At 57.7% G+C, this 57,671-nt stretch carries 40 protein-coding genes and 1 riboswitch (2 of these 41 cut by a window edge); of the genes, 16 read left to right on the top strand and 24 right to left on the bottom strand.

The window, feature by feature from the left end; all coding sequences use genetic code 11:
• Positions 1–1,722 carry the 3' portion of an acyltransferase family protein gene (locus tag NTD86_RS10120; RefSeq protein ID WP_262202063.1) on the top strand. 267 nt of this gene lie to the left of the window's left edge, so only the last 1,722 of its 1,989 coding nucleotides appear in the window; its start codon lies off the left edge, out of view; the stop codon is at positions 1,720–1,722.
• Here the strand turns inward: NTD86_RS10120 and NTD86_RS10125 are convergent.
• Positions 1,719–3,008 (bottom strand): glycosyltransferase family 4 protein, encoded by a 1,290-nt coding sequence (locus NTD86_RS10125; RefSeq protein WP_262202064.1) that lies wholly within the window; start codon positions 3,006–3,008, stop codon positions 1,719–1,721. The two genes, NTD86_RS10120 and NTD86_RS10125, sit on opposite strands and share 4 nt — an antisense overlap.
• Before the next feature lie 141 nt (positions 3,009–3,149).
• A riboswitch (cobalamin riboswitch) is annotated at positions 3,150–3,349 on the top strand.
• Between the two features lie 93 nt (positions 3,350–3,442).
• On the opposite strand from NTD86_RS10125, the gene cobW reads away from it, so the two are divergent.
• The 4 genes from cobW to NTD86_RS10145 all read left to right on the top strand — a co-directional run bounded on the left by cobW (position 3,443) and on the right by NTD86_RS10145 (position 10,042).
• Complete coding sequence (gene cobW / locus NTD86_RS10130) at positions 3,443–4,513, top strand: cobalamin biosynthesis protein CobW (RefSeq protein ID WP_262202065.1); 1,071 nt, start codon at positions 3,443–3,445, stop codon at positions 4,511–4,513.
• Positions 4,514–4,516: 3 nt separating this feature from the next.
• Positions 4,517–8,287: a cobaltochelatase subunit CobN gene (cobN, locus tag NTD86_RS10135; RefSeq protein ID WP_262202066.1), complete on the top strand. Its 3,771-nt coding sequence runs from the start codon at positions 4,517–4,519 to the stop codon at positions 8,285–8,287.
• 94 nt (positions 8,288–8,381) lie between these two features.
• The gene (locus NTD86_RS10140) at positions 8,382–9,389 is read left to right on the top strand and encodes an ATP-binding protein (protein WP_262202067.1); all 1,008 of its coding nucleotides are present in this window, start codon (positions 8,382–8,384) and stop codon (positions 9,387–9,389) included.
• A 110-nt stretch (positions 9,390–9,499) separates the two neighbouring features.
• Positions 9,500–10,042 carry a vWA domain-containing protein gene (locus tag NTD86_RS10145; protein ID WP_315974737.1) on the top strand — a complete coding sequence of 181 codons (543 nt, stop codon included), beginning with the start codon at positions 9,500–9,502 and terminating at the stop codon, positions 10,040–10,042.
• Between the two features lie 76 nt (positions 10,043–10,118).
• On the opposite strand, the gene NTD86_RS10150 is transcribed toward NTD86_RS10145, so the two are convergent.
• Positions 10,119–10,385 carry a hypothetical protein gene (locus tag NTD86_RS10150; protein ID WP_262202068.1) on the bottom strand — a complete coding sequence of 89 codons (267 nt, stop codon included), beginning with the start codon at positions 10,383–10,385 and terminating at the stop codon, positions 10,119–10,121.
• A gap of 350 nt (positions 10,386–10,735) precedes the next feature.
• On the opposite strand from NTD86_RS10150, the gene NTD86_RS10155 reads away from it, so the two are divergent.
• The gene (locus NTD86_RS10155; RefSeq protein ID WP_262202069.1) at positions 10,736–12,061 is read left to right on the top strand and encodes a sigma-54 dependent transcriptional regulator; all 1,326 of its coding nucleotides are present in this window, start codon (positions 10,736–10,738) and stop codon (positions 12,059–12,061) included.
• Positions 12,062–12,421: 360 nt separating this feature from the next.
• Here NTD86_RS10155 and NTD86_RS10160 read toward each other — a convergent pair whose 3' ends face one another.
• Both NTD86_RS10160 and pnuC read right to left on the bottom strand, forming a co-directional pair.
• Positions 12,422–12,949 (bottom strand): AAA family ATPase, encoded by a 528-nt coding sequence (locus NTD86_RS10160; protein ID WP_262202070.1) that lies wholly within the window; start codon positions 12,947–12,949, stop codon positions 12,422–12,424.
• Entirely contained in the window at positions 12,946–13,509 is a 564-nt protein-coding gene (gene pnuC / locus NTD86_RS10165; protein WP_262202071.1) for a nicotinamide riboside transporter PnuC, read from the bottom strand. The genes NTD86_RS10160 and pnuC overlap by 4 nt, the downstream gene beginning before the upstream one ends.
• Positions 13,510–13,778: 269 nt before the next feature.
• Between pnuC and NTD86_RS10170 the strand changes: the two genes are divergently transcribed.
• A complete protein-coding gene (locus tag NTD86_RS10170) occupies positions 13,779–16,691 on the top strand; it encodes an RHS repeat-associated core domain-containing protein (RefSeq protein ID WP_262202072.1) in 2,913 nt (970 codons plus the stop codon).
• Between the two features lie 135 nt (positions 16,692–16,826).
• Here the strand turns inward: NTD86_RS10170 and NTD86_RS10175 are convergent, their stop codons facing one another.
• The 4 genes from NTD86_RS10175 to NTD86_RS10190 all read right to left on the bottom strand — a co-directional run bounded on the left by NTD86_RS10175 (position 16,827) and on the right by NTD86_RS10190 (position 19,956).
• Positions 16,827–17,594: an SDR family oxidoreductase gene (locus NTD86_RS10175; protein WP_262202073.1), complete on the bottom strand. Its 768-nt coding sequence runs from the start codon at positions 17,592–17,594 to the stop codon at positions 16,827–16,829.
• A gap of 24 nt (positions 17,595–17,618) precedes the next feature.
• On the bottom strand, positions 17,619–18,686 hold the full coding sequence (locus NTD86_RS10180) for a phosphotransferase family protein (RefSeq protein ID WP_262202074.1): 1,068 nt from the start codon (positions 18,684–18,686) through the stop codon (positions 17,619–17,621).
• Positions 18,687–18,874: 188 nt separating this feature from the next.
• Positions 18,875–19,189: an SCP2 sterol-binding domain-containing protein gene (locus NTD86_RS10185; RefSeq protein ID WP_262202075.1), complete on the bottom strand. Its 315-nt coding sequence runs from the start codon at positions 19,187–19,189 to the stop codon at positions 18,875–18,877.
• A gap of 56 nt (positions 19,190–19,245) precedes the next feature.
• Positions 19,246–19,956 (bottom strand): histidine phosphatase family protein, encoded by a 711-nt coding sequence (locus NTD86_RS10190; protein WP_262202076.1) that lies wholly within the window; start codon positions 19,954–19,956, stop codon positions 19,246–19,248.
• A 204-nt stretch (positions 19,957–20,160) separates the two neighbouring features.
• Here NTD86_RS10190 and sohB point away from each other — a divergent pair, with 204 nt between their 5' ends.
• A complete protein-coding gene (gene sohB, locus NTD86_RS10195; protein WP_262202077.1) occupies positions 20,161–21,180 on the top strand; it encodes a protease SohB in 1,020 nt (339 codons plus the stop codon).
• A 179-nt stretch (positions 21,181–21,359) separates the two neighbouring features.
• Entirely contained in the window at positions 21,360–26,474 is a 5,115-nt protein-coding gene (locus tag NTD86_RS10200; RefSeq protein ID WP_262202078.1) for an NEL-type E3 ubiquitin ligase domain-containing protein, read from the top strand.
• A 60-nt stretch (positions 26,475–26,534) separates the two neighbouring features.
• Here the strand turns inward: NTD86_RS10200 and NTD86_RS10205 are convergent, their stop codons facing one another.
• The 11 genes from NTD86_RS10205 to bcsE form a co-directional block, all read right to left on the bottom strand.
• Positions 26,535–27,029, bottom strand: coding sequence for a DUF934 domain-containing protein (locus tag NTD86_RS10205; protein WP_262202079.1), 495 nt, complete (start codon positions 27,027–27,029; stop codon positions 26,535–26,537).
• Positions 27,013–28,671 carry a nitrite/sulfite reductase gene (locus NTD86_RS10210; RefSeq protein ID WP_262202080.1) on the bottom strand — a complete coding sequence of 553 codons (1,659 nt, stop codon included), beginning with the start codon at positions 28,669–28,671 and terminating at the stop codon, positions 27,013–27,015. The genes NTD86_RS10205 and NTD86_RS10210 overlap by 17 nt, the downstream gene beginning before the upstream one ends.
• 451 nt (positions 28,672–29,122) lie before the next feature.
• Positions 29,123–32,653, bottom strand: a complete 3,531-nt coding sequence (gene bcsC / locus NTD86_RS10215) for a cellulose synthase complex outer membrane protein BcsC (protein ID WP_262202081.1) — start codon at positions 32,651–32,653, stop codon at positions 29,123–29,125.
• Positions 32,641–33,753: a cellulose synthase complex periplasmic endoglucanase BcsZ gene (gene bcsZ / locus NTD86_RS10220; protein ID WP_262202082.1), complete on the bottom strand. Its 1,113-nt coding sequence runs from the start codon at positions 33,751–33,753 to the stop codon at positions 32,641–32,643. The genes bcsC and bcsZ overlap by 13 nt, the downstream gene beginning before the upstream one ends.
• Positions 33,754–33,756: 3 nt before the next feature.
• Positions 33,757–36,078 carry a cellulose biosynthesis cyclic di-GMP-binding regulatory protein BcsB gene (gene bcsB / locus NTD86_RS10225; RefSeq protein WP_262202083.1) on the bottom strand — a complete coding sequence of 774 codons (2,322 nt, stop codon included), beginning with the start codon at positions 36,076–36,078 and terminating at the stop codon, positions 33,757–33,759.
• Entirely contained in the window at positions 36,075–38,678 is a 2,604-nt protein-coding gene (bcsA, locus tag NTD86_RS10230) for a UDP-forming cellulose synthase catalytic subunit (protein WP_262202084.1), read from the bottom strand. The genes bcsB and bcsA overlap by 4 nt, the downstream gene beginning before the upstream one ends.
• Positions 38,675–39,397 carry a cellulose biosynthesis protein BcsQ gene (gene bcsQ, locus NTD86_RS10235; protein ID WP_262202085.1) on the bottom strand — a complete coding sequence of 241 codons (723 nt, stop codon included), beginning with the start codon at positions 39,395–39,397 and terminating at the stop codon, positions 38,675–38,677. Before bcsQ ends, bcsA begins: the two co-directional genes overlap by 4 nt.
• On the bottom strand, positions 39,394–39,615 hold the full coding sequence (gene bcsR, locus NTD86_RS10240) for a cellulose biosynthesis protein BcsR (protein WP_262202086.1): 222 nt from the start codon (positions 39,613–39,615) through the stop codon (positions 39,394–39,396). Before bcsR ends, bcsQ begins: the two co-directional genes overlap by 4 nt.
• On the bottom strand, positions 39,585–41,231 hold the full coding sequence (gene bcsG, locus NTD86_RS10245) for a cellulose biosynthesis protein BcsG (RefSeq protein ID WP_262202087.1): 1,647 nt from the start codon (positions 41,229–41,231) through the stop codon (positions 39,585–39,587). The genes bcsR and bcsG overlap by 31 nt, the downstream gene beginning before the upstream one ends.
• Positions 41,218–41,418 (bottom strand): cellulose biosynthesis protein BcsF, encoded by a 201-nt coding sequence (gene bcsF, locus NTD86_RS10250; protein ID WP_262202088.1) that lies wholly within the window; start codon positions 41,416–41,418, stop codon positions 41,218–41,220. Before bcsF ends, bcsG begins: the two co-directional genes overlap by 14 nt.
• The gene (gene bcsE / locus NTD86_RS10255) at positions 41,415–42,965 is read right to left on the bottom strand and encodes a cellulose biosynthesis protein BcsE (protein WP_262202089.1); all 1,551 of its coding nucleotides are present in this window, start codon (positions 42,963–42,965) and stop codon (positions 41,415–41,417) included. Before bcsE ends, bcsF begins: the two co-directional genes overlap by 4 nt.
• Positions 42,966–43,482: 517 nt before the next feature.
• On the opposite strand from bcsE, the gene NTD86_RS10260 reads away from it, so the two are divergent.
• Positions 43,483–43,731, top strand: coding sequence for a DUF465 domain-containing protein (locus NTD86_RS10260; protein WP_262202090.1), 249 nt, complete (start codon positions 43,483–43,485; stop codon positions 43,729–43,731).
• Between the two features lie 112 nt (positions 43,732–43,843).
• Positions 43,844–44,140 (top strand): putative quinol monooxygenase, encoded by a 297-nt coding sequence (locus tag NTD86_RS10265; RefSeq protein ID WP_262202091.1) that lies wholly within the window; start codon positions 43,844–43,846, stop codon positions 44,138–44,140.
• Positions 44,141–44,185: 45 nt separating this feature from the next.
• Here NTD86_RS10265 and NTD86_RS10270 read toward each other — a convergent pair whose 3' ends face one another.
• Positions 44,186–45,958, bottom strand: a complete 1,773-nt coding sequence (locus tag NTD86_RS10270) for an acyl-CoA dehydrogenase C-terminal domain-containing protein (RefSeq protein WP_262202092.1) — start codon at positions 45,956–45,958, stop codon at positions 44,186–44,188.
• 65 nt (positions 45,959–46,023) lie between these two features.
• Positions 46,024–47,646: an acyl-CoA synthetase gene (locus NTD86_RS10275; RefSeq protein ID WP_262202093.1), complete on the bottom strand. Its 1,623-nt coding sequence runs from the start codon at positions 47,644–47,646 to the stop codon at positions 46,024–46,026.
• Between the two features lie 178 nt (positions 47,647–47,824).
• Here NTD86_RS10275 and NTD86_RS10280 point away from each other — a divergent pair, with 178 nt between their 5' ends.
• Complete coding sequence (locus NTD86_RS10280) at positions 47,825–49,636, top strand: PAS domain S-box protein (RefSeq protein ID WP_262202094.1); 1,812 nt, start codon at positions 47,825–47,827, stop codon at positions 49,634–49,636.
• 3 nt (positions 49,637–49,639) lie between these two features.
• The gene (locus NTD86_RS10285; protein ID WP_262202095.1) at positions 49,640–50,284 is read left to right on the top strand and encodes a response regulator transcription factor; all 645 of its coding nucleotides are present in this window, start codon (positions 49,640–49,642) and stop codon (positions 50,282–50,284) included.
• Positions 50,285–50,338: 54 nt separating this feature from the next.
• Here the strand turns inward: NTD86_RS10285 and NTD86_RS10290 are convergent, their stop codons facing one another.
• The 3 genes from NTD86_RS10290 to NTD86_RS10300 form a co-directional block, all read right to left on the bottom strand.
• Entirely contained in the window at positions 50,339–51,967 is a 1,629-nt protein-coding gene (locus NTD86_RS10290; RefSeq protein WP_262202096.1) for a Na/Pi cotransporter family protein, read from the bottom strand.
• 92 nt (positions 51,968–52,059) lie between these two features.
• Positions 52,060–54,774, bottom strand: coding sequence for a magnesium-translocating P-type ATPase (mgtA, locus tag NTD86_RS10295; RefSeq protein ID WP_410016971.1), 2,715 nt, complete (start codon positions 54,772–54,774; stop codon positions 52,060–52,062).
• 229 nt (positions 54,775–55,003) lie between these two features.
• Positions 55,004–55,243, bottom strand: coding sequence for a hypothetical protein (locus NTD86_RS10300; protein ID WP_262202097.1), 240 nt, complete (start codon positions 55,241–55,243; stop codon positions 55,004–55,006).
• A 609-nt stretch (positions 55,244–55,852) separates the two neighbouring features.
• Between NTD86_RS10300 and xerC the strand changes: the two genes are divergently transcribed.
• The 3 genes from xerC to NTD86_RS10315 all read left to right on the top strand — a co-directional run.
• Entirely contained in the window at positions 55,853–56,698 is an 846-nt protein-coding gene (gene xerC, locus NTD86_RS10305; protein WP_262202283.1) for a tyrosine recombinase XerC, read from the top strand.
• A 90-nt stretch (positions 56,699–56,788) separates the two neighbouring features.
• A complete protein-coding gene (locus NTD86_RS10310) occupies positions 56,789–56,989 on the top strand; it encodes a PLD nuclease N-terminal domain-containing protein (RefSeq protein WP_262202098.1) in 201 nt (66 codons plus the stop codon).
• A gap of 380 nt (positions 56,990–57,369) precedes the next feature.
• A protein-coding gene (locus NTD86_RS10315) for a TerC family protein (RefSeq protein ID WP_262202099.1) crosses the window boundary here: on the top strand, positions 57,370–57,671 show its beginning. It continues 1,249 nt past the right edge of the window; the window shows 302 of its 1,551 coding nt (coding positions 1–302); the start codon lies at positions 57,370–57,372; its stop codon lies beyond the right edge, outside the window.

Consider the following 57,671-nt stretch of genomic DNA (forward strand, 5'->3'; position numbering starts at 1 on the left):
AGCTTTTTGCTTGGCGCCTTGTTTGTGCCGCAGTTCTGGCTCAGTGATCAAATCCACAACACTGGGTTGGCAGCCTTCCTGGGCGTAAGCAATGTGCTGCTGGCCTCGGTCACCGACAGCTACTTTGCTCCTGGTAATGCCCTTAACCCGTATGTGCACACTTGGTCCTTGGGAGTTGAAGAGCAGTTTTATCTGGTTTTTCCTGCGCTTTACCTCATCTGGCTACGTTTCAGGGCGCGCACCCAACTGGTATGGGCGCTGTTGCCGGCAATAGCTGGCGGCTCATTGGCAGTCAGCGCCTGGCAGACCCATACCGATCAGCTATCTGCCTTTTACTTGCTCACGGGGCGCTTTTGGGAATTGGCGGCAGGGGCTTTGTTATTCCAGGCCGTTGCAGAACGACACGGCGCCATTCGCTCCAAGCTCGTAGCCAACGGGCTGCTGGGTTGCGGCTTCGGGTTGCTGGTGGTGGGTTTTCTGTTTGCGGAGGCCAAAGGCTTTCCGTTTCCGTGGGCGATGATCACGGTGGCCGGAGCGCTATTGAGCATCGCGGCCGTGGTATTGCCCGCAGAAGGTTATGGCGCGGTGGGGCAACGCTTACTGCAAGCCCCGTGGCTTACATACATCGGTCGTTTGTCTTATTCGCTTTACCTGTGGCATTGGCCGGTGCTGGTGTTTGTGCGATGGACCGTGGGGGCTGAATGGTTGATCGTGCAATGGCTGTATCCAGCGGTGGTATTTGCACTGGCCGCCGCTACTTATCGCTTTATCGAAACACCGTTACGGTCTGGCCAAAGCTTCTGGCAAAGGCGTGCCTGGGCAACTGTGATAGTGAGCCTCGCCGCAATCGTGGCGTTCGGTGGCTGCGCTTGGTGGATCAGTCAACACACTGAGCGCCTGTCACTGAGCCAGACACGCGACAGCTACACCTGGTACGCCTACAAGCACTTTCCCCGAGAGCCAGTTGAGCCCGTCAGCCATCCAAATCTGTCCGGGCGCCAGTTGTTCGTGATCGGTGATTCGCACACGGCGGGCTATCGGACATTACTTAAGTGGGCATCCCTCAAGCTGGGGATCAAGATCATTGAGTACGAGCAGGGCGGTTGTGGCGTAGTCAACTTGATGACTGCTGATCCGGCGGGCTGTGCCTCGCGCCGCGAAGCTGACTTGAAACACCTGCAAGCGCAGGCGAAACCTGGCGACATTGTGTTGCTGGCGTCTTTGCGAATGCCCCAGCTTCAGGGGCGCAACTGGGCCCTTGGGGACGACGCGATGGTGAGCGAGATCCTTGGTGAGCAGACACCAGGCCGCAGTCTTGCCGCTCGGCACTCAGCCGAGACGCTGTTAGCCCGTCTGCAAGCCGCGGGCCTGAACGTATTGATCGACGCCCCCAAACCGATATTCAAAGCCCCCGCGAACCGTTGTTCGGATTGGTTCAACCATATGAATCCGATCTGTGCCGCGGGCCTGACCATCAATCGCGACGTACTGGAACAACTGCGTGCCCCACAAATGCGCCTGTTGGGGCACCTGCAGCGCGAGTATTCCAACTTGTACGTATGGGACCCGTTCCCGCTGTTATGCCCCGATTCGCTTTGCTCTGCGTTTGACGTTAGCCAGTTGCCGCTGTTTTTTGACTCAAATCACCTGAGCGGCCATGGCAACCGGGTACTCGAGGCTTCTTTCAGCACTGCACTGCTCAGCATATGGGGCAAACCTTAGACGCGGTTTTTCGCCTCGATCCACTGCGACATGTACTGGGTGCTTTTGTGCTGGTGGTGACGCAGCATGGCGCCGGTGAAGTTATTGCGTCGGTGCTGCTCTAGCCCGGCAAGGCAGGCGTTGATGCGCTGCACCAGCGCCGGGCCATGCTCGCGCTGCAAGTAGCGGGCTTGCAGTAAAGTTTGCCCATTGTGTTGCGCCTGGAGCCAGGCTTGTGGGTTCTGGTACAACTCGACGGCTGCGGCAGCAATGGCGCTGGCGCTCTGGGCAATGGCGCCGGCCCACGGCAGTTCGCCGTGCATGCCTTCGGCGCCGATCGGAGTGGTCACGTTGGGCGTACCGCAGAGCATGGCGTCGGCAATCTTGCCTTTGATCCCGGCACCGAAGCGCAGGGGCGCTAGACAGATACGGGCATTGCTCATCACCGCCAGCGCGTCTTCGGCCCAGTTCAACACGTGAAAGCCTTGCTTGGGGTTGTGCAGTGCAGTGGCCTTGGGCGGGGTGTAAGCGCCATAAACGTGTAATTGCGCCTCGGGCAGTTGCTGGCGGATCAACGGCCAGATATGGGTTTTCATCCATAACACCGCGTCCCAGTTGGGCGCATGCCGGAAGTTACCGATGCTCAGGAAGTGCTGGCGCTGTTCAAAAGGCACGAAGGCGTCCGGGACGCTTTCGACCATTAGCGGGCACCAATGCAGCAAGGCCTTGGGCACATGGAACTGCTCGACCAGCAGATCAATCTCGTACTCGGAGATCATCAGATTTAAATCACTGCGGTAAATCGCGGCAATTTCCCGTTGGGCCAGGTCGGCATCGGCCATGTGCTCGAAGGTTTGCACGGGGGAAGGGGCGAACAGCGGGCTGAAGTCCTCCTGCTCAGTGTTGTCCTTGAGATACGCCTTGAGCTGTTGCTGGCGGGCGTCACGCAGGCTTTGCAAGTCGGAGGTTTCGAGTACCCGCAAGGCATTGGGGCAGTGTTTCTCGACTCGCCAGCCGAACTGCTCCTCCATCATGAAACGGTCAAACAGTACGATATCCGGAGCCAGATCGCTGATAAAGGCATCGAAGCTGCTGTTATTGAGCTCGATCGTGACCTCATCAATGCCCAGCGCTGCCAGATCGGCCTTGTGTTCACCAATCCCGGCGGGGCTGCTGAATGTAATCTGCCAGCCTGCCTGCAAAAAGCTCTCGATGATTTGCATCATGTGCCCGCCCGCTGCGGAGGAGAGTGGCTCGGGCCACACGTAACCAATAATCAGGACGCGGGTAGGGCGGGACAACGGCATGGGAGATCCTTGAAGCAGGCGGGCTGAAAAAGCGCTGATTGTCGCGCAGTCGGTTGTTTAAGGCCAATTCGTTTGTGGGGCCGAGCGATGGCAGCGTGTGCTGGATACGTACCTCGACATTGACCTGTTACAACGCACTGCGTAGCCTTGCACGTTCGAGGTTCTTCGCACTGCGAAGCTAAGACGGGAACGCGGTATGCCGCGGCTGCCCCCGCAACTGTAAACGGTCAATAACCCTGCCAGGCCACTGCTGATTCAGCGGGAAGGCGCAGGGCAGAGGTCAGCCTGGCGCAGACTTCCAGCCGTGAGCCAGGAGACCTGCCTCGTACCAGATTCTTACTTCAACCGGGCGGGGTGATCCGGTGGCGAAGAGTAACCGCACACACCGGGCGGTTCTCGTCCCGTATGCCCGCCGCTTTGCCAAAGGGCATCCGATGAAAACACTGGCCAAAACCCCCGTCACTATCGTTACCGGCTTTCTCGGCTCGGGCAAAACCACCTTGCTGCGCCATATGCTGGACAACGCTCAAGGTCGTCGTATTGCGGTGATCGTCAACGAGTTCGGTGAGCTGGGCATCGACGGTGAAATCCTCAAGCAATGTTCTATCGGTTGCACCGAAGAAGAAGCCAACGGCCGCGTCTACGAGCTGGCCAATGGTTGCCTGTGCTGCACCGTGCAGGAAGAGTTTTTCCCGGTGATGCGTGAGCTGGTTGCCCGTCGTGGCGACATCGACCACATCCTGATTGAAACCTCGGGCCTGGCGCTGCCAAAGCCGTTAGTCCAGGCCTTCCAGTGGCCAGAAATCCGCAGCGCCTGCACCGTCGACGCCGTGATTACCGTAGTCGATAGCCCAGCGGTGGCACGCGGCACCTTCGCAGCATTCCCGGATCAGGTTGACGCCCAGCGCAAACTCGACCCGAACCTTGACCACGAATCGCCGCTGCACGAACTGTTTGCTGACCAACTGGCCAGTGCAGACTTGGTAATCCTCAATAAAACCGACCTGATCAAGCCTGAAGACTTGGCCAAGGTCCGTGCCGAAGTTGCCGAAGAACTGCCACCAGCCGTCAAAATCATCGAAGCCAGCAGCGGGCGCCTGCCGCTGGACGTGCTGCTGGGCCTGGGTGCCGGTTCTGAAGACCATATCGACAGCCGCCACAGCCATCACGACCATCACCATGATGGCGATGATGACCACGACGATCACGACCACGACGCCTTTGACTCGATCTCCATCGAGCTGCCGCAAGCAGAAGAGCGTCTGTTGCTGGATGCGCTCACTGCGCTTGTGGTCAAGCATGACATCCTGCGGGTCAAAGGCTTTGCCGCGATCCCGGGCAAGCCGATGCGCCTGCTGATTCAGGGTGTTGGGACGCGCTTTGACAAACACTTTGACCGTGCCTGGGGCAGCGACGAAGCCCGTACCACCAAGCTGGTATTGATCGGTCAGGACCTGGACGCCGCCTTGCTCGAGTCCAGCCTGCGCCAAGCGTTGGGTGCATAAACCATGCATTTGCTCAGGACCCAGCCCGGTGGCTTTGTATCGGACGACAACATTGCCGACTTGGGCCAGACACCCGCCGAGCTGGTGATCCTGTGCAGCGGTGATTCAAGCCTGGCACTGCTCGCGGACGCCGCGCAGCAGTTGCCTGAAGATTATCCAAGCCTGCGTCTGGCCAACCCGATGCAGGTGCAAAACCATGGCTCGGTCGACCTGTATGTCGATCAAGTGCTGCAACACGCCAAAGTGATCCTGCTGTCGTTGCATGGCGGGATTGGCTATTGGCGCTACGGCATTGAACGCCTGATGCAACTGGCCGAGCGCGGCGTGACCCTGATCCTAGTGCCGGGGGATGATCGTCCCGACCCGGAACTCAGCGCATTGAGCACCGTGCCCGCCGAACATGCCGAGCGCCTGTGGCACTTTTTGCGCCAGGGCGGGCGGGCAAACGCGCTGCAGCTCTATCGTTGCCTGGCCAGCCTCTGGTTGGGCCGAGATTACCCGTGGGGCGAGCCGCAGACCTTGCCGCGCACGGCGATTTATCACCCGCAGCACGTCAACGCCGACCTTGCCCACTGGCAGGCCGATTGGCAGCCCGGACAGCCGGTGGCGGCATTGCTGTTCTATCGCTCGCACTTGCAGGCGGCCAATACCGCGTTTGTCGATGTGTTTTGCCAGCGTTTACAGGCGGCCGGGCTTAATCCTTTGCCGATGGCGGTGGCCAGCCTTAAAGAGCCGGGCTGCCTGACAGTGGTTCAAGACCTGCTCGATGAGGTAGAAGCCGGGATCATCCTGAATACCACCGGCTTTGCCCAGTCCAGCCCGGAAGCGCCGCATCTGCGTCCGTTCCGGCGCAATATCCCGGTGATTCAGGCTATCTGTGCTCAAGACAATGAGCCCGGCTGGCGCGACAGCGAGCAAGGCCTGGGCCCGCGCGATTTAGCGATGCACATTGCCTTGCCCGAGCTGGATGGGCGAATCATCAGTCGTCCCATCAGCTTCAAAGATCTGGCTTGGCGCAGCGAGCGCAGCCAGTCAGACGTAGTGTGCTACCGCGCCCAACCCGAGCGTATGGACTTTGTCGCCGACCTGGCACGGCGCTGGGTCGAATTGGCCCGTATTCCCAACTCGCAAAAACGTATCGCCCTGATTCTTGCCAATTACCCGACCCGCGATGGGCGAATCGGCAATGGTGTGGGCCTCGACACCCCGGCGGCGGCACTGAATATTTTGCGCGCCCTGCAAGCCCAGGGTTACCCCCTTGAAGATGTACTGCCTGATTCTGGCACTGCGTTGATTCAGGCGCTGTTGGGCGGAGTCAGTAATGATCTGGACAGCCTTGATCTACGGCCATGCCATCAGAGTCTGGGGCTGGATGAGTACTGGGCGATGTTCAATCAGTTGCCCGAAGCCAATCGTCAGGCCGTGATCGAGCGCTGGGGTACGCCGCAAAACGATCCGATGTTCCGCAGTGGCCGCATGATGATTGCCGGGCTGCGCTTTGGTTTGACCTTTATCGGCATCCAGCCCGCCCGTGGTTATCAGGTGGATGCCAGCGCGGTGTATCACGATCCGGACCTGGTGCCGCCGCACGCGTATCTGGCTTTTTACTTCTGGTTGCGCCACACCTATGGCGCTCACGCCGTGGTGCATGTGGGCAAACACGGCAATCTGGAATGGTTGCCGGGCAAGGGCGTCGGTCTGTCTGAAGAGTGCTGGCCAGATGCGATTCTCGGTCCGCTACCCAATGTTTACCCATTTATCGTCAACGATCCGGGCGAGGGCGCGCAGGCCAAGCGGCGGACCCAGGCGGTGATCATCGACCACTTGATGCCGCCGCTGACCCGCGCCGAAACCTACGGCCCGCTGCGGGATCTGGAACTGTTGGCCGATGAGTATTACGAAGCACAATTGCTGGACCCGCGCCGTGCCCGGGAACTGCAACGCGACATCCTCAAATTGGTGCGTGACACCCACATCGACCGTGAACTGCAGCTTGACGAGAATCTCGACAGCGACGCAGATGCGGCTATTTGGCTGCCGCGTCTGGATACCTATCTGTGCGACCTCAAAGAGTCGCAAATCCGCGACGGCCTGCATATTTTCGGTGAGTCACCCAACGGGCGGTTGCGCATCGATACCTTGCTGGCCTTGCTGCGTATCCCGCGTGGTGATGGCCGTGGCGCTCAATCCAGCCTGCTGCGGGCGTTGGCCAAAGCCTTTGAGTTGGGGTTTGATCCGCTGGATTGTGCGCTGGCCGAACCCTGGACTCAACGTCAGCCGCCGGCACTACAAGCCGTCAGCGAGGCGCTGTGGCGCACTGCTGGAGATGCCCGCGAACGTCTTGAATTGTTCGCTGCCCAGTTAATCGAGCAGGCACTGGACGGCGTTTTGCAATTGCCAGATGGCGAGCAGTGGGGCGAAGTTGGTGCCATTGTCGAGGCCTTGCTGGACGTAGTGGCGCCGCGTCTGGACGCCTGCGGGCCGGCGGAAATGCAAGGTTTGCTGGACGCTCTCAACGGGCGTTTTGTTCCTGCCGGGCCAAGTGGCGCTCCGAGTCGCGGGCGGCTGGATGTTCTGCCCACCGGGCGTAACTTCTTTTCCGTTGACGTGCGCAACCTGCCCACAACTACCGCGTGGCGTATCGGCTTTCAGTCTGCGAACCTGATTTTGGAGCGTCATCTGCAAGACCATGGCGATCACTTGCGCCAACTGGGCTTGTCAGTGTGGGGCACGGCCACGATGCGCACCGGCGGGGATGACATTGCCCAGGCCATGGCATTGATGGGTGTTCGCCCGGTCTGGGCCACAGGCAGCCAGCGAGTCGATGACTTCGAGATTTTGCCGATTAGCCTGCTCGACCGCCCTCGGGTAGACGTGACCTTGCGGGTTTCGGGGTTCTTCCGCGATGCCTTTGCCAACCTGATCCGTCTGTTCGACGCGGCTGTACAGGCCGTCGCTGCGCTGGATGAACCGGATGATCTGAATCCGCTGGCGGCTAAAGTGCGCAGCGAACGCGAGCAGTTGGAGCGTGACGGTCTGGCCCCAGAAACAGCTGCGCGTCAGGCCGGCTGGCGTATTTTCGGTGCCAAGCCTGGTGCCTATGGGGCCGGGGTACAAAATGCGATTGATGGACGCTTGTGGCAAAGCCGCGAGGACTTGGCCGAGGTCTACCTTAATTGGGGGGGATACGCCTATGGCGGGGCGGATGAAGGCACGGCCGCCCGCGAGCAGTTCGCGCAGCGCTTGAGCCAGGTGCAGGCGGTGGTGCAGAACCAGGATAACCGCGAGCACGACCTGCTTGATTCCAACGACTATTACCAGTTCCAGGGCGGCATGCTGGCAGCGGTTGAGAGCCTGAGCGGTACTACGGCGGCCAGCTATCATGGCGATCACAGCCAGCCGGACTTGCCCAAGGTGCGTACTCTCAAGGAAGAGTTGAACCGGGTGATCCGCTCCCGTGCGGCCAATCCCAAATGGATTGAAGGGGTTAAACGTCACGGCTATAAAGGCGCGTTCGAGATGGCCGCGACCCTCGACAACCTCTTTGCGTTTGACGCGACCACCCAGTTGATCGAAGACCACCAGTACGCATTGCTGGCAGATGCGTATTTGCTGGACCCCGACACCCGTGATTTCGTCCGGCAACATAACCCCCACGCGTTGCGCGACATGACCGAGCGCTTGCTGGAAGCCCAGCAACGCGGTCTGTGGAGCGAGCCGGGAGAGTACCGCGAGGCGCTGGAAAACCTGTTGCTGGACATAGAAGAAGACTGATTTTTCTTCTGCAGGAGAGGGCTTGTGATCTTTAAAAGATCGCGAACAAGCTCGCTCCTACAGAGGGAAGTACCTATATGAAAGGGCTTTACACATGACGAACACCCCGCATTTCCCGCTTTCGGCGGTGGTCGGCGCAGATCCATTGAAACTGGCGCTGTGCCTGACGGCGATTGACCCGAAGATCGGCGGAGTGTTGATCGAAGGTCCGCGCGGCATGGCCAAGTCAACGCTGGCCCGGGGGTTGGCTGATGTGCTTGCCGGCGGGCCGTTTGTCACCTTGCCGTTGGGCGCTACCGAAGAACGCCTGGTGGGCACCCTCGATCTGGATGCAGCGTTGGGTCAGGGCAAGGCGCAGTTTTCCCCCGGGGTACTGGCCAAGGCTGATGGCGGTGTGTTGTATGTCGATGAAGTTAACTTGCTGGCCGATCACTTAGTGGACGTGCTGCTGGATGTTGCCGCCAGTGGCACCAACGTAGTGGAGCGTGATGGTATTTCCCATCGGCACGCGGCACGGTTTGTACTGATTGGCACGATGAACCCCGAAGAAGGTGAACTGCGCCCGCAACTGCTGGACCGTTTTGGCCTGAACGTGGCCATGAGCGGCCAGCCGCAACCGGCCGAACGCGGTGAAATCATCCGTCGTCGCTTAGGGTTTGATAGCGATCCGCAAGGTTTCTGTGCGCAGTGGGAACCGGCACAGGAGGCATTGCGTCAACGCTGCCAGCAAGCTCGCAGCCGCTTGCCGCAGATCGCCCTGGATGATGATTCACTGGCCGTGATTGCCGAGCGCTGCTTTGCTGCGGGCGTGGATGGTCTGCGCGCCGATCTGGTCTGGTTGCGCGCTGCGCGCGCTCATGCCGCATGGCGGGGCGCAGGCGCTATCAGCCTGGAAGACATTGATGCAGTAGCCGAATTTGCCTTGCGCCATCGTCGCCGCGAACAGCCGCCACACGCTCCAAGCCCGGATCAGCCTGAGCCGCAATCCCAGTCGGCGGGCAGCTCTGGGCGTTCCGGTCAAGGCCAGTGGGGTGAGCTGCCTGCACAGCCACAAGCCATGGGCGCTCGCCGAGAAGTACCGAGCTGGCCAAAAAAGCCTTAGGCATCCGCCCTCGCTCAACGCCGGGGGCGGATGCCAGACCTCAGCCAGGCGTACTTGAGCAGGGTAAGCACGGCGCCAGTCGCAGTGCCGAGAGCGGGGCAGTTGATTGGGTGCAGACCCTGCTGCGTGGCCGCCCTCATTCACGCGAGGACCTTGCCCACAAAACCCGTCAACAGGCTGCACAGGAACTATGGCTGGTGGTGATTGATGCGTCGGCTTCAACCCGCAGGCACCAGGCCCTGAGCGATGCCAAAGGCTTGCTGGCTCAGTTGTTTGAAGACGCCTATCGGCAACGTGCGCGCATCGCGGTGATGACCGCCAGCGGTAGCTCACCACAGTGGCACGTCAGCGGAACCAAGGCGTCAAAGGCTCTGGATAATTGGCTGATCAATCTGGGGGCGGGTGGTGGGACGCCGTTGCTGGAGGCTTTGCAAGAGGCTGGGCGTTGGCTGGGTGTGCGTCGAAAACAGTTCCCGCAGGAGCTGCAGCGCTTTTTACTGGTAACAGACGGCCGATTGAAGGAAGGGCCCGAGCTGCCACGGTTGGATTGTACGGGGTTGTTGATTGATATCGAGCGCGGCCCGATTCGGTTGGGGCGTTCAGTGCAAATAGCAGCGGATCTGCAAATCGATTACCGCCATATCGACACCTGACTTGCTGACGCCAGGAGCGAGCTTTTGATCTTTTAAAAGATCCCCAGGTAAGCTCGCTCCAACACGTGCGGAGCTGTTAAGCCGGTATTACCCAAGGTTGAAGTGCATAGCCTTCATCGCTCAATTCGTTGCGGGTCTGGGCCAGCAGGTTTTTGAACTGGGCGGCATCGGCCCAGGCACTGCGCGAGATCTGTTTGTGACCGATACGGTTGCTGGTGCGGTCAATCACGGTCAGGCTCAACTCGCCCTGGCCATTGGGCGCTTCCCAGGCAACGCACTGGAAAGGTTCAAAGGCGTGGCCGGCAATCAAAAGTGCTTCGTTGATACGGAGCGGGGCGTTCATAGTGTCGTCTCTCATGTGTGCCCATCAAATGATTAACCGTCGGCTGGGCGTACCGTTCGGTTGGTTACTTGTACTGATGTCCCGAGACCGGCTTCAGGTCACACACGCCTGTCATTTTTTTTAATTTTTTTTAACCCGCCTCGATTTCAATCACTTTTGGACCGTTAGCCATATCCACTTAAATAGTTGTTACTGCGGCAATATGTCTCTTTGAGTTGGCAAATCTCAATTGGCTATTAGCGTTATAAAAAAACGGTACAAGGCCTACTCATTGAGTAGCTAACGTTACGCTCACCGTTATCAACACTTTGTTTTTCCACCTTTTTGTTCACTCACGTGAAGACGCCTCCATGCTCGCAATGTCATCTCCTCGACGTCTGTTAGTTGTTGATCCTTTTGAAGATTGCCACCAGTTATTACCCGGGCTTCAAAGCATTGGCTGGTCAGTGGACAGTTGCAGCCTGGAATCCGTGAGTGATCGCCCGTGTGACGTGGGTTTGTTCCGGTTGTTACCCGAGCACCTAGAGCGGCCTGATGCGCTTAAACAGATGATTAACCGCAGTGGTACGCAATGGATCGCCGTTGTAAGCCCTGACGTGCTCAAACTCAAAAATGTCGGCAACTTCGTTTATGAATGGTTCTTCGACTTCCATACCTTGCCCTTTGATGTGCCGCGGATGCAGGTCACGATTGGTCGGGCGTTCGGCATGGCCCGCTTGCATGACAAGATGTTGAACCCGGCCGATACCCAACCCCATGAGTTATTGGGCGAAAGCCGCTCCCTGCGCGAGTTGCGCAAGCTGCTCGGCAAATTTGCCCCTACCGAGTCACCGATCCTGATCCGTGGAGAGAGCGGCACCGGCAAAGAGCTGGTTGCCCAAACGCTGCATCGCCAGTCTCTGCGCCACGACAAACCCTTTATCGCGATCAATTGCGGCTCAATCGCCGAACATTTGATTCAATCCGAGCTTTTTGGCCACGAAAAAGGCGCATTTACGGGTGCTTACCAGCGCAAGATCGGGCGTATTGAAGCGGCCAATGGTGGCACGCTGTTCCTCGATGAAATCGGCGACTTGCCGCTGGAATTGCAAGCCAATCTTCTGCGTTTCCTGCAGGAAAAACACATTGAACGGGTCGGCGGTGGTGAATCGATACCCGTTAATGTGCGTGTGCTGGCAGCCACCCATATCGACCTCGAAGCCGCGATCCTGTCCGGCCGCTTTCGTGAAGATCTGTACTACCGGCTCAACGTTTTACAAGTCTCCACGGTTCCCCTGCGGGAGTTGCATGGCGACCTCAGCTTGTTGGCCAACCACTTTGCCCGATTCTACAGCCAAGAAATCGGACGCCGCCCACGTTCGTTCAGCGAGAGCGCGCTGGTCGCGATGGGCAATCATGTGTGGCCAGGCAATGTTCGCGAACTGGCCAATCGCGTTCGACGTGGGCTGGTCATGGCCGAAGGCCGGCAAATCGAAGCCGCAGATCTGGGCCTGGAGTCGTACGCCAATGCCCCGCTGGCAATGGAAACCCTCGAAGACTACAAGCACCGGGCCGAGCGGCAGGCGCTGTGCGATGCATTGCTTCGCCACTCCAGTAACCTGAGTGCTGCAGCCAAAGTGCTGGGAGTGTCCCGGCCTACTTTTTATCGGCTGTTGCACAAGCACCAAATTCGCTAGGACTCGGTTGTTGTGCGGCGGCAAACAGAGCGGCAAGGGCGTAGGCCAATGGCTTTAGAGCGTCAGTTGATTTCATTGCAAACTCCGTTTTCATGGCCGACCAGAGTGATGCGTGTCTTATTCAATTGAACACTGTTCATTACAAGAGCAATTCACATGCCGCTTTTAATAAGTCTTATAAAACAATAAGTTATGAACGATATTTAAATACTGGTCGAAACGGTGTTTCAAACTTGAACGCCAACAGGTGTTAAACCGCTTAACGCTGTATCACGGTCATTACAGTTTTTGCCTTAGAACAGAAAGCCTCAGTTTTTACAGGGTTTTGCAGCGTATGGAGTGTTTCAATAACGGACACGTTCAAGGTTCAGCGAGCAGACGTTGCACGGCTGCAAAGGCCTGACGCTGTCGAGTCGGCCAGTCACCCGTAATGATCTGCAGGGGTTGCTGGTGGCGTTCGAGCCACTCTCGGCTGGCATTGAAAAACCGTTGTCGCTCGGCCAGCAGCGGTTGGCAGCGTTGACCGTCTTGCCTCCATTCCACCTCGTCGGGTGACAGCAGCAAATGCAGGTCGTAGTGACGGCTGAGCAACTGCGGCTCCAGCCAGTCCGGGCAGTCGCCAAACAGGGTTTGGCTCCAGAGTATGTTGCTCAGCAAGTGAGTATCCAGAATCAACAATTCAGGCTGCCGGGTACGGGCCTGATCTTCCCAGTCGAGTTGCCCGCGGGCGATGGTTGGGATGTCGGCCAAGCAAGTATCACGGGGGTTCTGCTCAATGAAGTAGCGCACATATTCGCCCACCATCACGCCACCAAAATGGGCTTGCAACTGCGCTGCGAGCCAGCTTTTGCCGCTGGATTCCGGCCCTGCCAGTACCACCACTTTCATGTGCGCAGCGCCGGGTCCAGGCGCCAGTCACGCCAGCCCTGGATGGCGATGACCGTGAACAAGGCATACAGCCCGGCGGTCAGGTACAAACCTTTGTAGATAAACAGGCCAACGAAGATCACATCCACGACAAACCAAAGCGCCCAGCACTGCAGACGTTTCTGCGCCATCCACAGCTGCGCGACCAGACTGAACGCCGTCAGCGCTGCGTCAAGCCACGGCTGTGCGGCGTCCGTCCAGTGGGCCATCGCGGCACCGAGCGCCAGGCTGCCGATGGCGCCAATGCCCAGGCCAAAGGAAATTTGCCGTGCATTCAGCGACGTCACTTGCCGGCCCTGATGCTGTGCTCCGGCGCGAGTCCATTGCCACCAGCCATATAACTGCAAGACGGCATACACCACTTGCAGCAACATGTCCGAATACAGCTTTACCTCGAAGAAGATCCAGCTATAGAGCAGCACCATCACCAGCCCAATGGGCCAGCACCAAGGGTTTTGCTTGACCGTTAACCAGACGGCGATCACGCCGAGTGCGGCGGCAAACAATTCAAGCCCGGACATGGGTAACCCTTGGAAGAGGAAGAAAGCCGGGGATTGTACCTGCAGTGGCTGGGTCTTTGGGAAGCTGGGGGTGACCCTGTTTAAGTCACGTACCCTGCAGCACATCACTGCTCTGCAGGCTGTCAGACACAGACGGCATTGGGCCTGAGATGCAGCCTGAAATTTTGTAACCGCACTTATCTGGAAACAAAACCAGCCTCCATTCCTCAGGAGTCATGGGACCTGATCTCTACACTTTTTAATTATTGTGCCGTTCAGGACATCACCCTATGCCTTCACTTTTGCACCAACATACCCCGTCGTTGACCGCGTTCGATCCTCGCGGGTTGAACGTCCGTGCGGTGGCCTATCACCGCGAAAACACCCAAGACGAGCCACAGTCGCGCATACAACGGAACGTATTTAGCTCCCGAGGTACACTCAAGGAGCAATGGGACCCGCGCTTGTCATCCCTGCATGAACTCGATGCCAGCCTCAGGCCCAGTCAGCGTTTGGAGCATTCGCTATCGGGTCATCTGCTGTCGACGCACGGCGTTGACCAGGGGTGGCGTATCAGTGTGCTGGGCAGTGCCGGGCAGTTGATTGAATGCCGGGATTCACGGGGGGCTTGCCAGGCGTTTGCGTACGACGAATTGTTACGCCTGACCCGCAGAACTGAGCAAGCCAGCAATGAAGAAACCTTCACGACTGTCGAGCAACTGCGTTATGCCGCGTCTACCCCCATCGACGCGGCGCGTAATCGTTGCGGAAGGCTGATCATTCATGACGATCCGGCGGGCCAGTTAACCTTCGAGTCGTACGATTTGCTGGGGCAACTCTCGATCCAGACACGGCACTTCACTGACGCCTTGCCAGTCATTGCAGGGCATACCAGCGCGTGGCGGTATCAAGCATTGGGGCAGCTTGTCGAGCAGACCGATGCCAAGGGCAACCTGCAGCATTCGCGCTACGCGGTAGATGGTTTGCTGGCCAGTGTCGGCGTAACGCTCGCCGGGGGGCGTGAACAAAGCCTGTTGCAACAGCGCACCTACAGCGCCAGTGGGCAGGTGCTGAGCGAGCAGGCCGGCAATGGCGTTATCAGTGTGCTGGATTACAACGCGCGTGATCAGCGACTGCAGCGCTTGCGTAGCTACCGTGCTGGACGGGCGACTGAGCCCTTGCAAGACCTGAACTATGTGTATGACCGTGTGGGCAATGTGTTAACCGTGAGAGACGCAGCCCAGCCGGTGCAGTGGTCTGGCAACACGCGGACCGAGGCGCAGAACACCTATCGCTATGACACCCTTTATCAACTGATCGAGGCTACGGGACGAGAAAGTGCGCGCTCCGTGCGCGGGCCTGAGTTTCTGGTGCCGGTGGTCTTTGGTTCGACCCAAGAGCATCTGTGTCGTACTTATCGCCAACACTATGCCTACGATGCGGGTGGCAACCTGAGCACCTTGCAGCACCTGCCTGCGCAAGCCACGGGTTATACACGGCAGATGAGTATCGCCCCTCGCAGCAATCACAGCCTGCAATGGGCGTTGGGCGCTGACAGCCCTGGGCTGGGTAGCGGGTTTGATCAAAACGGTAATCAGATAGCACTGGAGTCGGGGCAGACGCTCAGTTGGAATGTGCGCAACCAGTTGCTGCGGGTCACTCAGGTCGTGCGGGCCGAGGGTGAAGATGATCACGAATTCTACCGCTACGATGGCGAAGGGCAGCGTGTGCTTAAAGTTCGCTGCAGCCTGGCCAAAAACCAGCGTCATTGCAGTGAAGTCCGCTACTTGCCGGGCCTGGAGATTCGCCGCAACAGCGCCACCGGCGAGTGGCTCAATGCACTCGTGGTCGCCGGGGGATTAAACAGCGTGCGGATCTTGCAATGGGAGCAAGGTTGCCCCGCAGGCGTTAAAAATGAGCACGTGCGCTATTCCCTCTCAGATCATCTGGGCAGCAGCACCCTGGAACTGGATGATCAAGCGCTTGTCCTGAGCCAGGAGACCTACTACCCCTATGGCGGTACTGCCTGGTGGGCGGCCAGAAATACGCTCCAGGCATCCTTCAAAACCATTCGTTTTTCAGGCAAGGAACGTGATGCCAGTGGCCTGTATTACTTTGGCTATCGCTACTATGCTCCCTGGCTTTCGCGCTGGATCAGCACCGACCCTGCGGGTGCCATTGATGGTTTGAATCTGTATGCCATGGCACGCGGCAATCCCGTGTCTTACCGCGATAGCCAAGGTTTGGTAAGTGAGCCGCCAAAGATTACGCGCTTCTCAGGTTTTCGCGGCGTGCTCAGCCAACTCGCACAGCGTGTTCGCCCGGTGGTGCAGGCCGCGAGTTCTGCGGCTATACGTGACTCGCTGGCGACGTACGCGAGCAATGCAATTGGCGCCGGAGTTGATCTGCTGCTGTTTGCCGGCAGGCAACCGACGCGCATGCTCAATACGCTTTTGCGACAGGTAGTGGCCGGGCTGGATGCAATGGCGGTGCTGCATATGTCCGTCGGTGTTTCCAGCAACTGGACTCGCTGGAGCCCGGTGATTGGTTTTATCGGCTCAGTCGCAGCCGACAGGGGGTTTGTGCTTCAGGACCAGGACAGTCATGAAGATGAATGGGACCCGGTCGCTCGGGAACGGCTGGTGGGCCATGTGCGCGCGGTCTCCAGAGAGGTTATGCAGCAAGTTGTGCGTGGCCTGGGGACCAGCGTGTCATGGGGGCAAACGCCGTTGGCCGGCAGGGTGCCCAGAACCCTGGCGGCGGCCGGGGCTTACGGGTTGGCCACGGTTCCCAATGCGATTTTCAATCGCCTGGTACCTGGGGCCTTACTGCCGAATCTCGGGCCCTTGATTGAGGGCTACGATGCGGCAGCGGCGACTATGCTGCGCGCGGGGCACGGCTCTTCGGTTTATGAATCCCATGTGGATGCCCTGCAGTTGCCCGACCCGGCAGGCACTGCTCACGGCGGTTTGAGCCGGATGTTCAATCAGGTGTGGGGGTATTGGGCGGGCGTTGGGGTCGAATCGATCGCTCACTATGCCACCGGGCAATCAGCCGCTGGGCAAAGTGCCCGCGTTCGAAGCTGGGTAGCTGCTGCGCGCGGCGTGTTGTCGGCATTCACGGAACTGCGCGGGGTTTTACTGCTGAAGGCCAGAGAGGGCTACAGCCATCTGGCGCGTCGCTGGTCAGCGCAGCATCGCTAGGGGCTGTTCACGTTTTATTGCAAGGTGCGTCGCTGGCTAAATGTTACCGGCGGCGCGCAGGGACTAAAGCTACGGGCTTGTCGATTGATCAGTCCACAGATCGCACGACAAACCCGCCATAGGGCTCGGTTTGGCTCAGGACAAAAATCCGCCATCGACATTCAAGGACACCCCTGTGGTGTAACTGGAGGCATCACTGGCCAGGTACAACACTGCGCCGGCCATTTCACTCGGGTCTGCCACGCGCTTGAGCGGGATCTGTTGCAACGCCCCTTTGAGAATGGCCTCGTTCTTGACCAGCGCCGAGGCGAATTTGGTGTCGGTCAGGCCCGGCAGCAGTGCGTTGCAGCGGATGCCAAACGCCGCACACTCTTTGGCAAAAACCTTGGTCATGTTGATGACGGCAGCCTTGGTCATGGAGTAGATGCCCTGGAACGGACCTGGCGAGACACCATTGATCGAGGCCACGTTGATAATGCTGCCGCCGCCGTGCTCACGCATCAGCTTGCCGGCTTCAACGGACATGAAGAAGTAGCCACGAATGTTCACATCCACGGTTTTTTGAAACGCGCCCAAGTCGGTGTCCAGCACGTTGGCAAACTGTGGGTTGGTCGCTGCGTTGTTGACCAGAATATCGAGGCGTCCGAAGTCTTGGCGAATGCGCGCAAAGGTCTGGGTGATTTGCTCCATTTCACCAATGTGGCAGGCAATTGCAGTGGCTTTGCCGCCATTGGCGATGATCGCCTCGGCAACCGGCTGACAACCTTCGAGCTTGCGGCTCGAAACAATCACATGGGCGCCTTGCTGGGCCAGCAGTTTAGCGATGGCTTCACCAATGCCGCGACTGGCACCGGAAACAAAGGCGATTTTGCCGTCAAGGTCGAACAGTTGGGTCTTGGACATGCTGATTCTCTGTTTATCGCGGGCTTAAAGGCTGGACTGGCGGATGACTTTCAGGCTCATCTGCTCAAGCAGCGCGTTCATGTGCACGAAGGGTGCAAAGCGTTTGTCCTGGGTCTGGCCGTGGTAGTAGCGGTAGTAGATCTGTTGGACGATACCCGCCAGACGGAACAGGCCGTAAGTGTAGTAAAAATCGTAATTTTCGATCTCAATGCCTGAGCGTTCGGCGTAGTAGTCGACGAATTGGCGACGGGTGAGCATGCCGGGAGCATTGCTCGGTTGGCGACGCATCAGTTGAACCGGCGCCGGGTCATCGGCTTCGATCCAGTAGGCCAGGGTATTACCCAAATCCATCAACGGGTCGCCAAGGGTGGTCAGCTCCCAATCCAGCACGCCGATGATCTGCATCGGGTTGTTTGGGTCGAGGATCACGTTGTCGAAGCGATAGTCGTTATGAACAAGCGCCGGCGTCGGGTGGTCGGTGGGCATTTTGTCATTAAGCCATGCCTTGACCTCTTCCCAGAGGGGGGCATCGGCAGTCAGGGCCTTTTCATAGCGATCGCTCCAGCCCGAGATCTGACGCTGCACGTAACCTTCAGGCTTGCCAAGATCGCCCAGACCGCAAGCGTTGTAATCAACCCGGTGCAACTCAACCAGTTTGTCGATGAAGCTTTTGCACAAGGTTTGCGTGTCGGCGGCGGTCAAAGCCAGTTCGCCGGGCAGGTCTGAGCGCAAGATGATGCCCTTGACCCGTTCCATCACGTAGAACTCCGAACCGATGACCTGGGTGTCGGTGCAATGGGCATACGCCTTGGGGCAATACGGGAATGCGTCCTTGAGCTGGTTAAGGATGCGAAACTCGCGGCCCATGTCGTGGGCTGACTTGGCTTTATGGCCAAACGGCGGGCGGCGCAGGACCAACTCAACACCTGGGTACTCGATCAGGTAAGTCAGGTTGGAAGCACCACCAGGAAATTGGCTGATCACCGGTTGCCCCGAAAGCCCCGGGACATGAGCCTTGAGGTAAGGGTCAATCTGGTTGGCGTTGAGCTCTTCGCCAGAACGGATGCGGGTAGAGGAGTCGGTAAGCGTCATGTTTATCTCTTCTGCTTATTTTTGTGACCTGACAACATTCGCTAATCTAATGTGCCGAGACGGCCAGCACAGCCTTAATAGGTGTGAGTGTTAGTGAATAATCAGTGTCCTTGATTGGCATTGAGTGAAGCACACTTAAAAAAAAACCGAAGCGCGTGGGCTTCGGTTTTCAGGGCGTTACGTGTGGCTTACGAAGGGAACAGCTCGCTCAGCTTCATGGCCAGCATCATGTCGCCTTCAGCGCGCAGTTTGCCGCCCATGAAGGCTTGCATACCGTCGGTTTCGCCGCTCACGATGCCTTCCAGCGTTTCGCCGTCCATGACCAGAGTGACCTGAGCGTCCGGGTTCTCGCCTTCTTGCAGTTCGCAGGTGCTGTCTTTAACGATCAGAGAGAAGTGCTTGTCTTCATCAATGCGAAAACCAAAAACCAGGTCCAGGCCCGCAGCAGCGGCTGGGTTGAATTTAGCTTTCATTGCTTGAACGGCATCAGCTACAGAAGTCATGGTTCGATCCTTTTTAGGGTGGGTTGCAGCGACGCTTGGGTCGCGGGTGCCAGCGCTTATCGGTAAGTGATCAGCGATGGCGTCTTCAACAACTGCAAATGTACGTGATTGTTGAAAGAAGCCAGGGTTACATCGCGGCCGCGGTACTTGAGTTGGCTCAGCGAGGTATTGACGATTTGCCAGGTCAGTTTGAACGCTTCGCTGGCGGGAATTTGGGTCAGCAGGTGGAGCAGGGCGGTGATGCTGCCGCCGGAGGTGAACACGGCAATGTTTTGTTTATGCCCGGCCTGGTCGAGTACGCGGTTCAGGCCACCTTGCACACGCTCGACAAAAGCCAGCCAGCTTTCGATCTGAGCAGTGTCGTAGGTGCCGCTGAGCCAGCGCGCGATGATCAGGTCGAAGATGCGCTGGAACTCTTCAGGTTGCTGGGCGGCATTTTCAAGAATCTGCAGGGCTTGCGGTTCTTGCGGCAGGATCCCGGGCAGCAGGGCATCGAGAATACCGAATGCATCGAACTCATTGAAGGCCGGATCGATTTCCAGCTTGGGCGTGGTCAGCCCTGCAGCGTGGTATTGGGCGAGGGCATGTTCGGCGGTGTGTTGCTGACGCAACAAATCACCCGACAGACAGCGATCAAAGCGTACACCCAAGTCAACCAGGTGCTGGCCGGTGATTTGCGCCTGACGAATCCCCAGCGGTGACAGAACGTCGTAGTCGTCTGCACCGAATGAAGCCTGTCCATGTCGAATCAAGTAAATGTTGCCCACGTCCGCTTCCCGGCACGTTGAAAGTCAGGCGAGGTTAGGAGGATGCCGGGAGCCTGTCAATAAAAAAACATACGCTTGTTTGAATTGCCGGCGAGCACCGTCAACAAGGTGTTTCACGGCTGGCAGCACCTGATTCACGCCGGTATGCTGGGCAACATTACGTGGCCCTAACCCGAGGGCTGCAAGCGTTTGTAAGGAGAGGCTGTGGAATTTCTTGCCGAATATGCCAGTTTTTTGGCTAAAACCGTCACCCTGGTGGTTGCCATTCTGGTGGTCCTGGTAACTCTGGCGGCATTACGTGGCAGAGGCCGTAAAACTGCCGGGCAACTGCAAGTCAACAAAATGAACGAGTTCTACAAAGGTCTGCGCGACAAACTCGAGCAGTCGTTGTTGTCCAAGGATCAACTCAAGGCACTGCGCAAACAGCAGGCCAAGGCGGATAAGAAGCAGAAGAAGCAACCTGACGAAAAACCGCGGGTCTTCGTCCTGGATTTTGAAGGCGATATCAAGGCCTCCGCCACCGAGAGCCTGCGCCATGAAATTACTGCGCTGCTCACCCTGGCCACTCCAACTGACGAAGTTGTACTGCGTCTGGAAAGTGGTGGTGGCATGGTGCATAGCTACGGCCTGGCCTCATCGCAACTGGCACGTATTCGCCAAGCCGGTATTCCGCTGACCATCTGCATTGACAAAGTGGCTGCCAGTGGCGGTTACATGATGGCGTGTATCGGGCAAAAAATTATCAGCTCGCCGTTTGCCATCCTGGGCTCGATCGGGGTGGTGGCGCAGTTGCCTAACGTCAACCGCCTGCTTAAAAAACACGATATTGATTACGAAGTCCTGACGGCTGGCGAGTACAAGCGCACGTTGACCGTATTTGGTGAAAACACTGAAAAAGGCCGTGAGAAGTTTCAGCAAGACTTGGATATCACTCACCAGCTATTCAAGAATTTCGTTGCCCAATATCGGCCGCAACTGGAGATTGATCAGGTCGCGACCGGGGAAGTCTGGTTGGGCGTGGCTGCGGTCGATAAGTTGCTGGTGGATGAGTTGAAAACCAGCGATGAATATTTGTCCGAGCGTGCTCAGCAGGCACAACTGTTTCACTTGCACTACGTTCAGCGTAAAAGTTTGCAAGAGCGAGTGGGGCTCGCGGCGAGCCACTCGGCTGAACGTGTGGCCGATTCGTTGTGGAGCCGTTTGACTCAGCAACGCTTCTGGTAAATTAAAACCCTGTTGCGGCCACAAGGCCGTTACAGGGTTTAAATTAAAAGTGCGTTATATATTTGTTTTATAGGGTTGAATTATTGCTGCTTTGAATGCTCGACTCATTGGTTATTCAATTAAATTAACGCGTTGCCTGTCTATAAGCTTGAGTCTCAACTTTAAAGCAGACTTATACCATGACGGACAACCCGCAATTACCTGTCACGCCCCCCGCAGCAACGCCTCGCCTCAAACCGTCTGAACTGCTCGACGCCGTGGTCAGCCAGCAGCACGAAGCGTTGATTGCTCAACAACTGCCTCAGTGGTTCAAGGGCGCACCGGAATATATACGGGCGGGATTGCGCCAGACCATGATGCAGTGGCATGCAGCCCAAGCGGAAGTTGCAGCCGTGTATGCCCGGGTCACGCCGATTGAAAAATTTGCAGAACCGCTGCTAAAAACGGCCCTTGCCGCCTATGGCTGGAGCCATATCAACCCAAGAACCTATGGTTTGAAACAGGTTCGGTTATTAGATAACCCCGTCATATTTATCGCGAATCAACAACTCAATCTCATTGATAGCGTGGCGCAATGGGTATTGCCCGAATCCTGGATACCTGCATCTCTGGAAGTTAATCTGGTTTCAAATATTAGCCGCCATGATCTGCTGCAAGCCGCCTTGCAGAGTTTTGCAGCCGCCGAAACAGTCAAAGGCGGTATGGGAGCTGGTTCATCCATTTACCGGGTGGACAATAATCAGTTCGTTGATGTACCTGAGTTTGAGCCAGAAACCTTTGCGCGAATTTGTAGCGATCTCAATATTGGCGAACAGTATCAGTGGCATTTAAGCCGCGTGTTCAATCCGGTGGAAAATGAATACGCTGCCACCGACCCACGCTCCAAGGCTCATAAGCTTAAAACCAGTTTTAGTTTGAACAAGCGCTATGAATTTATGGCTGAGCTATACGTGGCCTTTATGAAGGGCCATCTGGTGCTTGAGGATTTTACCTTCATCCTCAATGCGGTAGTGGCTCCGTCCGCGGTATGGGATACGCGGCACAACCTGCACAGCACCTTTGAACTTATGGGCTTTGAAGTCCCGGGCATGATTGTGCTGTGGCCCGAAAAACGGCCGGCCACTCAAGCCCAGCGCTGCATCGTTTACCTGCCACAAGCGCCGGACCGGACTTTTTTTGCTTTCGCGCATTTCGATCAGTTCAAGGTTGAGTTACGCGAGTGGCTCAAGCGACGTGAATTCTCCGACTACTTCGTTAAATACGTGCCTTTGCGTTATCGCGCCGAATTTATCCGAAGGACAGACCTGAAAAACGTCAGCTGGGATTCGCTGTTACTGGTTAGGGCCCCTGTGGTAACTGAGCCGGCACTGTTCAATGAGTCCCGTCTGATTCCCCAACTGGGTGACCCCTTTGAAATAGCCTGGCTGTTGCAACTGGAACAGATAAAAGATGACGCCCGCATGCTGGCCATTCCAACCGCTGACGAAGATAGCAAGGCGCGCCTCGAGCGCCAGGCCGCGTTCTGGAATGCCGGTTTGAGTGCCTTGGCCCTGGCGGTTGGGTTTGTTCCTGTGGTCGGTGAGTTGATGCTGTTGTTTGGCGTGATTCAGTTGGGTGTCGATATCTATGAAGGCATTAAAGCCTGGCAGCGTGATGACAAGGTTGCAGCACTTGAGCACCTTTTTGATGTAGCGCAGAACCTTGCCCTCGTCGCTGCGCCTGGAGCGTTCAAAACCCTGAAACCGACACCGGCCGTTGACCGCATGGTCCAAGTGACGCTTGGCAATGGTCAGAAACGGCTGTGGAAGCCTGACCTGCGGCCTTATGAACAACCCCCGGAACTGCTCGACGGGCTCAAACCGGATGCTCAAGGTCTGTACACGATCCATGACCGGCAGTATCTGGAGCTCGACCAGAAGGTGTATAGGGTCAAAGGGAACCTCAATAGCGCTCAAATGGCGATCGACGCACTACACCCCGAAGGCTACAGCCCTGTCTTGCGGCATAACGGCAGTGGCGCCTGGACCCATGAACTGGATGAGCCGATGCAATGGTCGCGTCTGAAACTGTTCAGGCGCCTTGGATTAGATACCGAGCTATTTACCGACGCTGCGTGTGAGCAAATCCTGTTGACCACCGACACCACGGAGGGTGAGCTTCGCAGTCTGTACATTGACATCCTGTCCAGGCCGCCGTTACTGGCAGATGGGATTGAACGAGTGCGCTCGAGCGTCCAGATCGAGACTTTCTGCACAGAAATGAAACGCCCGGCGTACAACAAGCCGGACTTTGCCCCCTTACAGCTGCAGTTGCTGACTGAACTACCAGGTTGGCCACATGATCACACGCTGCGCGTACTTGACTTGCAGCGCGGGACCTTCAAGGACTATGGCCCACCCGCTCTGCGCGCTTATGCACGGGTCGAGGTCACCCAGGCGCAGATCGACGCCGGCGAATTGCTCAAAACAACGGTTGCAGCCCTGTCCAATACGCAAGTCGAGACATTACTCGGCGAGGGAGTTAGCGGCGCTGAAGCTCAGGCAAAAGCCTTGGCCATCAAGTTGGGCAATCACGCCCAAGCGACCAAGCGCACGCTGGTGTCCCGTTTTTATGCGTCTGATAGCGTCTTGACGCCTGCGCAACGAAATATCAGAAACAAATTTTCCACGTTGCCAGTCAATGTCCTCGACGAACTAATCAGTCATCTGACCCCCGATGAAGTCTTGGCGCTCACTAATCTGGGCCGTTTGCCCCTGCACGCGCTGGAAGAATCGCGACGCTATGCGCAGCGGTTGCGCTTGAATCGGGCCATCGAAGGGATATTTTGTGACGCCTTGAGCACGGCGGATAGCCAAACCCTGGCCTGGCATACGCTGAAAGCGTTGCCGGGATGGCCAGGTACGTTACGACTGGAAGTACGTAATCAACTGAACAATCAGCGGATCAGTGTGATTGAGGGTATGGCGGGGCAGCCGAGTCGTGAGATTTTTAAAAAGGGCGAACAGTATGAGTATTACGATCCGAGGACTCGAAGCACTATCACCAGCACAGATTTGACTGCATGTGTATTCGCGTCCCTGACCGACAACGAGCGCCTGGCGCTGAATTCGGGGGCTGTGCTTACCTATCCAGCATTCATGTCTCGCATTGCCACACTGGCAGCCGGGCAACGGGCCAACTCGGCGAAAGCGTTGGGCATGCAACCGATAAAACCCTGGTTCAGATCCCCGATGCAGTTGGCTGACGGCCGGGTGGGGTACACGTTGGGCGGCCGGTCCGGGCACCTGCGTGTTGAAAACCAGGCCTTGGTCTTGAAAGACCTGGTTCGTGAGCTGTACCCGAACATGTCGGATGTCCAGGTATCGCAGCATTTAAGCCGCCTGCAGATGACACCCGCCTTGGCGGCGCGTGAATTGGTACGGCTCAAAGCAGAGCTTGAGGGGCTGCGCAGGACATTGCTCGAATGGGAGGAGGCAAGCGTCTGGACTCATCCAGTCAGGGGGCCGCGTGTCTTGGTGCCAGCGCAAACCAAGCGCAGTATGAGTCGGGCGTTGATCCGGGCCTGGCGCAGACTGAGCACCAGTGTGACCCTGGAGGGGCACGCCGGTTACGAGCTGGATCTCAACGGTTGGCCGGTTGATGCTTTACCGAGCCTGAGGGCTGATTTTGGGCATGTCATTTCCTTGCACGTGGCGAATATCTCATGCGCGATTCCGGCCAGGTTATTGGCAAAATTCCCGGAGTTGCGTGATCTGTCATTGAATAACTGCCAGCTCGTTGAATTTCCGTCCTCGATTGCCACGATGCCAGAGTTGACGTATTTAAACCTGCGCAACAACCAAATGGTACTGACCGCTGAGAGCGCAACCGTGTTGTCAGGCTTGAGCAAGTTGAAATCTGTGGTGTTGACCGGCAACCCCCTCGGGCACAATTTTTCAGTGCAACAAATGGCCAACTTGCAGCATTTAATCCTGCGATATACCGGGGTGAATACTTGGCCTGAAGGGATTCAGTCACTGAGCAACTTGCAAACACTGGACTTGCGCAACAATGCGATCAGTCATATTCCGGCTGAACTTCTGACCGAGGCCATGGCGCCGATCAATAGGGTGACGTCCTTGCATGACAATCCATTGAGCCCCGACTCGGTCAGGCGTATGGAGCTGTACCGCAACACTCAGCTCATTGATGCAGGCATCGCGGGCGCACATCAACATGGCTCCCGTACGCAAGGGATCAACCTGTGGGCCGACGAGCCCTCTGCCGAGCAAAGCAATATGTGGAACGAATTGCTGCGTCACTCGGATTCCACGGATTTCTTCGGATTGATCGATGATCTGAGCACCACCTCACAGTTTTCCAGAGCCAAGGAAGACCTGACCCGGCGTGTCTGGACGTTGTTGCGGGCCGCTTATGAAAGCACAGACTTGCGTAGACGCTTGTTCACCCTGGCCGGCCACCTGCGCACCTGCAGTGACGGAATTGCCATGGTATTTGCCGATCTGGAGCTGGACTACCAGGTGTTCATGGCGGAGCACTCAGCACAGAGTGAGCGGGCATTGCTAACCCTGGCGCGGGGGTTGTACCGGATTGATGTTCTCAATCGGCATGTCTTGAGCATTATCAAGGCCCGGATAAATACCATTCACGCGACGCAAAGGGAGTACGTGCAACAGTTGCAAGACTTGATTGATACGGTAAGCCCGGACTTTGCGCCGCAGCCTCTGGCCGAGATGGACCCCGTCGAGCTTCAGGGGGTTGGCTATCGTCTGGGGACTTCCGAAGGCATCAGGCTGGCTGCGTTGCTCAGCCCGGGCAGTGTACAGCGCCAGATTGCCCGGCTTGATCCGATGCAGATCCAGATGTTCTATCACGTTAACCTGTCCAGTCAGTTGGAACTGCCGTCAAGGCCGACCAGCATGCGGTTCGAAAACATTGCCAACGTGTCAGACGCGGAACTGGAAACCGCCAAGGGTTATGTCCTGGCCCAAGAGCAAATGCCAGCATTGGTGGAGTCCATTGCCGGACAAGACTTCTGGAGCGAATACCTGCGCAAGAAAACACCGGAGTCGTTCTCAGCGGTGCTGGCCAGGTATCAAGAGTCGCTGGATGAGGTGTATTCGCAACGCACGACACTCAGCAGTGAGGAGTACAAGCGCGAGTCAGACCGGGTGGGGCGTGAGCGCAATAAAGCGATCGCTGATGTGGTCACTTTACTGACCAAGATGGAGCTTGAACGTCATCCATTGCCTGGTATCCAGTCACCTGGCAGTTCCAGACCAACAGATGCATGAGGAGGGCGCCAATACCCTGAACCACGCAGGGCGCGTGGGCTCAGGGCACGGTTTTGAGGCTTAGCGACGACGGAACAGAGGCATTGGCTCGTCGGTTGAAGACTGGTAGGTCACCGAAAAATCTTTCAGGCCTTCCAGGGCTTCGTACGGGTCTTTGTCGGCGCGAATGGCAAACGCGTCAAAGCCGCAGCGGTGCAGATAGAACAATTGGTCGCGCAGTACATCGCCGATGGCGCGCAGTTCGCCTTTAAAGCCATAGCGATCACGCAGCAGGCGGGCGTTGGAGTAGCTGCGGCCATCGGTGAAGGCCGGGAAGTTGAGCGCAATCACCTGGAAGTGCGCAACGTCCTCGCCAATTTCTTCGGCTTCTTCATCGCTGTCCAGCCATACACCCAAACCGCCGTCACGGGCCTTGAGGGCGTGAGCATGCTCGCGCCACAACGCCAGCGGGACGATCAGGTCATCACAGTTGGAAATGCCATCGAAGGTCGCGTCCTTTGGCAGCAGGTGCCAGGTTTCGTCGATGACTTCGTTGTTCTTAATGATTCGCTGCATAGACGCGCTCCTTGAAAGGGTCGATGCCGATACGTTGGTATGTGTCGATGAAACGCTCGTCTTCGTTGCGTTTTTCGACATAGACGTCGATCAGCTTTTCAATCACATCCGGCATGTCTTCTTGTGCGAACGACGGGCCGAGGATCTTGCCCAGGCTGGCGTCACGGCTGGCGTTACCGCCCAGCGACACTTGATAGAACTCGGCGCCTTTCTTGTCTACGCCCAGGATTCCGATGTGACCGACGTGGTGGTGGCCACAGGCGTTCATGCAACCGGAAATGTTGAGGTCCAGCTCGCCGATATCGAACAGGTAGTCCAGGTCATCAAAGCGGCGCTGGATGGATTCGGCAATCGGGATCGACTTGGCGTTGGCCAGCGAGCAGAAATCACCGCCCGGGCAGCAGATCATATCGGTCAGCAAGCCAATGTTAGGCGTGGCGAAACCTTGCTCGCGCAACTCGCCCCACATGGTGAACAACTGGTTCTGCTCGACGTCAGCCAGGATGATGTTCTGCTCATGCGAAGTCCGCAGTTGGCCGAAGCTGTAGCGGTCTGCCATGTCGGCAATACCGTCCCACTGCTTGTCAGTCACATCGCCTGGCGCTACGCCGGTCGGTTTCAGCGACAGGGTTACGGCAACATAGCCCGGCTTTTTGTGGGCTAGGGTGTTACGGGTACGCCAGCGAGCGAAGCCTGGGTGCTGTTGGTCCAGTTCAGCCAGCTCTGCGCTGAAGTCAGGCAGGTCTTTGTACGCCGGGTCAACGAAGTGCTTGGCGATGCGCTGAACTTCAGTTTCGGTCAGTGTGGTCGAGCCACCGCGCAAGTGAACCATTTCTGCTTCAACGCGCTCGGCGAACACTTCAGGCGTTAGCGCCTTGACCAGAATCTTGATACGGGCCTTGTACTTGTTGTCACGACGGCCATAGCGGTTGTACACACGCAGGATGGCTTCGAGGTAGCTCAACAGGTCTTGCCACGGCAGGAATTCGTTAATGAACGCGCCGACCACTGGAGTACGCCCCAGGCCGCCACCGACCAGGACTCTAAAGCCCAGCTCGCCAGCTTCGTTGAACACTGGCTCCAGGCCAATGTCATGCACTTCGATGGCTGCACGGTCAGAAGCCGAGCCATTGATGGCGATCTTGAATTTACGCGGCAGGTAGGCGAATTCTGGGTGGAAGGTCGTCCATTGACGAACGATTTCGCACCATGGGCGCGTATCGATCAATTCGTCAGCGGCGACACCGGCAAACTGGTCGGTGGTGACGTTACGCAGGCAGTTACCGCTGGTCTGGATGGCGTGCATCTGCACGGTGGCCAGTTCTTCCAGGATATCGGGAACGTCTTCAAGAGCCGGCCAGTTGAACTGTACGTTCTGGCGGGTACTGATATGGGCATAGCCCTTGTCATAGTCGCGGGCGATCTTTGCCATCATTCGCGCTTGACGCGAAGTCAGCTGGCCATACGGCACGGCGACCCGCAGCATTGGTGCAAAACGCTGAACATAAAGGCCATTTTGCAGGCGCAGGGGGCGGAACTCTTCTTCGCTCAGCTCCCCTGCCAGGTAGCGTCGGGTTTGATCACGGAACTGCTTTACGCGGTCCTCGATGATCCGCTGATCGTACTCGTCATATACGTACATATAGGTCCTGTTCTCAGGCTGCTTACAGCTTATCTGCGCGCACGGCCGCGCACTCCCCACGGAGCGGTGGCAAGATACCAGTTTGTAGTTATGCGCAAAAGTGATGTTTAAGCATATGCAAAGAACCAAACCGCCTATAAGAGGTTGATTCTCAATCACTTACTTGTAGAAAGGGTATTACTGGACTTAACTGAAAGACATTCTTCTAAGCATTCACCCATAAAACCGAAAAAAGGCGATGCGATGAGAACTCAAATGAAGGTGCGTAAAACCACGAGCCGGGTCGACGCGTGGGCAATATTGTTCCTGGTCATACTGGTCGCGGCCACAGCGGTGTTCTGGAGCAGCCATTCATGATCACGGCCTGTTCCAAGGTACTTGAGCGTCTGTAGGGGCGAGCATGCCTCGCGATCTTTTCTTCAAAAGATCGCGAGGCCGTTGCGCTTAACGACTATCTGAAGTCTGCGTACGGTACCAGCGGCTCTACCGGTAAAGGCAAGTTGCCTTGCCAGGCATCAAAGGTATAGCGCAGGTACAGCATGGCTCGGCTCGGGGCGTAGCTTTCACTGTGCTGATAGAGCAACCCGCCGCCTAGCACCAGATTGTCCGTTAGCCTGCGTTCAGCCAGGCCTTGCAAGCGAATGCCGACACCATTACTGGTCCCGCCCTTGGTTTTGCCCAATGCGTCGACCAGCTCGAAACCTTGCTCGTCGACCGCGCTCAGCAATTTGTCGTTCAACCCATGCAAGGGGTAAAGGTCATTGGACTTGGTTTTGGCAAACGACCAACCCACCGAGCTTTCCAGTGACACCGACCAGTTCGGGGTACGCCAGGCGTAAGTCAATGGCACGCCCACCGAGAAGTATTGCTGCGGACTGTAATACCCACCCTGGCCAAGGGTGTATTCGCTCAGGTCTTTGTCGTAACCCCAGTACATCACGGTCAAGCCCGTGCGCATGCGTTCATCGGCCCGTTCCACAAGGCGGTAATAGTAGCCGGCCATGGCCGTGCTCTTGTGGTTGTTCGCGACGTTTTTGCCGCGCAGCCAATGCTGTCCGAAGCTGGCCCAGACACCGTCTACACCGCCTTCGTCATGGCTCAGGTTCAAGGTCAGGCCGTTTGAGGTCACACCCCCCCAGGTCACGCCGGTGTTCAAGTCTTTGGCGCCGGCATACGACAGGATTGAGTTGCTCATGGGGCGACGCGAGCCGGTCAGGGTCCAGCCCAAGGAACCTATTTTGCTGCTGTAGGCCACGCCGCCTAACCAGTTAGGCACTTTGAAGGTGTCTGGCGTGCGGCCAAGGTCGATGTTCCACGTTTCGTTTTTCCAACCGGCGGCCAGGGTAGTGCCCCGGGCTGACTGGGACCGGTCCTCACAGCCGGATAGCACCGGGTCATCGGCGCCCTTGGGTTTGATGGCGATTGCGCACGTACCGTAGTTCTCGTTGACCACACCATCTTCGTCTGTGTCGAACTTGCCCGCATCCATGTCGATCTGCTCGGCCCGGATAAATCCGCTGCCATCGGCTATGGGCAAGTCCAGTTGCAGGATGGTGGTCTGGGTATCGGTGTCCGAGGTGCCCGCCGAAGCATCGTCAGCGCGCCAGCCGTAGTCGGTATACAGGTGCAAAGTCGGAGTTTGCCGTTGGTAGAGTTCGTCTACATCCCGGCGCAGGCTGCTTTGCAGCCACTCATCGTTGTCCTTTTCACGGCTGGCCAAGGTCATGGCGCGGTTATCACGGGGGTTGGCTTGCTCGGGTGTCAGCAAGCCGGCACCGGCCATGCCTTTGGCGTAATAATCGAGCGCCTGTTGCGGTTGTGTGGCGGAGATCAGCCGCGCGGCATCGCGGTACAGCAACGGATCTGCCTGTGGGGTTTTCAGCAGTTCGGCATACAAAGCCTGAGCTTTGTCGGGTTCGCCGACGCCAGCCCAGGCATTGGCTAATTGGCGTTGTTGCGAGGGCGTCAAGGCAGCGTCTTGCGCGGGCTTGAACTGTGCCAACTGGCGCCGTGCAGTCTCGAGTTGCCGAGTGTTGATCAGGGTTTCGATTTGCCCCAATTGTGCATCAGTGTTATCAGGCGCCTGGCGCAGTACTTGCGCATAAAGTGTTTGTGCTTGCGGGTAATCCTGGCGTTCCTGGGCCCAACCGGCGAGGGTCAAGAGGTCGTCCTGACTGGGCTTTTGCATCAGCAGGGCAATGGCTTGCTGTTCCTGGCCGGCTTTACGCAAGCTTTCTGCACGGGCCAGCAGCACGTTGCGTTGCAAGCGTGCATCGAGCTCGCGCATCGAGTCGCTCCACTGCGCCTTGGGCAGCTGTTCCAGTACGCTCAAGGCGCTGGCATCACGCTCGGTGCTGGAGAGGTACAGCGCATAGGCATACAGCGCTTCAGGGTTATGGCCTTGGCGTTGCATCAACTGTTTGAAGCTGTCGTCAGCTGCACCCGGCTGGTTTATCTCGCGCTGGGCATTGGCCATTCGATAGGTCAGCCAGGGTTCATCCGGTGTCAGGTTGCGAACCTTAGTCAGCAGGGCCACCACTTGAGGCCAGTCCTTGCGCTCGCTGGCTGCATCAGCCTGGAGGTTCAACTCGTTCACCTCCAGGCTTCGCCTCTCGCCAGTAAATTCTTTTTGCATGGAAGGCGGCAAGTTATCGAGGAAGGACTTGGCCTTGTCCGGTGATTGCGCCAAGTAGATGCGCACCAGCCCACGGACGGCACTGGCATTGGCCGGTTCCATACGCCTGGCTTGCTGCAACAAGGACTCGGCTTGTGTCGGGTTTTGTTGTGCGACAGCAACATCAGCCAGACCGATCAGCCACTCCGCATCCTCAGGTTTTATCTTGCGTGCCTGTTGGAAGGTATTGTTTGCGCCAATATAGTCTCTGCGTTGCAGGGCTTTCTCGCCTTGTGCGAGTAGCATCTGGTAACGGCTAGAGGTGACCAGGTCTTGCCATTTGCTGATTTTGGAGGTGTCTTGCTCTTTGCTGCGTGCGGTATTGAACACGGTATAAGCTGCGTCATACCGGCCTTGTGCAAACAAGGCCATACCCAGTGCGCCATGAAACGAAGCGTCATCGGGGTAACGCTTGAGTGCTCGGCGCAACAGGTCTTCAGCTGCAACCGGGTTGCGTGACTGCTCAACCATTTGTTTGCCGCGAGCTCCAGCTAACCACGCAGGGTCTGCGAGCAATTGCTGCTGGACCTGTAATTTTTGAGTGGCCTCGGTGCGCACTGGAGACCGAGGATAGCGTTGCAAGTACTCTTGCCATGCCAGCATTGTGGAGCGCTCGACCGGCAAAGTACTGATGTACTCATATTCCCGCTCTGCCGCTGCGTTACTGGCATAGGGGTCTTGCGATAGTTGATGCAAAACCACTAGCGCTTCGCCATCGCGTTTTTCCCTGAACAATAAGTCGGCCAGGGTTTGGCGCAGCCCGACGTTGCCCGGATATTGCGCATCCAGCGCTTTCATTTGCTCGATAGTGCGGGGTCGTTGCCCAGCAATAGCACTGCGAATGCGCAAGTATTCCAGTGATGTAGCGAAGTCCGGCGCAGCATTTCCAAACAATTGCTCGAAGATGGCCGCAGCATCTTCTGGGCGACCACCAGCAGCGTACAGGCGCGCCTGCTGCAATTGCTTCTGACTTTGCGGGTCTTGCAGCTTCATGAGGTTTTGCGCCTGCTGCAACGCCGCCGAGCCTGGCGCCAATTGCTGCAACTGGCTCAAGCGTTGCTGGGCCAGCTCCGGTTTTTTATCCAGCAACGCCTGTCGCACAGCCGCTGCCAAGGCTTGCGGGTTGTTTGGCGCGATCAACGAAAGCCGCGCCAGGGAATCGCGAACAAGATCATCCCGGTACAAGGCTTCGCCGATTCGCACCTGTTCCAGCAACCACTGCTGTTGATCCTGGATGCTGACCGGTTGTGCCAGGGCAGGGGTTGAAATACCACCGAACAACAATGCCCACGCCATTATTTTTTGCATGTGTTGACCCACGCAGGTAAAAGCTGACCATCCTTGTCAAAGCGATAGCGTTGTTCATTCCAGCCCTGGCCAAACAGGAGCAAGGACTGGTTGTAATAAGCATCCGCCGCCGGGGGATCTTGCTGTACCCGTGCCAGCTGTACGTCATAGGCGGGTGAGCCGGTGCTGGCGAGTAGCGGCAACAGTGCAGCAGAGAAACCCGCCGGGCCCTTGCCGGTGTATTGGCCGGTCAGCGCGTCGACCGACTCAGGCGGGTAGCCCAGCGTCTGGGTGAGGGCGGCCATGGGCTTGAAGTGCGCTTGCAAGGCCTGGCGATTTGCCGCGTCCTTGGCCAGCATGCCAACCCATAGGTACACACGAATCGCGTCATAGCTGCCGGTACTCGCAGACTTGGGATCAGGCTTCCAGCCGCCAGCGGTTTCCCACAGCAACCAGTTAGGCGCAAACCCCTTGGGAGAGCCTTCGAGCAACATGCGTTGCTGATTCGCTGCAATATCACCCCACACCGGGGTCACCTTGGCAAAGCGTGCCAACAGTTGTGGCGGCAGATAGCTGGGGTTGAGGCGCCATCCTGCGTCGCTGTCAAAACCCACATCACCCGGCATCAACATCAGCCCCAGCCCTGGAATCAACCGCACACTTTGCGCGGTACTGCGCCAGAGCATGTTCTGCCCCAGCGCCTGGTACTCGGGCAACTGCCACAAACGCCCGGCTTCAAGCAGGCTGTAGGCAATCCACAGATCAGCATCCGTGGCGTTGTTGCTGTCGAGCACTTGCCATTTTCCGGACTCGGAGCGGCCCCATTCCCAGCCCGGCAGACGGGTTTCAAGATTGCCGTCAGCCAGGTTGTTGCGGGTCCATTTGAGCATCTGCGCAAAGCTCTCCCGGTCATTGGCGAGCAAGGCGAAAAACAAACCATAGCTCTGGCCTTCCGAGGTGGTGATCAGTTGCTTGGACGAGCGATCAATGATGCGCCCGTCACTGCTCATCATGGCTTGCTTGTAGCTGTCCCAGGCCGGCCAGTCACAGCTTGCAGCACTGGCTGCCTGAGGTAACAAGCCGAGGGACAGGGTCATGGCGAGCGCTGCAAGACGTACCATCTGTTATTCATCCTTGTTCAGGCGACGATGGGCAGCCCAGCTCAGTGCACGCCACAACAGGAACGCGCTGAGCAGTACGCTGATCACCGCCAGGATGGCCAGCAGGACCGGGTGTTCGGACAGCTGGTACCACATCAGCAGGTACCATGGCAGGTTGCCGACGTAGTACTGATCACCCACCAACTGGCTGTAGATACCACTGCTGCGCAGCACGGCCACCGAGCCGGCCACAGCGTCCATTTTGCCGCTGTCGACCAGGGTTTCACGCAACAGGCCGTAATCGGCATCGTCATTGCCCAGCAAGGCCACAATGCTGCGCTGGTTATGAGACGGCGACTGCATGCCAATCATTGCGGCGATGGGGGCCTGTGCGGTGACTTCAACCCGATTGGCTGGTTGGTTGCGTCCGTCGATCGAAGGTCCGCGGCGGTTAGTGGCGTCAATGGCAGTGTTGCCGTATGGCTGGACCAGCATGTCGTGCTGGCGTTGCAGCAACAGGCTCAGGTCCGGGTTGTCGCGCATCTCGGGGGCCATGGTGCCCAACAGCAACAGATCGGCATCTTCTTTGGAGGCCGATTGCCAGTCATCACTGAGGCGTACACCAAAGGCCGGGTAACCAGAGCGTGCCGAGATACTGGCCACGGCTTCTAGCAGGGTACTGATTTGAGTGGGCGAGCCTTTGCTCGGCACGACCACAATCGATTCCGACATGTCCGCCATGCGGCTGAACGGGAAGCCGCTACGGGCAAAGACCTTCAGGTCAGGCATGCTGATGTAGTGGTGGTAGCCGGACAAGTCGATGGTCGAATCTTCGTCGATAATCGCTTGGGTGTTGGCTGGCAAAATGGTCTGGCAATGGTCGCGCTGAGCGCTGCCCATGGTACTGGCGAAGTTGAAGTCGAAGCGCAAACGGTTGCGGTCGCCGATTTTCAGCGACGGCACGATCAGCTTGTCGTTGACGTTGGCCGAGTCATTGGACAGTACCGACAGGCGCAGTTCTTCAAAGCGGCTGTTGTCTTTGCGGGTCAACGGCAGGCTGGTGATGAACTGATCGTTGAGGCTGATGTTCAAGCGTGAATCATCATTGGCCGATGGTGCTGTGTAACGGTATTGAGTGCGCAGCGGGATCCCCTGGTTACGCCACACAAACAGGTCTGGCGGCAGGTTCACGTCCAGGGTGATCGGGCGTGGCTGCAGACCGCTGACTTGCAGTTGCTGCGGGTAGGTGATCAGCTCGGCGAAGCGCACCGGGCGGTCGGTGCGCATCCAGGCCGGGGCGTCGTATGGTTTGCGCGGTTGCAGTTCTTCAACCTTGTTGATCGTGGCCCGTGAGCCACGCAGCAGGTTGCCGCCCAAAGCCAACGCTTTGGCAGCAGTAGCCAGGTCGTCTTCGTTACGACCCATGACCAGCAGGACTTTGCTGTAGGGCGCATCGGGGTGGTTGATCAACTCAACCACAGGCGCATCAACAGCCGGGAACTTTTCCAGGTCGCTCATGAAGGCCGGGCGGTGATCGTTAGTGGCGAAGACCACAGAAGGCTGGGTGGCCTCCTTGCTTTGCACGCTGGGCAGGGTGTCAAACAGCACCGGGAACTTGGAGCCACGCCAGTTGGCCTGGCTACCGAAATACGACGCCAGGATGGTCGCGGCGCGTTGTTCGCCCAGGGTCGGGTTGGCGGCAAACACGAACGGCAACTCAAGCGTGCCGCTGTTGCGCGGGTCAAAGAACGGCAGCGGGAAGTACGCCAGGTCATTGGTCAGGCTCAGCGCCTGCTCTTGCAGGGTCAGGCTGCTGCCACGGCTGATATTGACCCAGAGGGTGTTGTTGGCCGGGTCTTCGCAGATGTCGGTGTAATGACCGATGAACTCCAGGCGAATGCGGTTGAAGTCGGTAATCATCCGCGGATCGAGGGCCATTTTCTGTTGAGTCTGGCGGCCCAATTGCTCTTTTTCGATCGGCACGACGCCCATCAGCACGTCATTGAGGTACACCCGGATATGCGAAAGCGTTGGGATCAGAGACGGTGAGGGCGTGTAATTGAGTTGCAGGCTGGCATCGCTCGCGATCCGGTCGCGGCGCAGGGTGAACTCGACCTGCTCGGCACTGTTGATACCCAACAGCAACGTGTCTGTCGGACGGCCCAATTGTTCAAAGGTGCGCGTGACTGTCCAGTTGGGCAGCGGGTCTTCGTGCTGCGCAAGCGCAGGCTTGGGCGCCGCTGCCGAACCGACGGTAGGCAAGGGCAGGGGCGCGGCCATCAATTCTGAGACCAGGGTCATTAGCGCAAGGCTGGTGAAAATGGATTTTTTGGCAAAACGACTCATGACTTACTCACTGGCCGGGAAATAAGAGGGGTGGACGCTTTAGGCATGCGCGGCAAAAAGCTGCCCAGCCATTGCAGTACTCGCACAAAAGGGCGTGCCAGATGGCGCAACCACGCCGGCAAATACTCATAAAGGCGGTAATAGCCTTTAGCGCCCAAGGCGAGAATTTCTTTGAGGCTCTGAACCGGTTTGTCCGCTTCAAAACCGCTGTTGTAATCGAGCCAGGCATCTGCACGACCAAAGGTGCATTGGACGAACTCGATTTTTTGCTCTGGCGGCAAATCGGCAAAGCTCAGGCCCATGAACAGGTCCTTGGAGCGCGTAAGCGAGCCGTTGAACACAAATTCACGGTTGCCGCGCTGCAGAATCAGCGACACCACCGAGCCTGTTGGTAACGGCAACGGCTGATTGAGCAGCAAGCCGACGCCTCCGTCGGAGTAGTCCACCAGCTCGCATGGGTAGCGATGGCCATCGGCAAGTTTGATGGCGCCTGGCAACCGGGTTTGCACGCGATGGGTTTGACGAACCTGGCGCACTTCGGCAGCCACCGCGACCGCTGCACCGATAATCAGCAGGTTATAGATGACCCACAGGACGCTGACGATGATGGTAATGATCTCGTCTGCAGGGCCGGTAAACAGCCGCCAGACAGCAAAACCCAGGCCGAGCACGTTGAGGATCGACAGCACCAGGTACGGTTTGGCGGTCTGCCAGTCGAACTGGTTTTCTTCCATCATCCCGCCTTTGGCGGTGACGTTGAACTTGCCGCGCGAAGGGCTGAACAAGGCCACGGTGGTCGGTCTGGCGATGTACCAGGCCAGAACGGTCTCGTACACCTCACCCCAGAATGTCTGGCGATAAGCACCTTGCATCCGCGAGTTGGTGAGGCTGGCATGGATCATGTGCGGCAACACGTACAGCAGGATCATCAGGGCTGGGGCATAGATGATGTAGGCGTGCAGCAACAGGAAGGCCAGGGGAGCGGTCAGGAACACCAGCCGAGGTAGCCCCACCAGGAAGTGCAGCATGGCGTTGGCGTAGCAGACTCGCTGGAACACCGTCAGCCCTTTGCCCAGCAACGGGTTGTCTGTACGGAAGATCTGCACCATGCCGCGTGCCCAGCGAATCCGCTGACCAATGTGCGCTGACAGGCTTTCGGTCGCCAGACCGGCCGCCTGCGGGATGCGCAAGTACGCGGAGTTCCAGCCATTGCGGTGCAAGCGCAGGGCGGTATGGGCGTCTTCGGTCACTGTCTCTACTGCGAAACCGCCAATCGACTCAATCGCAGTGCGTCGCACAATGGCACACGACCCGCAGAAAAACGCGGCGTTCCACATGTCATTGCCGTCTTGTACCAGGCCGTAAAACAGCTCGCCTTCGTTCGGACGGTTGCGGAAAGTACCCAGGTTGCGTTCAAACGGATCAGGTGAAAGAAAGTGGTGCGGGGTTTGTACCAGCGCCAGTTTCGGATCACGCAAGAACCAGCCCACAGTCAATTGCAGGAACGAGCGGGCAGGCATGTGGTCGCAGTCAAAAATCGCTACCAGTTCACCGTCGATCTGCGTCAAGGCGTGGTTGAGGTTCCCTGCCTTGGCATGGCGGTTATCGGTCCGGGCGATGTAGTTGATGCCCACTTCATCGGCAAATGTCTTGAAGCTTGGACGGTTACCGTCATCGAGCAAATGAATGCGCAGCTTGTCTTTTGGCCAGTCGATGCCCAGTGCGGCGTATACCGTGCCACGGGTCACCGACAACTCTTCGTTATAGGTGGGGATCAGCAGATCGACGGTCGGCCACTGGCTGGAGTCTGCTGGCAACTGTGCCGGTTTGCGGTTCAGCGGCCAGGATGTCTGCACGTAGCCCAGGATCAGTACCAACCAGGAATACGTTTCGGCCAACAGCAGGATCAACCCGCAGGTCAAGTCCAGGCTGTCACTCCAGTTCAGTGTCGAGGTGTAGCGCCACCACAGGTAGCGGCACGAAATGATCACGGACAAGGCGATCAACAGCAGCGTCGGGAAACGTCCCGGCAACCGGCGTACCAGCATGGCGATGGCCCACAACAAGACCACAAATACCAGTTGCGCCAAGTACCCGAAGGGTTCGGTCACACAGATGAAGACCAGCACCACCACCAGCGCACCGATGGCGATATAGAGGATTTTACGCATCGGCCAGTGCATGGCGTTCCACCAGCGCGTGCCTTTGCTCACTTGCGGGCTGATTGCCGAGGGGAGCTGTTCAAAGCTGTTGGCCAACAGGTTCCAGGGCCGTTTCACAATGCCCAGCAATGCCTTGAAGCTACCAGCCACACGGCGGCGTCGACGTTGGCGCTGCGTCAAGGTCTGTTCGCCAGGACGCACCAGCAACAGCCACACGGTTTGGATCGTGTAGCGCAGCGGGTCACCAATGGTGGCACGCTTGTCAGCCAGGTGCGGAAACAGGCTGCGTTGTTGTGCTCGCAAGGTTTTCCAGGCAGGTGACTCCAGGCGCAGGAAGATCCAGCCCAGGGCCTGGATCGAAGCCAGAATCAATGCCGTGAAACGGGTGCAATTTTGCTCGCGCCGCAAGTAGGTGTAGGGAAACCAGCGCTTGATCATTCAAGCCTCCCGCCACGTAGCAGGCACCAACTGGCCAGGCTGACCATGTCTTGAGCGATCAGGCTGCCGGGAGCATATCGACCCGCGGGTTCACGCTTGGCCAGGGCTTCGGCCATGGCTTCATCGGCGTGCAAATGGACGGGCACCAATGCGCTACCCAGCTGATGCTGCCACAGCAGCAATAGATCACGCTGCAACTGGCTGGCCGGGTCAAAGCGATTGATCAGCAACACTCCGGGCCTGTCGCGCAGGGGGTGAAGCAGGGCATGGCACGCCGCGTCGAGGTTCAACACGGTCAGGGCAATGTCGCATTGCGGGTTGCCCGCATGCCCCGGCAGGCGCTGCGGCAGGTCAAACAGTATCCAGTCGAAGTGCTCGGCCAGGCTCGCCTGACGTTTGGCCCACAGGTGCGGGTTGTCCCGCAGCATGACCTCAAGCTGCGCCTGCTGTTGTGCAGTGAGCGTCCCATAGGGCATTACGGTCAGACCCGGCTCGATACGCCATGCATGCTCATTCCAGGGCGTGTTTGCAAGTGTGGCGGGGGCCCAGCCTCCTGGCAGCGCGAAGTCGAGGTTGAAATGCAGCCCCAGGGTGTTTTCCGGGCACAGGTCGACCACCAGCACTTTTTGCCCGAGGGTGGACAGCGCGTAGCTCAGTGCGGCGAGTGTCGAGCTGGTGCCCACACCACCGCGTATACCTTGCAGACTCAGGGCAATCATGGAGTATCGTCCGATGGGGCCGGCGGGGTGCATGCTTGCAGGTGCGCGAGCAATGGCCAGCGTTCCAGGGCTTGCAGTAACTCCACTTGCGCCGAGATATCGACATAGCCCAGCTCTGGCAGGTCCACCATCAATTTGAGCCGTTCAATATCATCGGCACGCTCATTGCGCGACAGGATGTCCGCGCTTATTTGAGCTGCTGTGGGTAAGGTAGCCATCCACCGTTCTCCTTGATTCGAACATAAGGCTTGCCGTTGTAATCGAGCACAACAGTCCCTGAGTTTTCCGATACTTTTGCGGTTTGCGGCAGGTCAGCCAACAACGCCGACCAATCCACGGTCTGGCCGTTGCTCAACGCCGGGCTGGCATACAGGCGCGCAATGATCTCGGCGACGGCCAGATAGCTGCTCGGCTGAGTGATATGCACCGGCTGGGTCTGGTCGTTGTCGCCCATGTTGATCAGCTTGAGGCCCACGGGGACATGAGTGATGGATTCGCTGGGGATCTCACGCATACCCGAGATCTGCATGCGGTCGCCGTGCAGGGCAGCACCATGCTCCGGCACGATCGCGATAACCACGCGGCGTCCGCTTTTTTGCAGTTCTTTGATGAACCCGTTGAGATCATCGAGCAATACCTGTGCGCGGCTGCTGTAGTCCGCCACCTGGGTGCCGCCATCGGCTTTCACCTGACGGTTGCCGTCATGCAGGCTAGTGGTGTTGTAGAACAGCGCCATGTTCGGCTTGTCAGTGTTCAAGCGGTGTTGCCACCATTTGCTCAGCACATCACGGTCACGCCAGATCGGTGAACCATCAAAGCCGACATAGGTACGCTGCAAACCTGCCGGGATGGTGCCCAGCGCTGGAGCAGGCAACTGGCCCTGATCGCGGACTTCCTGCAAGAAGCCATCGAATTCGCCGGTATGGTTGAGCATTAGCTCATCGGTAAAGCCCAATTGACGCAGGTCGTCGAACAGCAAGCACTGATCGGCCGACTGTTTGTACAACTGCGAGTGCGAGGTCTGGCCGCAGCTGGCGCGCAGCAGGCGTATGGCCGCTGGACCGCTGTAGGCCGTGGCCGAGTTGAAGTTATCGAAAATCACGTCCATCTGGCTGAACAGGGTGTTGTTGCGAAGACCCACTTCGTCCAGATCATCCCAGGCCAATGAACAGATATTGATCACCAGCAGGTCAAACGGCTCCGGCTTGACCGCAGGCTGTTTGAACTCAACCCTACGCTGGGCTTCGTTCTTGTAGAACGTATCGAGATAGCTGTTGAGCGTGGCATCGTCCGGTTCACCTGCAGTGCTGGCAGTGGTCGCGGCACCCTTGTCAGTGCTGGCCATCGGCGCATTGATTGTCGTCGGCAGCAACCATTGCAAGCTGCCCAGGCTCAGCCAGACGAAGCCCAGTAATGTCAGGGTGGTCAGGCGAAGCCAGGGGCTGATAAAGAGGTAGGCGATCACCAGCATCAACAGCAGGGCGCAGACTTGCCAGTCAATGAAGCGCCCCAGCAACTCAACGATGTAATCGAAAGAGAAATCCAGCACCCCGGGCTGCGCCAGCAAACGGCTGAAAGGCGGGAACCAGGTGTCCTGGTACAGCAACGCTACAGCGACTGGAATCGCCAGGACCGTACGGGCACGGCGCAGCATTGGATGGGCAATGGGGATCAGCAATGCCAGAGCAAAAATCAGGTTGGGCACGACTTGGAAATTCAGGTGACCGGTCCAGGTCAGCACGAATTTACCCAGGAAGTACAGGTTCCAGGCGCCCAGGCCACGCCATGGGGCCGTCATTTTTTGTGTGTCAGTGGCAGGTTTAGACAGATTCATCCGGCGCTCTCATCGAAGGGCTGGCGGGTGCACGACGTCTGACACCACGGGGTTTGAGATAACGCGGCGGCAAGTACTGCTCAAAACGCGCCTTGAGATACAGACGAATACGCTGTGCAAACAGCGTCAGTAGCACCGTCACCCCACAGGTCAGGGCGATGACTTGCACCAGTTCCATAAAGGTCATGGTTGTGACTCGCTTACAGGCAGCGTGATGGGCTGCGGTTTAAGCGCAACGCGGCTGCCAGAGGCGGGCTGCGCCATGATCAGGGGCTCGACGGGAATGTTCAGGTGTTTTGGCACTGAGGCATCATCCAAAAAGGCATCTTGGTCCAGTTCTGCCGGGCTGCTGAGTGCCTGGCGGCTCGAGAACAGGTCGCGCCAGGGCAGGCGACAGATATTGGCAAGCGCCGGTTCCAGGGCGTCGGCACGGCAGGCAAAGAGGAACAGATACAACTCGCCATTGACCAAGCAGGCGAAATCACCCAGTCGGCGCAGGCACATCTGGTTGAGCAATAGCTCTTGCTTCAGGCCGGGAGCGGGCTGGAACCTGAGCAGTTGATGCGGTACTTCGCCCGAGCTGTTCTGGTAGATGTGTTCTACCTGGGTGAAGAACGTATTGGGGCTCACCAGCCCGCGAATCGCCGGTGGTCGCTGACGTTCAAGTAACGTGGCGAAGTCGGTGCCCTGAGTGTGTTGCCAGCGTTGGCCCTGAATGCTTTCGATCAGGCTCAAAAACCGTGAGAGCAGGGTGCCGTCTGGGATGATCAGGTTGACTCCGCAAGCCAGAAGCAAGCGCTCGTCGCGATAACGCACGGCAGGTTCGAGCTCACGCACCACAATCTTCAAATCAGCACCGCACTGTTCACGCAGGTCGTGCAGTTGCTGAGCCAGATCCAGCAGTTGGTGGCTGCTGTCGATACCCACGATGACGGTGGCAGCCCTGGCAGATGCCGCTTCCTGGAGCAACGCCTGACGGTCATTGAACAGGTACCAATGGTTGGACAGCGGCGGGCTGCCTTCCAGCACTGTGCGCTCTGCGAGGTAGACATGCTGATCGTCGGCCACTCGCGGCGTGGCATCGGCGACGGGTTCGGCAATCAAGGTCAGGGCATGGTTGCGCATGGCCAGCCTGAACTCGAGGCCAGCGCTCACGCCGGTGTCGTTGTGCCAGAAATGCAAGTGGTAGCGCGTTTCACCGTTATGTCGATAGAGCCGACTCAAACCGGACAGTTGTTCATTGAGCTGCAGCAAATGGGTATGCAGCGATGAGGCTTCACCATGGGCGATCACCAGCAGCGTGACATTTCTTTGTCGTAGCCACGCACGCAGTTGCCCAAACCAGTGCTGTAAGCGTTTCGAGACATTGGTGTCAGCCCAACTGTTGGCCGGTAGCACCAATAGAATCTGGCTGTTGGCTGCAATCTGTGCACGGTTGAGATCGCGGACAAGCGTGGCCAGCCCGGGCTCGATGCCCTTTTGCTCGATTTCGAAGAGCTTGAGTTTGTCAGGGCCGCGATCAGCGGGCATCTCGTCGATGACCGTTTGCACGGTGTCTGCACACACAATCAGTGTGGTCTGCGTGCTTGTGGGGAGGCTCTCCAGAAATTGACGGGCCAACAGTCTTGCATCACCAGGCTGGTTGGCCGTAACCCAATACAAGCCGCCAGTACGCAAAGCAATGTGTTGATCCAGTAATCCGTGGATGCCGAGATTGATATATGGCAAACGCAACGTTCTCTTCCAGGAGGTTCACGAGCGAATGGCGGAATTGTTATGTGATGCGCCATTCAATCGGTGCTTGCAGAGCGAACAGCGTCCGCTTCAAGCCTGAGTTTATTCAATGGCGTCAATCATGCTTGATTGGTCCTTCGCCGACGTGCTCCGTGTCGTGATGTGCAGGCTTGTTAACCTCACGTGTATCAGTCCTTTTCTACACACCAGACAGTTAATCAGGGTCAATTTTGGTGCGCGAATTTTCTTACACTTTGATGAAGTTAGTCCATGCGTAAAAGCAAAAAATGTCAAAAAATCAGCGATTTATTTTCTAGCGTCATTAAATTGACGAGGTTAGCGCTTCTATTTGCTCTTCTTGATCAAACGTTCGTTTACCGTCATGAGGCATCGTGCGGCTTTCTCAATGCCGGGTTGCGTGCTATTGCTTAAAGGGCTTCATCAAGGATGGAACCTTTTGCGCAGACTCGCCCTCAGAGTCTGAAACCTTCACCGAAACGTTAAACGAGGTGCAGATATGCCAGTCAAACACGATTTGTCTCAGGATCTGGGTTTCACTAAAGAGGCCCTCGCCACACTGAAAGACCAAGACCCGCATTTGGCCGCCCTGATTGTGAAATACACAGAGGCCGACCAAAAGGTCCTCGAAGCAGAAGCCCACAATGCGCTCGGCGTGACGGATGAAGTATTGGTGGCTCTGAAAGAGAAACGCCTGAAAATCAAGGATGACATTGTGAGCCGCCTGGACGGCCAGGCACGTCACTGATACCTCGACGGTGTTCTTGGCAACTGCTCTTTTTTGCAAGGTGCAGGTGTTTATCCCGCCGTTGCCGTAGTAGGGTTGGCGTGTTCAAGAACACCACTTCCAGGAAGCTGAAATGTCCAACATCATCAAAATCGTTGCCGTATTGCGTGCCAAGGCTGGTCATGAAAAGACCGTTAAAGAAGCACTGCTGGCGTGTGTGGAAGGTTCACGCAAAGAGGAGGGCTGCACGTTTTACGATCTGCACATCGATCGTGCCGATCCCCAGCGCTTTGTGTTTGTCGAAGGCTGGAAGGACCTGGCAGCCATCGAACATCACAAGACCACCCCGCACTATCTGGCGATGGGCAAGGCCGTAGGTGACCTGCTTGAGCATCGCGAAGTGTTGGTGCTGGACGAATTGACTCTCTGATGCATGAACGGCGGCCTTGAAGGCCGCCGTTTTTCAATGCTGCGTTTAAAAGCTCGCGGCATCCAGTTCAAACAATGATTCGCAGCCCGCGCGAATCGACTGTTCCAGACTCGCGGTACGAGGCAAAAGTCGGTTGAAATAAAATTTCGCCGTCGCCAGTTTTGCCGCATAAAAGTCCGGGTCATCGGGCATTGAGCGTTGCGCCACATCGGCCATGCGTGCCCACAGCCAAGCGTAAGCCACGTAGCCAAAGACCTGCAGATACTCGACCGAAGCCGCGCCGATTTCATTGGGGTCGGCTTTTGCTCGCGCTTGCAGCCAGTCGCTCAGGTCTTCCAGCTGCTGTACGGCCTGCAACAATTGGCGGGCATACGGTTTGTCGGGTTGTTCGGCAAATTCACGCATTTGCGCAGTAAACAAACGCAGCGCCACGCCACCATTGGCAATCACTTTGCGACCCAGCAAATCCAGCGCCTGAATGCCATTGGTGCCTTCGTAAATTTGCGCAATGCGCACATCTCGTACCAATTGCTCCTGGCCCCATTCACGGATATAGCCATGGCCACCAAACACTTGTTGGCCAAGCACGCAACTGTCGAGCCCCGTGTCAGTGAAAAACGCCTTGGCCACCGGCGTCAGCAAGGCCACCAGAGCGCTGGCGTCCTGTTGCTCTTGTGGGTCGGTCGAGTACTTGCTCAGGTCCAGTTGCTGTCCGACATAGCTGGCAAACGCGCGGCCGCCTTCGGTCATGGCTTTGATGCTCAGTAACATGCGCCGCACATCAGGGTGGACGATGATCGGGTCGGCCATTTTGTCGGGCGCCACCGCGCCGTTCGACGCTCGCCCTTGCAGGCGCTCGCGGGCGTAGGTGCGGGCATTCTGGTAAGAGGTTTCGGCACAGCCGATGCCCTGGATGCCGATGGATAGACGTTCGTAGTTCATCATGGTGAACATCGCCGCCAGCCCTTTGTTGGCTTCGCCGATCAGCCAGCCGCGGGCACCATCAAAGTTGATCACGCAGGTGGCGGACGCCTTGATGCCCATTTTGTGCTCGATCGAGCCGCAGCTCACCGCGTTCGCTTCAGCCAGAGAGCCGTCGTCATTGACCAGCACTTTGGGCACCAGAAACAACGATATGCCGCGCGGCCCGGCGGGGGCATCCGGCAGCTTGGCGAGTACCAGATGGACAATGTTTTCAGTCAGGTCCTGGTCGCCGCCGGTGATGAATATCTTGCTGCCGCTAATACTGAAGCTGCCATCGGCCCGGGGTTCGGCACGGGTGCGGATAATTCCCAGGTCGGTGCCTGAATGGGCTTCGGTCAGGCACATCGAGCCCGCCCAGCGACCTTCATACATCGGCGGCAGGTAGGTCGACTTCAGCGCCGGGCTGGCGTGAGCGTCGATAGCCAAGCAGGCACCCGAAGTCAGCGCCGAGTACAGGGCAAAGCTTGAGTTGGCGGCGTAGAGCATTTCTTCAAATTGCACGGCGAGCATTTTCGGCATGCCCAGGCCTCCGAACTCGGGATTGCCCGACAGGCCGACCCAGCCACCTTCTATATAAGTGTCATAAGCCGCCTTGAAGCCCTTGGGAGTACTGACCTTGCCCGCCTGCCAGCGCGCGCCTTCTTCGTCGCCGCTACGGTTTAGAGGCGCAATCAGTTGGCTGGTGACTTTGGCCGCCTCTTGAAGAATCGCGTCAGCAGTATCGGCATCGACGTGGTCAGCCAGGCCGGGCAGGCGCGCCCACAGCGTTGGCGCGTCAAAGACTTCGTGCAGCACAAAACGCATGTCACGCAGTGGCGCATTGAATTCAGGCATTACAAAACCTCGTAAAAATCAAAAGATCACGAGCCTGGCTCGCTTCACAAAACACTGAGGGGGGGTTACAGGGCTTTGGCCATGTCACGCAGCACGTATTTCTGGACTTTGCCGGTGGAGGTCTTGGGCAACTGGGTGAAGATCACCGTACGCGGCACTTTGAACCCGGCCAGATGCTCGCGGCAAAAGGTCATGATGTCGGTGTCGCGAACTTGCTGATGATCGGCCTTCAGCGTGATGAAGGCGCAGGGTGTTTCGCCCCATTTTTCATCCGGGCGAGCGACCACGGCGGCCTCCATGACGCCAGGATGGCGATACAGCACGCCTTCGACTTCGATGGTGGAGATGTTCTCGCCGCCGGAAATAATGATGTCTTTGAGGCGGTCGCGAATTTCCACATAACCGTCCGGGTGGCAAACGGCCAGATCGCCGGTGTGAAACCAGCCACCCTCGAAGGCTTCGGCGGTGGCGCTAGGGTTTTTCAGGTAACCCTTCATCACCGTGTTGCCGCGCATGAAAATCTCACCCATGGTTTCCCCGTCACGCGGGGTGGGTTCGAGGGTTTTTGGATTGGCCACCATTACGCCTTCCAGCGTGGGGTAGCGCACGCCTTGGCGGGATTTGATCTGGGCGCGTTCGGCCAGAGGCTGTTCGTCCCATTTGTCATGCCAGGCGCAGATGGTCACCGGGCCATAGACTTCGGTCAGGCCGTAGACGTGGGTGACCTTGATACCCATTTCTTCCACTGCGCCGATCACTTTGGCCGGTGGTGCCGCGCCGGCGACCATGGCGTTGACCGGGTGATCGATAGCGGCCTTGGCCGATTCCGGCATATTGACTAGCGCGTTCAGCACAATGGGCGCGCCGCACAAGTGAGTGACCTGATGTTCACGAATCAGGTTGAGGATTTTTTGTGGGTCGACCCGACGCAGGAACACATGCACACCGGCCAATGCGGTGATGATCCACGGGTAGCACCAGCCGTTGCAGTGGAACATCGGCAAGGTCCATAGGTACACCGGGTGGTTGCCCACGGCCCAGACCATCTGGTTGCCGAGTGAGTTGAGGTAGGCGCCGCGATGGTGATACACCACGCCCTTGGGATTGCCGGTAGTCCCCGAGGTGTAGTTCAAGGCAATGGCTTGCCATTCATCCGTAGGCCATTGCCACTCATAGTCCGGGTCGCCTTCTGCGAGCACCGCTTCGTAATCCAGTGTGCTGACAGCCTGGCCTTCACCGTACTCGGGGTCATCCACGTCGATAATCAATGGCGGATGATCGAGCATGGCCACTGCTGCGTGGATCACTTCATGGAATTCGCGGTCGGCAATCAGTACCTTGGCTTCGCCGTGGGCGAGCATGAAGGCAATAGCCTCGGCATCCAGACGTACGTTGAGGGCGTTCAGCACGGCCCCAATCATGGGCACTGCAAAATGCACCTCCAGCATCGCGGGGATATTGGGCAGCATCACTGCGACGGTATCGTTCTTGCCAATCCCGCGTCCGGCCAGCGCGCAGGCCAAACGGCGGCAGCGGCTGTAGGTCTGTGCCCACGTGCGGCGGATGGAGCCGTGGATCACGGCAGGGTAGTCGGGATAGACGCTGGCGGTACGCTCGATGAAACTCAGTGGCGACAGGGCAATATGGTTGACGGCAGTAGGCTCAAGGCCCTGCTCAAAAATCGACATGATGGTCATTCCGGTGGCTGATTGTTAGCTCTAATGGCTGCCCACGTGCTGCTGATCGTTCGGGGCAGTTTTATGTCCGGTCTGAGTTATAGCTCAGTTTGTATTTGATATGGAAGTAATACCTAAGCAATATGGTAATTGTTCTATATCCATTCGCTTTTTGACTGCTGGATTACCCATGCTCGTTTCGTTACTCAGCTTAGACCCGCAACCGTCGGTGGTGCTTGACGCTCATGGGCTGCCGTTGACGGCCAATCCGGCCATGACCCGGTTGTTGGCGGACCAGCCGTTGGACCAGGTGCGCAGGTGGATGCCGAGCAACTTGGAAGAGCTGGTTCGCGCTTGCCTGGAACAAGGACGGGCCATCGAGCAGGTCGAAGCGCAGTGCAATCAGCACGTATGGCTATGGACACTGATACCGGTCCCTGAACAGCACTGTGTGGTGGTTCGAGGGCGCGAAGCGAGCGCCGAGTTGCTGGCCGGCCGTGAAGCCGCCAAGGCTCGGCGTCTTTATCGGCTGATTACCGAAAACACTACCGACCTGATCTCGCGCCATACGCCAGACGGTCGCTTTCTGGATGCCTCACCGGCTTCCTGGACTTTGCTGGGCTACTGGCCTGAGCAACTGCGCGGCAGCCGCGCGCAGCGTTTGTTTCATTCGCATGATATGGCCCAGGTGTTGCGCCAGGCGGGCGATGCGCTGGAGTTGGACGGCTATCACACCATGACTTACCGTATTCGCCATCACGCCGGGCATTACTTGTGGTTTGAAACTGCCAGCCGGGCGATTCGCGAAACCTATACCGGCGCGGTGGTCGAGGTGGTCAGCGTGTCGCGTGACATTACCGCGCGCATTCAGGCTGAGGAGAACAAACGACGACTGGCCGAAGTCGTCGAGGTCAATCCAGATCCCGTGCTGTTTATCGATCCGGCTGGCGGGGTGTCGTACCTCAACCCGGCGGCGCGTCGAATCCTCGGCTTGGGGGCGAGGGGGCAGGCACCTCGATTGGCGGAGGTTTTAAGTCAGCATGACCTGGAGCAATTGCAATCCAAAGGCTGGAGCAGCGCCGAAGAACACGGTTTATGGAGCAGCGAAACGCGCTTGCAGCCGCTGAATGGCGACATGTCCGTGCCTGTTTCATTGTTGCTGCTGGCACATCGTTCAACGTCTGGTGAGCGGTATTTCTCGCTGGTGGCCCGTGATATGCGTGAGCGCGAACTGCGTGAAGCTCAGCAGCGTCACCATCAAGACGAAATGGCCCACACCGCGCGGCTGGTGACCCTGGGGGAATTGGCGTCGGGAATCGCCCATGAAATCAATCAGCCGCTGGCCGCCGTGATGAATTACGCCAATGCCAGCCAGCGTTATCTGCAAAACCTCGAACACATGCCCGATGCTGCCTCCCGCGTGGCGCAGGGTCTGGAGCGGATCACCCTGCATGCCAACCATGCCTCGCAGGTGATCAAGCGTCTACGCGGTTTTCTGCGCAAGGGCCGACGCACCTTGCAGGCACTGGATGTGAGCGAGGTCATCCGGCAGGCGGTCAACCTCTGTGCTTGGGAGGCCCGCGAGCGGCTGGTGACGATTGAGCAGCATCTGCCACCGATTCTGCCGTTGGTGTATGCCGACCGGGTTTTGCTGGAGCAGGTATTGCTCAACCTGTTGCGCAATGCGATAGACGCCAATTGTGAGCAACAGCCGGGGCAGCCCTCATCCATCAGCCTGAGCGTGCAAACTGTGAGCGCGGGTTGGCTGAATGTCAGTGTCCAAGACCAGGGCCCGGGTGTGACCGCCGAGCAGCTTGAGCTCCTGTTTACACCGTTTTATACGAGCAAGGCTGATGGGCTTGGGCTGGGTTTGTCGATGAGCCGCAGTATCATCGAGGGCTTTGGCGGTGAGCTCAATGTTGAGCCGCAAAGCCAAGGGTTGCGAATGTGCTGTAGTCTGCCGTTGATGATGACAACCCAACAACAAGAAGAGAGCCATTAGTCCATGACATCCCCGGATCAACAGGTGGTCTATGTCGTCGATGACGATCAGGGCATGCTCGACTCGACGGTCTGGCTGCTGGAGTCGGTCGGTTTGAATGCGCTGCCATTCACCAGCGGCCAGGCTTTTTTGCAAGCCCTGGACCCAACACGCAGCGCTTGTGTGGTGCTCGACATCCGCATGCCCGCCATGGGCGGGCTGAATGTGCAGCAGGCGTTGCAGGAGCGTGGCATCACAATGCCGGTGATTTTTGTCAGTGGTCACGCCGATGTGCCGATTGTGGTTCGCGCTTTCAAGGCGGGCGCCCATGACTTTATCGAAAAGCCGTACAACCAGCAGTTACTGCTCGACAGCGTTCAGCAGGCCTTGAGCGGTGGGAATGCACGGCAAACTGCCAGCCAGGAACTGACCGAACTGCAAGCGCGCCTGCAAAGCCTTACTCCACGCGAGCGTGATGTGTTCCTCCCGCTGGTGCAGGGCTATACCACCCGCGAAATTGCCGAGCAGCTAGAGGTCAGTGCGAAAACCATTGATCTGTACCGCGCGCGGGTCATGAAACGCATGCAGGCCGAGCACTTGCCGGACCTGGTGGGCATGGCGATAGCGGCGGGGCTGGTTGATCCGCTCAAGCTGCGGGCCAGGCTGTAAACCTTGGCTTGCGATCTTTTTAGAACATCAAAAAATCGCAAGACAGGCTCGCTCTTACGGGTGGGAGGCATCCGATGTGTTGCGCTCCAGTACTGGGTAACCCAACGCCGCAATGTGGTGATGCACGCGACGGTAGTCGCGCAGCACCCGCTGGAAGATGTCGCCTGACTCGGCCCAGGCGGTTTTGTCGTTTTGCAGTTTGCGAAAGTGCTCGCGGCTGGCGCTGGCTTCGAGTTGGCGCACGATCTCCTTATGACCCACCAGCGTAGTTGCCGCTGCAATGTCTTCGCGCAGGAACGCCGTTATCGCCAGGTTCAGGCTGTCCAGCAGGGCCAGGTGCAAGGCCACGATGTGTTGCATTTCAAAGGTGGAAAAGTGTTCGCCCCGACGGGCCCGGCGAATTGCCAATTGCGCAAGATTGCTGAGGATGTCGCCGGCATGTTCAAGGTTGATCACAAACATCAGCACTTCCTGGGCGCGATCGGCGTCCTCATCGCTCAAGCCGTCCTGGCCAATGTCTGCCAGATAGGCGCGAATTGCCGCACTGAGCAAGTCGACCGAGTGGTCCAGTTGTCGAACCTTGTCGAAAGCCGCCTGCTCGGGCTTTTCAAACAGTTGCAAGACCTGGTTGAGCATCAGTGACGCCATATCCGCCACACGCAAGGCCTCACGCACGGCGTTGGACAGCCCGATGTTGGCCACTTCCAGCCCGGCTTCATCCAGGTATTGCGGCATGCCCGGATCGGCAGGACGCTCTTGCTGGGGAAACAGGCGGCTCAACCCGTTGGCCATAGGCTCGATCAGGCCTATAAACACCACCGCCAATGCCAGGTTGAACCCTGTGTGCAGGAACACCACCAGGTGTGCCGGACTAAACTGGGTTGCGGACAGATGCTCGGCCAACAGCGGTAGCCACGGCAGTAACACCACGCAGCCCAGTAGACGAATCAGCAGATTGCCCACGGGCAGGCGCCGCGCAACGGTAGAACCGGCACTGAGCACAGAAGGCAGGGCGCCGCCCACGTTGGCACCCAATACCAAGGCCATGGCGGTGACCGGCGCCATCATCCCGGCTCCGGCCAACGATGCGATCAGCAGCACCACGGCCACACTCGAGTGGCACAACCAGGTCAGCAAAACAGCCGTCACCACGGCAATGATCAGATCGCCATCCAGGCTTTGCATGACGGCGCGAAACACCGACGTGGCTTCCATGTGGCTCAAGGTTGCACTGAGCAACCCCAACGCCAGGAGCATCAGCCCCAGGCCGATCAGCGCGCAGCCAATGCTTTCGTAGCGCGAATCGTCACGCAGGCGGAACACGATAAATCCGGCCAACAGCATGATGGGCGTGGCCAGCGAAGTGTCAAAACTCAGTAGCTGCACCACCAGGGTTGAACCGATGTTTGCACCCAGCATCACGGCCAGGGCGGGTGCCAGGCTTAAGGTGCCGGCGGCGGTAAAAGAGGTGGCCATCATGCTTACAGCCGTGCTGCTTTGCAGCACGCCGGTGATGCCAATGCCGGACAGCAGTGCCATCCAGCGGTTATTCAGGTTGCGCCCCATCCAGTTGCGCAGTTGGGTGCCAAAACCGCGCAGCAGCGCGGTAGAAATCATATGAGTGCCCCACAGCAGCAGTGCAATGGCACCGGCGAGATTGAGCAAGAGAGTGGTTCCTGACATGAGGAATCTCCACAAAACCAACATTCATGTTTACGACATCGACAGACGCTTCGCCGGGCTGGCGCCACACGGCGCCAGCCAGGCGATTCACATCAGAACCACTGTTTGAAACGGCGGATGTAAATAGTCTTCATCAGTTGCGCTACGCAGCAGTAGCTGACCAGGGTTGCGACCAGCCACGGGAAGTACGCCAAGGGCAGTGGCTCCAGGCCCACCATGGTGCCCAGCGGTGAGAACGGTACGTAGATCCCCAGTACAGTGATGACAACGGTCATCATCATGACCGGCCACGCCGCGTTGCTCTGGAAGAACGGGATCTTGCGGGTGCGCAGCATGTGTACGACCAGCGTTTGCGACAGCAGCCCCTCGATGAACCAGCCCGACTGGAACAAGGTCTGCACATCAACATTGTTGGCTTTGAACACGTACCACATCAGGGCAAAGGTGGTGATGTCGAAGATCGACGAGGTCGGCCCGATCCAGATCATGAAACGACCAATGTTTTTGGCGTCCCATTTACGCGGCTTTTGCAGGTATTCCTTGTCCATCTTGTCCCATGGCAGGGCCAGTTGGGAGATGTCGTACATGAGGTTTTGCAGCAGCAGGTGGATCGACAGCATCGGCAGGAACGGAATAAAGGCACTGGCCACCAGGACCGAGAACACGTTGCCGAAGTTGGAACTGGCGGTCATGTTCAGGTATTTCATGATGTTGCCGAAGGTTTCGCGACCTTTGAGAACGCCTTCTTCGAGCACCATCAGGCTCTTTTCCAGGAGGATGATGTCCGCCGATTCTTTGGCAATGTCGGTGCCGCTGTCTACAGAGATGCCGACGTCCGCATCACGCAACGCCGGGGCGTCGTTGATGCCGTCACCGAGGAAGCCCACCGTGTGACCATTGGCCTGCAGCGCCTTGAGCACCCGGGATTTTTGCAATGGCGTGAGTTTGGCAAAGACGGTGCGTTGCTCGACTTCACGCTTGAGGGTTGCCTCATCCATGGCCTCGATCTCCGGTCCCAACAGCGGAGTACCTGGCTCCAGACCCACCTGGCGGCAGATCTTGCTGGTGACCACGGCGTTATCGCCGGTCAGCACTTTCACTGCCACACCAATGTCTTGCAGTGCAGAAATGGCTGGGCCTGCGGTTTCTTTAGGAGGATCGAGGAACGTCAGGAAGCCGCGAATTACCAGATCACGCTCATCCTTGGTGGTGTATTGCTTTTGCGCTTGTGCCTTGGGAATGTCGCGGGTAGCAACCACCAGCACGCGGAAGCCGTCCTCGTTGTACTCGGTGGCCCGTTCCAGCAGTTGCACGCGCCGCGCTGGATCGAGGGCCACGCAGACTCCGTTTTCCATCACGTGCGTCGAAATACCGAGCATTTCTTCGACGGCGCCTTTGCACACTAGCAGGTGATCGCCACGGTTGTCCTTGACCACAATCGACAGGCGACGGCGTTCGAAATCAAAGGGCAGTTCATCGACTTTGCTGTAGGCGAACGGCAGTTTGAACTTGGGGTCTTTCTCGGAGAACTGAACCACCGCCTGGTCCATCAGGTTGCGAATGCCGCTCTGGTGATGACTGTTCAGCCAGGCCAGCGCCAGGACCGATTCATCTCGCTGGCCGTCAGGGCCGACATGGTGCTCCAGAATGATGTGGTCCTGGGTCAAGGTGCCGGTCTTGTCGGTGCACAACACATCCATCGAACCGAGGTTCTGGATCGCGTTCAGGCGCTTGACCACGACCTTGCGCTTGGCCATGGCGGTTGCCCCTTTGGCCAGGTTGGCACTCACAATCATCGGCAACATTTCTGGGGTCAGACCAACCGCAACGGCCAGGGCAAAGAGGAAGGCATCACCCCAGTCGCCCTTGGAAAAACCGTTGAGGAAGAACACCACCGGCACCATCACCAGCATGAAACGGATCAGCAGCCAGCTGACGCTGTTAACTCCGCGGTCGAACGCAGTTTGCGAGCGTGAACCGACAATGGCCTTGGCCAGCGAACCAAAGTAGGTACGAGGCCCAGTTGCGACGACCACGGCGCGGGCGGTGCCGCTGACCACGTTGGTGCCCATGAAGCAGATGTTGGGCAAGTCCAGCAGGTTGCTCTGATCGGCGGGAGCGCCCGAGGCTGATTTTTGCGTCACATTGCCCAAGGTGTCGTACTTTTCTACGGGCAATGCTTCACCTGTGAGCACGGCCTGGCTGATAAACAGGTCTCGGGATTCGATCAGGCGAATATCGGCGGGGATCATGTCCCCGGCGGACAATTGCACGATGTCCCCGGCGACCAGTTCTCGCATCGGGATTTCCAGAACCTTGGCTGGGGTGCCGACCCGCTCGCGGCGCAACACCGTCGCAGTGGTGCGCACCATGGCTTTGAGGGCCTCGGCGGACTTGGCCGAGCGGTGTTCTTGCCAGAAACGCAGAAAGCTGCTCAGCCCCACCATCAGCGCGATGATGATGACCTTGGTCAGGTCGGTCTCTTCACCATCACGCAATGGCAGCCAGTAATCTGTGAAAAAGCTGATAACGCCCAACGTCAGCAGGACATAAATAAAGGGGTTATGCAGGGCCATCAGGAACTGCACTAGTGCGTGCGGCGGCTTGTCGTGAGCCACCTCGTTATAGCCTTCGTGCTCCAGACGATCAGCCGCATCCAGCACAGTCAGCCCATCAGTGGTGGCCCTAACATTGGCCAGGGTAGCCGCCAGACCGTTTTGCGCTTCTCGAGCGGCGCGCATCGACAGTTTGCTGTTTTCGCCCGCGTTGTTCTTGTCTCGAACTTTGCTGTTTTTTACCGCGCTCATGGTAATACTCCTGTCGCCAACTCACGACACAACATACCGTGGCTTATCTATTTAAAGACGAGCTAAAGCATGCCGCGTCGCAAACTATGCGATCGGTTTTAATAAGTGTTTAAGTGCGCTTTAAAATCCCGCTACAACGAATAACTTATTGTTCGCGCAGCGGGCGGCTACTGGCTTCTTCCATAAGGAACTCCAGTGAATCAACAGTGGTTTTCAAGCCGGTGAGAGGTTAGCGCAAGGCACGCCTCTGAGGCTCCTGAAGATCGGCCATGCTCCAGCGCTGCTCCAGTTGACCTGTGGCAGGGCTGACGCGCCATTGCACCTGCTGGTGCGAAGGCTTGAGGCCGAATATGGGGGTTGAGAAGGGCGTACGGGCTTGGCGCGCAGCACTTGGCTCGCGGGACAACTTGACGCGCATGCTGGAAGTAAAGGCGCGGACGCCGGGTAAAACATAGGCTTTGAAAGTCATAACACACCTCACGACCGGACAACTGCCAGGCGAGGTCGTTACGTTGGAGCGTCAAGCTCTAGCGCAGTTGACCTCGCCCTGTCGGCGAGTCCCGTCAATGTCTGGATTGGGCGCCCGATCGGCCGTTTGTTCGGCGACCGGGCAGCGACTAGATACTGTGTCCATTAGGTTCTTATGTCAGTTAATAAAGTGCCGGCTGAGCCAGCCCATGCAATCTACTTAGAGGCCTATATCAAGTCAACGTTAAATAACGGCAAGTGCCAGCGGTACAGGAAACGTTCAGAGTTGATTCATTGGCAAGTTAAACAAGGCAGTAATGTGACAATTAAAAATTATTAATTGATTACGCTCTTTCCCTTTGGGAACTGGCGAAGGTTGCGATCGTTTATCAGACACATCGCCAGATCACAGCCTTGGTACCCTGGTAGCGCTACGAAGCATTGAAAAGCTATAAGTACCCATGGGCGCTATGGGTTTGCGTTATATTACGTCGTGTTTCAGCCCGTACCGAGAGTGGTTGTGTCGATTACTGACCCCGCAGCATTACAGCTTCTTCAAACGCCCGTTGCGCTATACCTGCAACAATTAGCGCCTTCCAGCCGTCAGACCATGCGCTATGTACTGCAGGATGCGGCAGATCGCTTGGGCGTCGATGACCTCGCCATCGAGGCATTCCCCTGGCATCAGTTGCAACCCGGGCATATCACGGCGCTGGTTTCTGCGTTACGTGCCGACGGTTATGCGCCCAATACCTCATCGTTGTATGTAAATGCGATTCGCGGGGTGATGAATCAGGCCTGGCAACAGAGCCTGATCACTCAGGACCAGTTGCTGAAGATTCGTGCCGTCAAGTCTGGCGGCGGTTCGCGCCTGACCAAGGGGCGCAACTTGCGACGCACGTTGATCCGCGAACTCATGGATGTCTGCGCTGCCGACCCGCGCCCGCAAGGGCTCAGGGATGCAGCGATTATTGCGATCCTGTACGGCTCGGGCATGCGCAAATCCGAATCGGTCAATATGGAGTTGCGCCAGGTCAATATGGCCGAGCGCAGTTTGCAAGTGCTGGGCAAGGGCAATAAGGAACTGATCAAGTTCGCGCCCGCCTGGGCTTTCGAAAAGTTGCAGGCCTGGCTTGAGTATCGACGTGCACAACTGCCTGAAGGCGTCAGCGACGATGCGTTCCTGTTCAATCGAATTCGTCGCGGCAGCCACATCACCCGTGAACGCATCACCAAGCACGCGATCTACTACATCGCCAAGCAGCGCGGCAAACAGGTCGGCGTGGATATCATGCCCCACGACTTTCGTCGATCGTTCATTACCCGGGTCATTGAGGAGTACGACGTTTCGATTGCCCAGAAACTGGCACATCACGCCAATATTGCGACCACGGTCAGCTATGACATGCGTGATGACAACGAGCGCCGCAATGCCACAGACCGTTTTTTGCTGTAGTCAGCGGTCATTTCAGAAGCATTTTGAAAAATTAATGAACCCTCGCGGCCACAGCCTACCTAAAGTTTTACAACTCTAGTGAGGTGATATATGGAAATTCCTACGTTTTGGGCTGTGTTAGCCGTCATTCTATTGCTACTGGAGCTATGGACCATCCGCGGGATCTTGAGAAGCAATGCGCCAGTGAACAGTCGGTGCATGTGGGTGGCGGTAGTGATCTTTGTTCCTCTGTTTGGCATGTTGGCCTGGCTGATCGTCGGCGCCAAACAGCATGCACATCCTAAGCCTTAACCATAAGCAGCACAGCGCCTCGCGATAAAATCGAGAGCGGAGCGATTAGCCTTGGCCCGGGTAATCGCCGACGTCCTTCGCGAGGCCCGCTTGCTGAATGGGCCAGGCCGCGGTGCAAAATCTTGTAATAACAATAACCGCGGGTAAATGCGGGAGTCGCTGTAGGATTGCCTCCCGAATTTCATCAAGGCCTATATGAACACCCTCCTGGAGCCTCCCAGTTTTTCCTTGCACCCTGCATCCGTCTTGCGCTTTGCCGCCACTCTTGAATCTTCAACGCGTTTCCCAAATTTATTGGGCGCGGGCTATAAGCCCGTCGCTTCGCATGCTTGTGCGCGTCACTCGTTGACCCCGATTTGTCGAGAGGCTGAATAACCGATATGGAATGGATTGCAGATCCCACGGCCTGGCTTGGCCTGTTGACATTGATCGTGCTCGAATTGGTGCTGGGCATCGATAACCTGGTGTTTATTGCCATCCTGGCGGACAAACTGCCGCCTGAGCAGCGCGACCGTGCGCGGGTTATCGGCCTGACCTTGGCGTTGCTAATGCGCTTGGGTCTGCTGGCCAGCATCTCGTGGATGGTCACGCTGACCGCACCGTTGTTTGAAGTGTTTGGGAAATCCTTTTCCGGCCGTGACCTGATCATGTTGTTCGGCGGCCTGTTTCTGTTGTTCAAGGC

It is taken from the genome of Pseudomonas sp. 7P_10.2_Bac1 (assembly GCF_025465935.1).
GTDB lineage: Bacteria > Pseudomonadota > Gammaproteobacteria > Pseudomonadales > Pseudomonadaceae > Aquipseudomonas.

Excerpts from the sequence above, each read along its gene's own strand:
- NTD86_RS10210 (WP_262202080.1), bottom strand. The coding sequence starts at position 28,671 with ATGTACGTATATGACGAGTACGATCAGCGGATCATCGAGGACCGCGTA.
- NTD86_RS10290 (WP_262202096.1), bottom strand. The coding sequence starts at position 51,967 with ATGTCAGGAACCACTCTCTTGCTCAATCTCGCCGGTGCCATTGCACTG.
- bcsQ (WP_262202085.1), bottom strand. The coding sequence starts at position 39,397 with ATGATTGCCCTGAGTCTGCAAGGTATACGCGGTGGTGTGGGCACCAGC.
- bcsZ (WP_262202082.1), bottom strand. The coding sequence starts at position 33,753 with ATGGTACGTCTTGCAGCGCTCGCCATGACCCTGTCCCTCGGCTTGTTA.
- bcsG (WP_262202087.1), bottom strand. The coding sequence starts at position 41,231 with ATGAATCTGTCTAAACCTGCCACTGACACACAAAAAATGACGGCCCCA.
- cobW (WP_262202065.1), top strand. The coding sequence starts at position 3,443 with ATGAAAACACTGGCCAAAACCCCCGTCACTATCGTTACCGGCTTTCTC.
- bcsA (WP_262202084.1), bottom strand. The coding sequence starts at position 38,678 with ATGATCAAGCGCTGGTTTCCCTACACCTACTTGCGGCGCGAGCAAAAT.
- NTD86_RS10270 (WP_262202092.1), bottom strand. The coding sequence starts at position 45,958 with ATGCCTGAATTCAATGCGCCACTGCGTGACATGCGTTTTGTGCTGCAC.
- NTD86_RS10180 (WP_262202074.1), bottom strand. The coding sequence starts at position 18,686 with ATGACGCTTACCGACTCCTCTACCCGCATCCGTTCTGGCGAAGAGCTC.
- cobN (WP_262202066.1), top strand. The coding sequence starts at position 4,517 with ATGCATTTGCTCAGGACCCAGCCCGGTGGCTTTGTATCGGACGACAAC.
- NTD86_RS10275 (WP_262202093.1), bottom strand. The coding sequence starts at position 47,646 with ATGTCGATTTTTGAGCAGGGCCTTGAGCCTACTGCCGTCAACCATATT.
- NTD86_RS10260 (WP_262202090.1), top strand. The coding sequence starts at position 43,483 with ATGCCAGTCAAACACGATTTGTCTCAGGATCTGGGTTTCACTAAAGAG.
- NTD86_RS10205 (WP_262202079.1), bottom strand. The coding sequence starts at position 27,029 with ATGCAGCGAATCATTAAGAACAACGAAGTCATCGACGAAACCTGGCAC.
- NTD86_RS10140 (WP_262202067.1), top strand. The coding sequence starts at position 8,382 with ATGACGAACACCCCGCATTTCCCGCTTTCGGCGGTGGTCGGCGCAGAT.
- NTD86_RS10280 (WP_262202094.1), top strand. The coding sequence starts at position 47,825 with ATGCTCGTTTCGTTACTCAGCTTAGACCCGCAACCGTCGGTGGTGCTT.
- bcsR (WP_262202086.1), bottom strand. The coding sequence starts at position 39,615 with ATGGCTACCTTACCCACAGCAGCTCAAATAAGCGCGGACATCCTGTCG.
- NTD86_RS10150 (WP_262202068.1), bottom strand. The coding sequence starts at position 10,385 with ATGAACGCCCCGCTCCGTATCAACGAAGCACTTTTGATTGCCGGCCAC.
- NTD86_RS10285 (WP_262202095.1), top strand. The coding sequence starts at position 49,640 with ATGACATCCCCGGATCAACAGGTGGTCTATGTCGTCGATGACGATCAG.
- NTD86_RS10200 (WP_262202078.1), top strand. The coding sequence starts at position 21,360 with ATGACGGACAACCCGCAATTACCTGTCACGCCCCCCGCAGCAACGCCT.
- bcsC (WP_262202081.1), bottom strand. The coding sequence starts at position 32,653 with ATGCAAAAAATAATGGCGTGGGCATTGTTGTTCGGTGGTATTTCAACC.
- mgtA (WP_410016971.1), bottom strand. The coding sequence starts at position 54,774 with ATGAGCGCGGTAAAAAACAGCAAAGTTCGAGACAAGAACAACGCGGGC.
- xerC (WP_262202283.1), top strand. The coding sequence starts at position 55,853 with ATGCGCTATGTACTGCAGGATGCGGCAGATCGCTTGGGCGTCGATGAC.
- NTD86_RS10265 (WP_262202091.1), top strand. The coding sequence starts at position 43,844 with ATGTCCAACATCATCAAAATCGTTGCCGTATTGCGTGCCAAGGCTGGT.
- NTD86_RS10125 (WP_262202064.1), bottom strand. The coding sequence starts at position 3,008 with ATGCCGTTGTCCCGCCCTACCCGCGTCCTGATTATTGGTTACGTGTGG.
- NTD86_RS10300 (WP_262202097.1), bottom strand. The coding sequence starts at position 55,243 with ATGACTTTCAAAGCCTATGTTTTACCCGGCGTCCGCGCCTTTACTTCC.
- NTD86_RS10310 (WP_262202098.1), top strand. The coding sequence starts at position 56,789 with ATGGAAATTCCTACGTTTTGGGCTGTGTTAGCCGTCATTCTATTGCTA.
- NTD86_RS10155 (WP_262202069.1), top strand. The coding sequence starts at position 10,736 with ATGCTCGCAATGTCATCTCCTCGACGTCTGTTAGTTGTTGATCCTTTT.
- NTD86_RS10185 (WP_262202075.1), bottom strand. The coding sequence starts at position 19,189 with ATGACTTCTGTAGCTGATGCCGTTCAAGCAATGAAAGCTAAATTCAAC.
- bcsB (WP_262202083.1), bottom strand. The coding sequence starts at position 36,078 with ATGAGTCGTTTTGCCAAAAAATCCATTTTCACCAGCCTTGCGCTAATG.
- NTD86_RS10170 (WP_262202072.1), top strand. The coding sequence starts at position 13,779 with ATGCCTTCACTTTTGCACCAACATACCCCGTCGTTGACCGCGTTCGAT.
- NTD86_RS10175 (WP_262202073.1), bottom strand. The coding sequence starts at position 17,594 with ATGTCCAAGACCCAACTGTTCGACCTTGACGGCAAAATCGCCTTTGTT.
- NTD86_RS10160 (WP_262202070.1), bottom strand. The coding sequence starts at position 12,949 with ATGAAAGTGGTGGTACTGGCAGGGCCGGAATCCAGCGGCAAAAGCTGG.
- bcsF (WP_262202088.1), bottom strand. The coding sequence starts at position 41,418 with ATGACCTTTATGGAACTGGTGCAAGTCATCGCCCTGACCTGTGGGGTG.
- pnuC (WP_262202071.1), bottom strand. The coding sequence starts at position 13,509 with ATGTCCGGGCTTGAATTGTTTGCCGCCGCACTCGGCGTGATCGCCGTC.